This is a genomic window from Nocardioides sp. OK12 (assembly GCF_024341885.1).
GTDB lineage: Bacteria > Actinomycetota > Actinomycetes > Propionibacteriales > Nocardioidaceae > Nocardioides > Nocardioides marinisabuli.
The window spans coordinates 281,643-338,862 of the sequence record NZ_BNET01000005.1 but is presented as its reverse complement, the minus strand read 5'-3'; the positions used below and the strand labels follow the sequence as shown (position 1 = coordinate 338,862).

At 72.3% G+C, this 57,220-nt stretch carries 52 protein-coding genes (2 of these 52 only partly in view); 36 read left to right on the top strand and 16 right to left on the bottom strand.

Annotated features, from left to right (window positions below; genetic code table 11):
• Window positions 1–2,002 carry the 3' portion of a type IIA DNA topoisomerase subunit B gene (locus OCU29_RS14850; protein ID WP_261820523.1) on the top strand. It extends 113 nt beyond the left edge of the window, so only the last 2,002 of its 2,115 coding nucleotides appear in the window; its start codon lies beyond the left edge, outside the window; it ends in the stop codon at window positions 2,000–2,002.
• 37 nt (window positions 2,003–2,039) lie between these two features.
• The gene (locus OCU29_RS14845; RefSeq protein ID WP_261820522.1) at window positions 2,040–3,764 is read left to right on the top strand and encodes a glycoside hydrolase family 3 protein; all 1,725 of its coding nucleotides are present in this window, start codon (window positions 2,040–2,042) and stop codon (window positions 3,762–3,764) included.
• Between the two features lie 7 nt (window positions 3,765–3,771).
• Here OCU29_RS14845 and OCU29_RS14840 read toward each other — a convergent pair whose 3' ends face one another.
• Genes OCU29_RS14840 through OCU29_RS14825 form a run of 4 tightly spaced genes read right to left on the bottom strand, consistent with a single transcriptional unit; the run spans window position 3,772 to window position 9,329 of the window.
• Window positions 3,772–4,290: a carbonic anhydrase gene (locus OCU29_RS14840; RefSeq protein WP_179616792.1), complete on the bottom strand. Its 519-nt coding sequence runs from the start codon at window positions 4,288–4,290 to the stop codon at window positions 3,772–3,774.
• 10 nt (window positions 4,291–4,300) lie between these two features.
• Entirely contained in the window at window positions 4,301–6,103 is a 1,803-nt protein-coding gene (locus OCU29_RS14835) for an MFS transporter (protein WP_261820521.1), read from the bottom strand.
• A complete protein-coding gene (locus tag OCU29_RS14830; protein ID WP_261820520.1) occupies window positions 6,100–6,813 on the bottom strand; it encodes an LppX_LprAFG lipoprotein in 714 nt (237 codons plus the stop codon). Before OCU29_RS14830 ends, OCU29_RS14835 begins: the two co-directional genes overlap by 4 nt.
• 5 nt (window positions 6,814–6,818) lie before the next feature.
• Window positions 6,819–9,329: a DNA topoisomerase (ATP-hydrolyzing) subunit A gene (locus tag OCU29_RS14825; RefSeq protein ID WP_261820519.1), complete on the bottom strand. Its 2,511-nt coding sequence runs from the start codon at window positions 9,327–9,329 to the stop codon at window positions 6,819–6,821.
• Between the two features lie 77 nt (window positions 9,330–9,406).
• Here OCU29_RS14825 and OCU29_RS14820 point away from each other — a divergent pair, with 77 nt between their 5' ends.
• Genes OCU29_RS14820 through OCU29_RS14795 form a run of 6 tightly spaced genes read left to right on the top strand, consistent with a single transcriptional unit; the run spans window position 9,407 to window position 15,748 of the window.
• Window positions 9,407–12,142, top strand: coding sequence for a bifunctional GNAT family N-acetyltransferase/acetate--CoA ligase family protein (locus OCU29_RS14820; RefSeq protein ID WP_306799028.1), 2,736 nt, complete (start codon window positions 9,407–9,409; stop codon window positions 12,140–12,142).
• Window positions 12,143–12,170: 28 nt separating this feature from the next.
• Window positions 12,171–12,824: a sulfotransferase family 2 domain-containing protein gene (locus OCU29_RS14815; RefSeq protein WP_179616788.1), complete on the top strand. Its 654-nt coding sequence runs from the start codon at window positions 12,171–12,173 to the stop codon at window positions 12,822–12,824.
• A 2-nt stretch (window positions 12,825–12,826) separates the two neighbouring features.
• A complete protein-coding gene (locus OCU29_RS14810; protein WP_179616787.1) occupies window positions 12,827–13,423 on the top strand; it encodes a DUF5998 family protein in 597 nt (198 codons plus the stop codon).
• The gene (locus OCU29_RS14805; RefSeq protein ID WP_179616786.1) at window positions 13,420–14,541 is read left to right on the top strand and encodes an alkaline phosphatase family protein; all 1,122 of its coding nucleotides are present in this window, start codon (window positions 13,420–13,422) and stop codon (window positions 14,539–14,541) included. The genes OCU29_RS14810 and OCU29_RS14805 overlap by 4 nt, the downstream gene beginning before the upstream one ends.
• 41 nt (window positions 14,542–14,582) lie before the next feature.
• The gene (locus tag OCU29_RS14800) at window positions 14,583–15,113 is read left to right on the top strand and encodes a hypothetical protein (RefSeq protein WP_261820518.1); all 531 of its coding nucleotides are present in this window, start codon (window positions 14,583–14,585) and stop codon (window positions 15,111–15,113) included.
• Window positions 15,110–15,748 (top strand): GNAT family N-acetyltransferase, encoded by a 639-nt coding sequence (locus OCU29_RS14795; protein ID WP_261820517.1) that lies wholly within the window; start codon window positions 15,110–15,112, stop codon window positions 15,746–15,748. The genes OCU29_RS14800 and OCU29_RS14795 overlap by 4 nt, the downstream gene beginning before the upstream one ends.
• A 66-nt stretch (window positions 15,749–15,814) precedes the next feature.
• On the opposite strand, the gene OCU29_RS14790 is transcribed toward OCU29_RS14795, so the two are convergent.
• On the bottom strand, window positions 15,815–17,380 hold the full coding sequence (locus tag OCU29_RS14790) for an HNH endonuclease signature motif containing protein (RefSeq protein WP_261820516.1): 1,566 nt from the start codon (window positions 17,378–17,380) through the stop codon (window positions 15,815–15,817).
• 417 nt (window positions 17,381–17,797) lie between these two features.
• On the opposite strand from OCU29_RS14790, the gene OCU29_RS14785 reads away from it, so the two are divergent.
• Entirely contained in the window at window positions 17,798–18,229 is a 432-nt protein-coding gene (locus tag OCU29_RS14785; RefSeq protein WP_179616782.1) for an SRPBCC family protein, read from the top strand.
• Window positions 18,230–18,236: 7 nt separating this feature from the next.
• Here OCU29_RS14785 and OCU29_RS14780 read toward each other — a convergent pair whose 3' ends face one another.
• Both OCU29_RS14780 and OCU29_RS14775 read right to left on the bottom strand, forming a co-directional pair.
• The gene (locus OCU29_RS14780) at window positions 18,237–19,124 is read right to left on the bottom strand and encodes a fructose bisphosphate aldolase (RefSeq protein ID WP_261820515.1); all 888 of its coding nucleotides are present in this window, start codon (window positions 19,122–19,124) and stop codon (window positions 18,237–18,239) included.
• Between the two features lie 56 nt (window positions 19,125–19,180).
• The gene (locus tag OCU29_RS14775; RefSeq protein ID WP_179616780.1) at window positions 19,181–19,852 is read right to left on the bottom strand and encodes a thymidine kinase; all 672 of its coding nucleotides are present in this window, start codon (window positions 19,850–19,852) and stop codon (window positions 19,181–19,183) included.
• Window positions 19,853–19,899: 47 nt separating this feature from the next.
• Between OCU29_RS14775 and OCU29_RS14770 the strand changes: the two genes are divergently transcribed.
• Entirely contained in the window at window positions 19,900–20,736 is an 837-nt protein-coding gene (locus OCU29_RS14770) for a sulfurtransferase (protein WP_261820514.1), read from the top strand.
• A 15-nt stretch (window positions 20,737–20,751) separates the two neighbouring features.
• Here the strand turns inward: OCU29_RS14770 and OCU29_RS14765 are convergent, their stop codons facing one another.
• A complete protein-coding gene (locus OCU29_RS14765; RefSeq protein WP_261820513.1) occupies window positions 20,752–22,743 on the bottom strand; it encodes an SDR family oxidoreductase in 1,992 nt (663 codons plus the stop codon).
• A gap of 55 nt (window positions 22,744–22,798) precedes the next feature.
• Entirely contained in the window at window positions 22,799–23,677 is an 879-nt protein-coding gene (sepH, locus tag OCU29_RS14760) for a septation protein SepH (RefSeq protein ID WP_261820512.1), read from the bottom strand.
• Window positions 23,678–23,804: 127 nt separating this feature from the next.
• Between sepH and OCU29_RS14755 the strand changes: the two genes are divergently transcribed.
• Window positions 23,805–24,440 (top strand): trimeric intracellular cation channel family protein, encoded by a 636-nt coding sequence (locus tag OCU29_RS14755; protein WP_179616776.1) that lies wholly within the window; start codon window positions 23,805–23,807, stop codon window positions 24,438–24,440.
• 10 nt (window positions 24,441–24,450) lie between these two features.
• Here OCU29_RS14755 and OCU29_RS14750 read toward each other — a convergent pair whose 3' ends face one another.
• Together OCU29_RS14750 and OCU29_RS14745 are read right to left on the bottom strand one after the other, a co-directional pair.
• A complete protein-coding gene (locus tag OCU29_RS14750) occupies window positions 24,451–25,749 on the bottom strand; it encodes a D-arabinono-1,4-lactone oxidase (RefSeq protein WP_261820511.1) in 1,299 nt (432 codons plus the stop codon).
• Window positions 25,750–25,848: 99 nt separating this feature from the next.
• Complete coding sequence (locus tag OCU29_RS14745) at window positions 25,849–27,039, bottom strand: MFS transporter (RefSeq protein WP_179616774.1); 1,191 nt, start codon at window positions 27,037–27,039, stop codon at window positions 25,849–25,851.
• 94 nt (window positions 27,040–27,133) lie between these two features.
• On the opposite strand from OCU29_RS14745, the gene OCU29_RS14740 reads away from it, so the two are divergent.
• The 3 genes from OCU29_RS14740 (at window position 27,134) to OCU29_RS14730 (ending at window position 29,506) form a co-directional block, all read left to right on the top strand.
• Window positions 27,134–28,258 carry a ferrochelatase gene (locus OCU29_RS14740; RefSeq protein WP_261820510.1) on the top strand — a complete coding sequence of 375 codons (1,125 nt, stop codon included), beginning with the start codon at window positions 27,134–27,136 and terminating at the stop codon, window positions 28,256–28,258.
• Window positions 28,255–29,088 carry an inositol monophosphatase family protein gene (locus tag OCU29_RS14735; protein WP_261820509.1) on the top strand — a complete coding sequence of 278 codons (834 nt, stop codon included), beginning with the start codon at window positions 28,255–28,257 and terminating at the stop codon, window positions 29,086–29,088. The genes OCU29_RS14740 and OCU29_RS14735 overlap by 4 nt, the downstream gene beginning before the upstream one ends.
• Window positions 29,089–29,215: 127 nt before the next feature.
• Window positions 29,216–29,506 carry a DUF4193 domain-containing protein gene (locus tag OCU29_RS14730; protein WP_179616771.1) on the top strand — a complete coding sequence of 97 codons (291 nt, stop codon included), beginning with the start codon at window positions 29,216–29,218 and terminating at the stop codon, window positions 29,504–29,506.
• Window positions 29,507–29,605: 99 nt separating this feature from the next.
• Here OCU29_RS14730 and OCU29_RS14725 read toward each other — a convergent pair whose 3' ends face one another.
• Window positions 29,606–29,899, bottom strand: coding sequence for a DUF4235 domain-containing protein (locus OCU29_RS14725; protein ID WP_179616770.1), 294 nt, complete (start codon window positions 29,897–29,899; stop codon window positions 29,606–29,608).
• 10 nt (window positions 29,900–29,909) lie between these two features.
• Window positions 29,910–30,395 carry a DUF3093 domain-containing protein gene (locus OCU29_RS14720; RefSeq protein WP_179616769.1) on the bottom strand — a complete coding sequence of 162 codons (486 nt, stop codon included), beginning with the start codon at window positions 30,393–30,395 and terminating at the stop codon, window positions 29,910–29,912.
• Between the two features lie 51 nt (window positions 30,396–30,446).
• Here OCU29_RS14720 and dut point away from each other — a divergent pair, with 51 nt between their 5' ends.
• The 4 genes from dut to OCU29_RS14700 are packed head-to-tail and all read left to right on the top strand — an operon-like array spanning window position 30,447 to window position 32,727.
• Window positions 30,447–30,914, top strand: a complete 468-nt coding sequence (dut, locus tag OCU29_RS14715) for a dUTP diphosphatase (protein WP_370463673.1) — start codon at window positions 30,447–30,449, stop codon at window positions 30,912–30,914.
• 47 nt (window positions 30,915–30,961) lie between these two features.
• Window positions 30,962–31,666, top strand: a complete 705-nt coding sequence (locus OCU29_RS14710; protein WP_261820508.1) for a DUF3710 domain-containing protein — start codon at window positions 30,962–30,964, stop codon at window positions 31,664–31,666.
• A gap of 6 nt (window positions 31,667–31,672) precedes the next feature.
• The gene (locus tag OCU29_RS14705; protein WP_261820507.1) at window positions 31,673–32,035 is read left to right on the top strand and encodes an OB-fold nucleic acid binding domain-containing protein; all 363 of its coding nucleotides are present in this window, start codon (window positions 31,673–31,675) and stop codon (window positions 32,033–32,035) included.
• A complete protein-coding gene (locus OCU29_RS14700; RefSeq protein WP_258017001.1) occupies window positions 32,032–32,727 on the top strand; it encodes a DUF3159 domain-containing protein in 696 nt (231 codons plus the stop codon). Before OCU29_RS14705 ends, OCU29_RS14700 begins: the two co-directional genes overlap by 4 nt.
• On the opposite strand, the gene OCU29_RS14695 is transcribed toward OCU29_RS14700, so the two are convergent.
• Window positions 32,724–33,395, bottom strand: coding sequence for a TrkA family potassium uptake protein (locus OCU29_RS14695; protein ID WP_179616766.1), 672 nt, complete (start codon window positions 33,393–33,395; stop codon window positions 32,724–32,726). The genes OCU29_RS14700 and OCU29_RS14695 overlap by 4 nt on opposite strands.
• On the bottom strand, window positions 33,395–34,042 hold the full coding sequence (locus tag OCU29_RS14690) for a TrkA family potassium uptake protein (protein ID WP_370463675.1): 648 nt from the start codon (window positions 34,040–34,042) through the stop codon (window positions 33,395–33,397). The genes OCU29_RS14695 and OCU29_RS14690 overlap by 1 nt, the downstream gene beginning before the upstream one ends.
• A 73-nt stretch (window positions 34,043–34,115) precedes the next feature.
• Between OCU29_RS14690 and OCU29_RS14685 the strand changes: the two genes are divergently transcribed.
• The 5 genes from OCU29_RS14685 to OCU29_RS14665 all read left to right on the top strand — a co-directional run bounded on the left by OCU29_RS14685 (window position 34,116) and on the right by OCU29_RS14665 (window position 42,369).
• Window positions 34,116–36,158, top strand: coding sequence for an APC family permease (locus OCU29_RS14685; RefSeq protein ID WP_179616764.1), 2,043 nt, complete (start codon window positions 34,116–34,118; stop codon window positions 36,156–36,158).
• A complete protein-coding gene (locus OCU29_RS14680; RefSeq protein WP_261820505.1) occupies window positions 36,155–37,333 on the top strand; it encodes a class I SAM-dependent RNA methyltransferase in 1,179 nt (392 codons plus the stop codon). The genes OCU29_RS14685 and OCU29_RS14680 overlap by 4 nt, the downstream gene beginning before the upstream one ends.
• Window positions 37,334–38,312: 979 nt before the next feature.
• On the top strand, window positions 38,313–39,554 hold the full coding sequence (locus tag OCU29_RS14675; RefSeq protein ID WP_261820504.1) for a DNA methyltransferase: 1,242 nt from the start codon (window positions 38,313–38,315) through the stop codon (window positions 39,552–39,554).
• Entirely contained in the window at window positions 39,551–41,068 is a 1,518-nt protein-coding gene (locus tag OCU29_RS14670; protein WP_261820503.1) for a site-specific DNA-methyltransferase, read from the top strand. Before OCU29_RS14675 ends, OCU29_RS14670 begins: the two co-directional genes overlap by 4 nt.
• A gap of 38 nt (window positions 41,069–41,106) precedes the next feature.
• A complete protein-coding gene (locus OCU29_RS14665) occupies window positions 41,107–42,369 on the top strand; it encodes a phospholipase D family protein (protein WP_261820502.1) in 1,263 nt (420 codons plus the stop codon).
• A gap of 298 nt (window positions 42,370–42,667) precedes the next feature.
• On the opposite strand, the gene OCU29_RS14660 is transcribed toward OCU29_RS14665, so the two are convergent.
• Window positions 42,668–43,372, bottom strand: a complete 705-nt coding sequence (locus OCU29_RS14660) for a low molecular weight phosphatase family protein (protein WP_261820501.1) — start codon at window positions 43,370–43,372, stop codon at window positions 42,668–42,670.
• A 284-nt stretch (window positions 43,373–43,656) separates the two neighbouring features.
• Here OCU29_RS14660 and OCU29_RS14655 point away from each other — a divergent pair, with 284 nt between their 5' ends.
• The 13 genes from OCU29_RS14655 to OCU29_RS14595 all read left to right on the top strand — a co-directional run.
• Entirely contained in the window at window positions 43,657–46,467 is a 2,811-nt protein-coding gene (locus tag OCU29_RS14655; protein WP_261820500.1) for an aconitate hydratase, read from the top strand.
• 35 nt (window positions 46,468–46,502) lie between these two features.
• Window positions 46,503–47,195: a sulfite exporter TauE/SafE family protein gene (locus OCU29_RS14650; RefSeq protein ID WP_258017000.1), complete on the top strand. Its 693-nt coding sequence runs from the start codon at window positions 46,503–46,505 to the stop codon at window positions 47,193–47,195.
• Window positions 47,196–47,252: 57 nt separating this feature from the next.
• The gene (locus OCU29_RS14645; protein WP_261820499.1) at window positions 47,253–48,575 is read left to right on the top strand and encodes a hypothetical protein; all 1,323 of its coding nucleotides are present in this window, start codon (window positions 47,253–47,255) and stop codon (window positions 48,573–48,575) included.
• Window positions 48,562–49,068, top strand: coding sequence for a SigE family RNA polymerase sigma factor (locus OCU29_RS14640; protein ID WP_261820498.1), 507 nt, complete (start codon window positions 48,562–48,564; stop codon window positions 49,066–49,068). The genes OCU29_RS14645 and OCU29_RS14640 overlap by 14 nt, the downstream gene beginning before the upstream one ends.
• A 17-nt stretch (window positions 49,069–49,085) precedes the next feature.
• Window positions 49,086–49,385 (top strand): MTH1187 family thiamine-binding protein, encoded by a 300-nt coding sequence (locus OCU29_RS14635; RefSeq protein ID WP_261820497.1) that lies wholly within the window; start codon window positions 49,086–49,088, stop codon window positions 49,383–49,385.
• Window positions 49,382–50,020 (top strand): DUF3105 domain-containing protein, encoded by a 639-nt coding sequence (locus tag OCU29_RS14630; protein ID WP_261820496.1) that lies wholly within the window; start codon window positions 49,382–49,384, stop codon window positions 50,018–50,020. Before OCU29_RS14635 ends, OCU29_RS14630 begins: the two co-directional genes overlap by 4 nt.
• Window positions 50,017–51,939: a M3 family metallopeptidase gene (locus tag OCU29_RS14625; RefSeq protein ID WP_261820495.1), complete on the top strand. Its 1,923-nt coding sequence runs from the start codon at window positions 50,017–50,019 to the stop codon at window positions 51,937–51,939. The genes OCU29_RS14630 and OCU29_RS14625 overlap by 4 nt, the downstream gene beginning before the upstream one ends.
• 5 nt (window positions 51,940–51,944) lie before the next feature.
• A complete protein-coding gene (locus OCU29_RS14620) occupies window positions 51,945–52,352 on the top strand; it encodes a YjbQ family protein (RefSeq protein WP_261820494.1) in 408 nt (135 codons plus the stop codon).
• Window positions 52,353–52,765: 413 nt separating this feature from the next.
• Window positions 52,766–53,137: a hypothetical protein gene (locus OCU29_RS14615; protein ID WP_179616749.1), complete on the top strand. Its 372-nt coding sequence runs from the start codon at window positions 52,766–52,768 to the stop codon at window positions 53,135–53,137.
• Window positions 53,138–53,160: 23 nt separating this feature from the next.
• Window positions 53,161–53,586 (top strand): NUDIX domain-containing protein, encoded by a 426-nt coding sequence (locus OCU29_RS14610; protein WP_261820493.1) that lies wholly within the window; start codon window positions 53,161–53,163, stop codon window positions 53,584–53,586.
• A complete protein-coding gene (locus OCU29_RS14605; protein WP_261820492.1) occupies window positions 53,583–54,524 on the top strand; it encodes an SMP-30/gluconolactonase/LRE family protein in 942 nt (313 codons plus the stop codon). The genes OCU29_RS14610 and OCU29_RS14605 overlap by 4 nt, the downstream gene beginning before the upstream one ends.
• A gap of 77 nt (window positions 54,525–54,601) precedes the next feature.
• Window positions 54,602–56,506, top strand: a complete 1,905-nt coding sequence (gene dxs, locus OCU29_RS14600) for a 1-deoxy-D-xylulose-5-phosphate synthase (RefSeq protein WP_261820491.1) — start codon at window positions 54,602–54,604, stop codon at window positions 56,504–56,506.
• Window positions 56,490–57,220, top strand: the 5' portion of a protein-coding gene (locus tag OCU29_RS14595) for a hypothetical protein (RefSeq protein ID WP_261820490.1). The gene runs 601 nt beyond the window's last position; the window shows 731 of its 1,332 coding nt (coding positions 1–731); the start codon lies at window positions 56,490–56,492; the stop codon falls past the right edge of the window. Before dxs ends, OCU29_RS14595 begins: the two co-directional genes overlap by 17 nt.

Here is a 57,220-nt window from a genome sequence, read left to right as displayed (position 1 = left end):
CAAGCGCCCGGGCATGTACATCGGCTCGACCGACACCCGCGGGCTCATGCACTGCCTGTGGGAGATCATCGACAACGGCGTCGACGAGGCGCTGGCCGAATCGGCCACCCGGGTCGAGGTCGTGCTGCACCCCGACGGCTCGGTCGAGGTGCACGACGACGGTCGCGGCATCCCCACCGACAAGGAGCCCAAGACCGGGCTGCCCGGCGTCGAGGTGGTCGCCACCAAGCTCCACGCGGGTGGCAAGTTCGGCGGCGGCTCGTACGTCGCCACCGGCGGCCTGCACGGCGTGGGTCTCTCGGTCGTCAACGCCCTGTCCTCGCGCATGGACATCGACGTCGAGCGCTCGCCGGCGGTGCAGGGACTCTCCTTCCAGCGCGGCGTGCCCGGCGTCTTCGACGGCGAGGGCCTCGGCGGCTCCTTCGAGCCCCGCTCGGGCCTGACCCGCAAGGGCGGCCGGGTGGCCAAGGGCCGCTCCGGCACCCGCATCCGCTTCTGGCCCGACCGCCAGATCTTCACCAAGGACGCGACCTTCGTCTACGACGAGCTGGTCACCCGCGCCCGCCAGACCTCCTTCATCGTGCCCGGTCTCGAGCTGGTGCTGCGCGACCTGCGCGGCGACGAGCCGGTCGAGGAGAGCTTCCGCCACGACGGCGGCATCTCGGAGTTCACCGAGTTCCTGGCCCCCGACGAGGCCGTCACCTCGGTGCTGCGCCTGCAGGGCAGCGACACCTTCACCGAGACCGTGCCGCTGCTCGACGACAAGGGCCACATGACGCCCCAGGAGATCGAGCGCGAGCTCGTCGTCGACGTCGCGATCCGCTGGGGCACCGGCTACGACACCGAGATGCGCTCCTTCGTCAACGTGATCGCCACCCCCAAGGGCGGCACCCACCTCAGCGGCTTCGAGCAGGCGCTGACCAAGACCTTCAACGACGTGATGCGCCAGACCAAGGCGCTCAAGGTCAACGACGCCGACGTCATCAAGGACGACGTGCTCGAGGGGCTGACCGGCGTGGTCACCGTGCGCCTGGCCGAGCCCCAGTTCGAGGGCCAGACCAAGGAGATCCTCGGTACGCCGGCCGCGCGCACCGTGGTGCGCAAGGTCGTGGCCCGCGAGCTGAAGGAGTGGCTGACCTCCTCCAAGCGCGAGCAGAAGGCCCAGGCCAAGCTCGTCATGGAGAAGGTCGTCGGCGCCGCCAAGACCCGCCTGGCCGCGCGGCAGCACAAGGAGACCCAGCGCCGCAAGAACGCCCTGGAGTCCTCGGCGCTGCCCTCCAAGCTGGCCGACTGCCGCGACAACGACAACGAGCGCACCGAGCTGTTCATCGTCGAGGGTGACTCCGCCCTGGGCACCGCGAAGCTCGCCCGCGACTCCTCCTTCCAGGCGCTGCTGCCGATCCGCGGCAAGATCCTCAACGTCCAGAAGGCCTCCGTCGGCGACATGCTCAAGAACGCCGAGTGCGCCTCGATCATCCAGGTCGTGGGCGCCGGCTCGGGGCGCACCTTCGAGCTCGACGCACGCCGCTACGGCCGGATCATCTTCATGGCCGACGCCGACTCCGACGGCGCCCACATCCGCTGCCTGCTCGCCACCCTGTTCTTCAAGTACATGCCCGAGCTCATCACCGAGGGGCGCGTCTACTCCGCGGTGCCGCCGCTGCACCGCATCGAGCTGTCCAACCCCAAGAAGGGCATGGACAAGTACGTCTACACCTACTCCGACGACGAGCTGCAGCGGAAGCTCGCCGAGCTCAAGAAGAAGAACGTGCGCTGGAAGGACCCCGTGCAGCGCTACAAGGGCCTGGGCGAGATGGACGCCGACCAGCTGGCCGAGACCACCATGGACCCGCGCCGCCGCACCCTGCGCCGCATCACCGTCGACGACGCCGACGTGGCCAGCCAGGTCTTCGAGCTGCTGATGGGCTCCGAGGTCGCGCCGCGCAAGGAGTTCATCGTCCAGGGCGCCTACGACGTCGACATGGAGGCGCTCGACGCCTGAGCGCGGGGCCTCACCGGCCTGCTGGGACGATGGGGGCGTGCCCTCCTCCCGTCCTGCGCCGCGTCGCCGCACGGCCGCCCTGCTGGCGCTGGGCGTGCTCGCTGCCGGCTGCACGGGTGCACCCGACGGGCCCGACGGCGGGGGAGCGGCCGGGAGCGGCGACGTCGCGACCACCGACGCCCCGGCGCCCGAGCCGCGCAGCGCCTCGCAGCGACTCGGGCTGCGCACGGGCTGGGGCCCGAGCCGGGCCGAGCTCGACACCGCGGCGCGACGTACGGCGCGGCTGAGCCTGCCCGAGCTGGCCGGCCAGGTCATCGTGGCGCGGTGGAGCGGCACCGGGGCGCCGACCGCGCTGGTGCAGCGGCTGCACCTGGGCGGGGTCGTGGTCTTCGCCGACAACGTCTCCTCCACCGACCAGCTGCGCCGCGCCACCCGCGGCCTGCAGCGCGACGTCGACCGGGCGTGGCCGCTCCTGGTCGCGGTCGACCAGGAGGGCGGCACCGTCGCGAGGGTGCGCGGGCAGGCGACCGGCTTCCCGGCGTTCATGTCGACCGGCGCGGCGGGCGACGCGGCCCTGACCCGCCGCACGTACGCCGCCAGCGGCCGCGAGCTGCGCGGGCTGGGGATCAACGTCGACCTCGCCCCCGACGCCGACGTCACCACCGGGCCCGGCGACCCGGTGATCGGCAGCCGCTCGGCCGGCTCCGACCCGGCAGCGGTGGCCCGCCAGGTGGTGGCCGCCGCCCGTGGCTTCCGCGACGCCGGCGTGGTGCCGGTGGTCAAGCACTTCCCCGGGCACGGCTCCCTGACCACCGACAGCCACCTCGCGCTGCCGGTGCAGCGGCGCCCCGTCGCGGCCCTGGCCCGCACCGACCTGCGCCCCTTCCGGGCCGCGGTCGAGGCCGGGCTGCCCGCCGTGATGACCGGTCACATCGCCGTGGCCGACGTCGACCCGGGCGTGCCGGCCAGCCTGTCCCGCCCGGTGGTCACCGGGCTGCTGCGCGAGCGGCTGGGCTTCGAGGGCGTGGTGATGAGCGACGCGCTCGACATGGCCGCCGTGAGCGGGCGTCGTACGCCGGCGGTGCAGGTGCTGCGCGCCGGCGGGGACGTGGTGCTCATGCCGCCCGACCCCGCTGCCACCCGCGCCGCCATCGTGCGCGCCGTGCGCGACGGGCGGCTGGGGCGCGACCGGCTGCGCCAGGCCGCTGCGCGCACCATTGCCCTGCTCGAGCACCACCGCACCGGCGACCCCGCCCCTCCCGGCAGCGGGCGGGCCGCCTCGCGCCGCCTCTCGGCCGCCGCGGTGACCGTGGCGGCCGGGGCCTGCCGCGGACCGCTCGTGCGCGGAGCGGTGGTGCCGCTGGGCGGCGACGCGGCCGTGGCCGCGTTCCGCGCCGCGGCACGGTCGGCCGGGATGGCGCTGGGGGAGGTGCGCTACGAGAAGCCGCCGCGCCCGGAGAGCACCGGGCGCAGGAAGAAGGACCGGGCCGCGCTGCGCCGCTGGCGGCGCACCGAGCCGGTGCGGGTCGTCGACGGCACGCCGGTGCACCTGCTCAGCGGGGGAGCCGCGCCCGACACCGGGGTCGTGGTCGCCACCGACCGGCCCTACCTGCTCGGCGGCTCCAGCGCCCCGGTGCGGATCGCGACGTACGGCGAGACCCCGGGGGCGATGTCGGCCCTCGTGGACGTGCTCCTGGGGCGCGAGCGGGCCCCGGGGCGCCTGCCGGTCGACGTGCCCGGGGTGGCGCGCCGGGGCTGCTGAGCCCCGCTCAGGCGTGCTGGGTCAGCAGGCCGGTGTCGACGTCGTAGACGAACCCGCCCACCACGACGCTCTCGGGCACCAGCGGGTGGGTGCGCACCTTCGCGACGTCGTCGGCCAGCGTCGCGAGCTGGTCGGTGACCACGTTGAAGGGCTGCCAGGTCGAGTCGGTGCCGGCGGAGGCGGTGACCCGCTCGTGCAGCTCGGCCTCGGTGGCGCTGGCCATCGCGCAGCGGGTGTGCGGGATGACCAGGATGCGCTGCACGTTGAGCAGGTGGGTGCCCAGCACGAGCGCCTCGAGGGCCTGCGGGGTGACCCGGCCGCCGGGGTTGCGGAAGATCTTGGCGTCGCCGGCGGAGAGCCCGAGCATGCCCAGCGGGTCGATGCGGGAGTCCATGCAGGTCACGATCGCCACGCCGGCCTTGGCGATGCCGTCGAAACCGGCGTACTCGAACGACTCGGCGAAGCTGCGGTTGGCCTCGAGGAGGTCCTCGAAGCCGGCGTTGGAGGTGGGGTGCGTGTCGGCCATGGCCCGCAACCTAGCCGACGAGCGGCACCCCGGTCGCCGCGTCTCGCCCGTGACCTGCGGCACGTGTGTCGGCGCCGCGCAGCAGCACCAGCGCGAGCACGGCCGCGAGCGCCGCGCAGCCGGCCGCCCCCAGGAAGACCGTCTGCTCCTGGGCGATGCCGGCGGCGCGCAGCAGGTCGGAGTACTCCGCGCAGCGGGTGGTGCCCGCGGGGCAGACGTCCTGGATGGGCGGGATGTCGGCCTGCTCGGCGTAGTAGCGGCGCAGCCCGATGGTCGTCAGCGCCGAGATGCCCACCAGCATCCCGACCATCCGGGCCACCACGACAATCGCCGAGGCCAGCCCGTGCACGGCGTCGGCGGTGTGGGCCAGCACGGCCGCGTTGACCGGCGCCAGCGCGAGGCCGAAGCCCAGCCCGCCGACCACCAGCGGCACCGTGGCCGTCCAGCTCTCCAGCGCGTCGACGCCCCAGCGCGACATCATCACGAACCCGACCGCGGCCATCACCATCCCCACGGCGGTGATCACCCCGGCCGGCAGCACCCGTGTCAGGTAGCCGCCGACCACCGCGCCGACCGGCAGCGCGACCAGGAAGCGCACCAGCACCAGCGCCGCCAGCAGCTGGGAGTCCTGGTACGTCGTGGTGCGCGCGAAGAGCGGCACGTCGATCAGCGCCGCGATCAGCGCGGCACCGATCAGGAAGCTGACCACGACCGAGCCCCAGGCGGGACGGGCCGCCAGGGCGCCACGCGGCAGCAGCGGGTCGCTGGCGCGGCGCAGGTGCACCACGAAGGCCACCGTCGCGACCGCGGCGCCCAGCAGGTACCAGCGGCCCTGGTCGGAGAAGACCTGGACCTTGGGGTCGGCGGTCGCGAAGGCGAGGATCACCCCGCCGAGCGCCACCGCGAGGTAGCTCGCCCCGGTGACGTCGGCCTCGCGCAGCGACCGGCCCCATGCCCGCAGGTCGACCAGCGGGCGCCGGGCCGTCAGGGTGCGCGCGACCAGCAGCATCGCGAGCACCACGGTGGCCGCCCCGACCGGGGTCAGCCAGCGCCCGCCGCCCTCGACGAAGGGGATGAAGAGCCGGCCGTAGTCGATGTCGGCGCGCAGCGACCCGGGTGGCTGGAAGACCAGCGCGCCGGCCAGCAGCAGGAGCAGCAGCAGCGCCACCCCGACCAGGTCGGGCAGCCCGCGCCGGCCGGCCCGTGGCCGCCCGGCCCCGGCGCCCCGGGACGCCAGCGCCGCGATGGCCGCGGCGAGCACCAGCCCGACCGCCAGGTTGATGAGGAAGATCGCCCGCCAGTCGGCGAAGGCGAGCACGGCGGCGCCGTAGAGCGGGCCGACCACGCTGCCGATCTCCTGAACCGCCGAGACCAGCCCGAGCGGCACGCCACGCCGCTCGCGCGGGTAGAGGTCGGCCACCAGCGCCAGGGTGGCCGGCACCAGGCCGCCGCCGCCGACACCCTGCAGGAAGCGCCCGGCGACCATCGAGGGCATGTCGTACGCCGCCGCGGTGACGATGGAGCCGACCGCGAAGACCACCAGCGAGGCGGTCAGCACCGGCACCCGGCCGCGCAGGTCGGCGATCCGCCCGATCAGCGGCAGCATGGCGACGTAGCCGAGCAGGAAGCCCGAGATGATCGGCGCGGCCCGCTGGAGCTGGTCGGGCGAGAGCCCCACCCCGGCCATCATGTCGACCAGCGCCAGCACCACGACGTAGGTGTCGGCGGCCGCGAAGGCCACCGCCACCGCGGCCAGGCCCAGCAGCAGCCGGGGGCCCCGGGCGGTGCCTCCCGCGGCGCTGGTCGTGCTCACTCGGGTGCGGTGATCTGCGGCGAGGAGCCGTAGTCGTCGAAGTCGATCGTGTAGGTCATCGACTCCCCGTCGCCGTAGAAGGCACCGGTCAGGACCATCGAGCGCAGCTCGCCGTCGTCGCTGATCGAGTACGACGCGTCGAAGTCGCCCTCGGCGCTGGGGATGATCGTGGCCGCGACCTCGCCCGAGATCGTGCCGGTGTAGGTGGTCAGCACGTCGCGGTTGTCGGTGCCGCCGCGCACCTGCTCGCCGACCTCGACCTCCTCGGTGCTGGTCAGCAGCGAGGAGAAGCCGCCCTCGGGCCCGAGCAGGGCGGCGGGGTCGGGGGCGCCGTACTCGGCCGGGTCGATCTGCGACCACCCGGTGGTCAGCGGCACCTGGGCGTAGACGACGTCGTCGACGCCGACCACCGGCACCTCGGGCTCGAAGCCGGCGAAGCGCACGGTGATGACCCCGTCGAAGGCCGCCGGGCTGGGCGTGCCGACACCCTCGGCGCCCAGCAGGCCCTCGACGCCCTCGGGCAGGTCGTCGGTGGCCAGGCTGACCTGCACCCCGCTGGTCTCGTCGAGGGTCGTCTTCGCCTCGGCGAGCACCTCCTCGGCGCTAGGGGCGTCCTCGGTCGGGGCGGAGTCGTCGCTGCTGCAGGCGGAGAGGCCGCCGAGGGCCATCAGGCCGGACGCGGCCAGGGCCGCGAGGGTGGGAGCACGCATGTCACTCAGCCTTGCACATCGCCCGGAACGCCAGCCGGAACGTCAGCGGCGCTCGCCGGGACCCGCAGCGCGACGGGGCCGGCGCAGGCCGCGACGGCCTGCGAGCCGGGCACGCCCGACCCGTCGCGCCGCCCGGTGGCCGGCGGCAGGTCGACCGGGGCGCCGCTGGCGGCGGCGGCCCGTGCGGGCGCCGTGCCGGCCCACGCCAGCACCAGGGCGTCCTCGCCCTTGAGGAAGCGGTGGCAGCGCACCCCGCCGGTGGCCCGGCCCTTGGCGGGGTACTCCGAGAACGGGGTCACCTTGATCGCGCCGACCTCGGTGCCGGGCAGCGCGGTCGAGGACCCGGAGGCCGTGACCAGCACGGCCCCCTCGGGGGCGGCGGGGTCGACCGCACCGAACCAGAGCACCGACTGGCCCTCGGTGAGGCGGATGCCGGCGATGCCGCCGCCGGAGCGGCCCTGGGGCCGCACGGCGTCGGCGGTGAAGTGCAGCAGCTGGGCGTCGGTGCTGACGAAGCACAGCGACTCCTCGCCGGTGACCAGCTCGAGCGCCCCGACGACCTCGTCGCCGTCCTTGAGGCCGATGACCTCCCAGTCGTCGCGGTTGAGCACCTCGGGGTTGACCCGCTTCACCACGCCCTGCCGGGTGCCGAGCGCGAGCCCGGGCCCGTCGGTGGCCAGCGTGCACAGCGCCAGCGCCCGCTCGCCCCCGGCGAGCTGGAGCACCTCGCTCAGCGGCACCCCGCCCTGGAGGTTGGGGTCGTTGGCCGAGGCCGGGATCGTGGGCAGGTCGAGCACCGAGAGCCGCAGCAGGCGTCCCTGGCTGGTCAGCACCCCGACCTCGGCGCGCGCGGTGGTGGCGACCGCGGAGACCACGACGTCGTGGTTGGTGCGCCCGCCCCCGACCCCGGGCGCCTCGGCGCTCGAGGAGCGCGCCAGCAGGCCGGTGGAGGAGAGGTAGGCGAAGCAGGGGTCGTCGGCGACCTCCAGCGGGGTCGCGGCGGCCGCGGCGGGGGTGCCGGCCGACTCGAGCAGCACGGTGCGGCGCGGGGTGCCGTAGGTCTTGGCGACCTCGGCCAGCTCGTCGGAGACGACCTCGCGCAGCAGCTGGTCGTCCGCCAGGATCGCGTCGAGGGCCTCGATCTCGCCGCGCAGCTGCTCCTGCTCCTTCTCCAGCTCGATGCGGCTGAAGCGGGTCAGGCGGCGCAGCTGCATCTCGAGGATGTAGTCGGCCTGCAGCACCGAGAGCTCGAAGACCGTGGTCAGCCGCTCGCGGGCCGCGCTCGCGTCGTCGCTGGTGCGGATCACCTGGATGACCTCGTCGATGTCGAGCAGCGCCACCAGCAGGCCGTCGACCAGGTGCAGCCGCTCGGCCTTCTTGGTGCGCCGGAACTGCGAGCGGCGGCGTACGACGTCGTAGCGGTGGCCCAGGAAGACCTCGAGCATCTGCTTGAGACCGAGGGTGCGGGGCTGGCCGTCGACCAGCGCGACGTTGTTGATGCCGAAGGAGTCCTCGAGCGGGGTCTGGCGGTAGAGCTGCTCGAGCAGCGCCTCGGGCACGAAGCCGTTCTTGACCTCGATGACCAGGCGCAGGCCGTGGTCGCGGTCGGTGAGGTCCTTGATGTCGGCGATGCCGGAGATCTTCTTGCCCTGCACCAGGGTCTTGATCCGCTCGACGATCTTCTCGGTGCCCACGCCGTACGGCATCTCGGTGACGACGATGGCCTTGCGGCGCCCGATCGTCTCGATGCGTGCGGTGGCGCGCATCTTGAAGGTGCCGCGGCCCGACTCGTAGGCGTCGCGGACGCCGTCGAGGCCGACGATCTTGCCGCCGGTGGGCAGGTCGGGCCCGGGGATGAAGCGCATCAGGTCGTCGAGGCCGGCGCCCGGGTGGATGATCAGGTGGCGCAGCGCCTGGACCACCTCGACGAGGTTGTGCGGCGCGCAGTTGGTGGCCATGCCGACCGCGATGCCGGTGGTGCCGTTGACCACGAGGTTGGGGATCGCCGACGGCAGCACGGTCGGCTCGGTCTCGCGGGAGTCGTAGTTGGGCTTGAAGTCGACCGTGTCCTCCTCGATGGAGGCGGTCATCGCGACGGCGGGCGGGGCCATCCGGCACTCGGTGTAGCGCATGGCGGCGGGGGAGTCGTCGGGCGAGCCGAAGTTGCCGTGCCCGTCGATGAAGGGCAGGCGCATCGACCACGACTGGGCGGTGCGCACCAGGGCGTCGTAGATCGCGGAGTCGCCGTGCGGGTGCAGGCGACCCATCACCTCACCGACGACGCGGGCGCTCTTGACGTGCCCGCGGTCGGGGAAGAGCCGCATCTCGCTCATCGTGTAGAGGATCCGCCGCTGCACGGGCTTGAGACCGTCGCGCGCGTCGGGCAGCGCCCGGGAGTAGATGACGGAGTAGGCGTACTCCAGGAACGAGCTGCGCATCTCGTCGCCGACGTCGATGTCGAGGATGTGCTCCTCGAAGTCGTCGGGCAGCGGCTGCTTGGTGGAACCCTTGGCCATGGGCGCCATTGTCCCGGTCGCGTCCGCGTCCTCGCGCCGGGGCACGCCGGTCGGTGGTCTTCGGTAGATTCTCCGGTGTGAGCGGCGGCCCCCAGCACGACGAGATCCCCACGTCCAGCGAGCCCGCGGCACCTGGCGCGCCCCGGCACTGGCAGGCCGACGTCCTGCTGCGCGACGGGCGCACCGCCCACATCCGCCCGATCACCCCCGACGACGCCGAGCGGCTCGTCGACTTCTACAGCCGGGTCTCCGACCGCTCGAAGTACTACCGGTTCTTCTCGCCGATGCCGCGGCTCTCCGACCGCGACGTGCAGCGCTTCACCCAGGTCGACCACCACGACCGGGTGGCGCTGGTGCTGGTGCTGGCCGAGCGGATGATCGCGGTGGGCCGCTACGACCGGGTGCGCGCCGGCGAGGCCGAGGTCGCCTTCCTCGTCGAGGACCAGCACCAGGGCCGCGGCATCGCCCAGCTGCTGCTGGAGCACCTGGCCCAGGCCGGGCGCGAGCGGGGCCTGGAGAAGTTCACCGCCGAGGTGCTGCCCGACAACTCCCGGATGATCCAGACCTTCCGCGACGCCGGCTACCGGGTGGCCAGCGAGTTCGAGGACGGCGTCATCCAGCTCGAGTTCCCCATCGACGCCACCGACACCGCGATCGGGGTGATGCAGGACCGCGAGCACCGCGCCGAGGCCGCCTCGATCGAGAAGTTCTTCAACCCGCGCTCGGTCGCGATCATCGGTGCCTCGCGCCGCCAGGACACCATCGGCCAGACCCTGGTGCGCAACCTGGTGATGGGCGACTTCACCGGGCGTGTGTACGCCGTCAACCCCTCGGCCGGCGCGGTGTCGGGGCTGCCGGCGTACAAGAGCGTGGGGGAGATCCCCGACGCCGTCGACGTCGCGATCGTCGCGGTGCCGGCCGACGCGGTGCAGGACGTCGTGCTCGACTGCGCGGCCAAGGGCGTGCACGGGCTGGTGGTGATCTCCAGCGGCTTCGCCGAGACCGGCGAGGAGGGCCGCCAGCGCCAGCGGCGCCTCGTGGGGCTCTCGCGCTCCTACGGGCTGCGCCTGATCGGCCCCAACTGCCTGGGTGTCATCAACACCGACCCGGGCGTCTCCATCAACGCCTCGCTGTCGTCGGTGATGCCGCCGCGCGGCCGGGCGGGGTTCTTCTGCCAGTCCGGTGCGCTCGGCTCGGCGATCCTCGAGAAGGTCCAGAACCGTGGCCTGGGCCTGTCGACCTTCGTCAGCGCCGGCAACCGCGCCGACGTCTCGGGCAACGACCTGCTGCAGTACTGGGAGGAGGACGACTCCACCGAGGTCGTGCTGCTCTACCTCGAGTCGATCGGCAACCCGCGCAAGTTCTCCCGGATCGCGCGACGGGTCTCGCTGCGCAAGCCGATCATCGCGGTGCGCTCGGGGCGCACCACCCAGGGCGTGCCGATGGGCCACGCGGTGCGCAAGATCGCCGCGCCGCCGGCCGCGGTCGACGCGATGTTCCGCCAGGCCGGGATCATCCAGGTCGGCACCCTCGACGAGATGTTCGACGTGGCCCAGCTGGTGGCCCACCAGCCGCTGCCGCGCGGGCGCCGGGTCGCGATCGTCGGCAACTCCGACGCCCTGGGCCTGCTGGCCGCCGACGCCGCCGCCGAGGTGGGCCTGGTGGTCAACAAGTCGGTGCCGCTGGGCGCCGACGCGACCGCCGAGGACTTCGAGGACGCCCTCGACGCCGCCATCGACGACCCCGACGTCGACTCGGTCGTCGCGGTCTACACCCCGCCGCTCAACGTCAGCGGCGAGGAGGTCGCCAACGTGCTGGCCGCCATCGGCGAGCAGTCCGACAAGCCGCTGGTCTCGACCTTCCTGGGCGTCGAGGGCGTGCCCGAGCTGCTGCGGGTGCCCGACGTGGCCGGCTCGACAGCTGGGCGCGGCTCGGTGCCGTCGTACCCCGCCGTCGAGGCGGCGGTGCGGGCGCTGGCGCGCGTCGTCGAGTACGCCGTGTGGCTGCGCACCCCCGACGGTGCACCGCTGGACCCCGAGGGCGCCGACGAGGACACCGCCCGCGGGATCGTCAACCGGGTGCTGGCCGAGAACCCCCAGGGCGCCGAGCTCAACCGCGAGGACCTCAGGTCGCTGCTCGCCGCCTACGACATCGACCTGTGGCCCTCGCGGGTCGTGAGCACCCTGGGCGAGGCCACCGCGGCCGCCGTCGAGCTGGGCTGGGACGTCGTGCTCAAGGCCACCGCCGACCACCTGCGCGAGCGCCCCGACCTCGCCCACGTGTGGCGCAACATCGACGGCGCCCACCAGATGAAGGACGCCTGGGCGTCGCTGACGGCGCTGGTGGGCGAGGAGGACCTCACCGACGCCTTCCTCGTGCAGGGCACCGCGCCCCCGGGCGTGCCGGTGAGCATCTCCAGCATCGAGGACCCGCTCTTCGGGCCGGTGGTCTCCTTCGGCATCTCCGGGCCGTTGACCGAGCTGCTCGGCGACCGCGCCTACCGCATCCCGCCGCTGGGCGCGCGCGACGCCGCGGCGATGGTGCGCGAGGTCAAGGCGAGCCCGATGCTCTTCGGCTACCGGGGCAGCGAGGTCGTCGACGTCGGCGAGGTCGAGCGCCTGATCAGCCGGGTCTCGCAGCTGCAGAACGACATGCCGCAGCTCTCCGCGCTCGAGCTCGGGCTGGTGCTCGCCGGGCCGTCGGGATCGACGGTGCTCGACGCCTCGGCCCGGGTCGAGCCGGCCGCCGACTCGCGCTCCGACTGGTTCGTGCGGCGGATGCCCTCGCAGCCGGGCGACACCATTCCGAGCTGAGGTCGCCCTACCCGTATGCTCCGTGACCATGGTGATCTCTGACAGCGCGCGCCTGCTCTTCGTGCACGTGCAGAAGACCGGTGGGTCGACCATCCACAACCGGCTCACGGAGGTCCTGCCCGACGCCCGTCAGGTCAAGGGCGTCGACCGGCACGGCACGCTGGGCCAGATCCTGCGCGCCGAGCCCGAGCTGTCGTCGTACTGGACGTTCGGCATCGTGCGGAACCCGTGGGCCCGGATGCTGTCGTGGTTCCGGATGGTGGAGCGCTTCCGCGACTCCGAGCAGGACGGCGAGCGCCGCCTGGACCGCAAGAACCAGTTCATCCGCTCGGTCGCCGAGACCTGCCCCGACTTCGAGTCCTTCATCATGAAGGGCCTCGACGAGTTCTCGCGGCTGCAGACCCCCCAGTGGCGCTACCTGGCCACCAAGACCCGTCGCGCCGACATGATCGGGCGCCAGGAGAGCCTCGAGGCCGACCTGCGCGCCGTGCAGGCCCGCTTCGACATCCCGTGGGAGCCGCTGAAGAGCGTCAACATCGACCGCACCCGCCCCGACTACAAGCAGGGCCCCGAGCTCGGTGGGCGCGACACCCGCTACCGCAGCGAGTACACCGACGAGATGGCGCGGCGCGTCGAGGCGGCCTTCGCCCGCGACGTCACCGCCTTCGGCTACGAGTTCTGATCATGCGCGCCCGCACCGACGACCGTGACCGCCTGCGCGAGCTGCGCGCCGCGATCGACCGCACCGGCTACTACCCGGAGGTGGTCGGCGAGGGCGTCCAGTCCGCCGTCGCCGGCGAGCAGGTGGTCTCGTTCTTCGTCCACCACGAGCCGACCTTCGAGCACGACGAGGTGCGCCGCCACCTGTCGGTGGTGGTGCTCACCCCGACCCGCCTGGTCCTGGCCCACACCGACGAGCACACCGGCGACGACCTGCTGCCCGAGCCCTACACCTCCACCTCCACCGAGTCGATCCGCCTCAGCGCGGTCCGCTCGGTCGTGGTGACCCGGATGGTCGCCAACCCGACCTCCGGGCCCGGCCACCCGGCCGAGGCCGTGATGACGATCGGGTGGGGCGGCGTGAGCCGCGTCGACCTCGAGCCGGCCGGCTGCAGCGACCCCGAGTGCGACGCCGACCACGGCTACACCGGTGTCCTGGCCCCCGACGACTTCTCCCTGCGGGTCTCGGCCGCCGCCGACGGCAAGGAGGCCGTCGCCGGCCTGCTGGGCTTCGCCGAGTCGCTCTCCGCGCGCACCCACCAGGCGCCCTCGGCGCCGTGACGTTCCTCGCGCCCGGGTACGGCGACCGGTCGCTGGCCGACGTGGTGCCCGCCGTCGGCGCCGCCCTGGGGGTGCGCCTCGACGGTGTCGGCGTCAGCGAGGCGATGGCGCTGCCCGAGGCGCCGGCGTACGTCGTGTTCCTCGTCGACGGGCTCGGCTCGCGGCTCCTGGAGCGCTACGCCCACGTGGCGCCGTACCTCTCCTCGCTGCGCAGCGCGGTGCCGCAGGCGACGGCGGGCGTGCCGTCGACCACCGCGACCAGCCTGACGTCGCTGGGCACGGGCCTGCCGCCCGGCGCGCACGGTGTCGTCGGCTTCACCTCACGGGTGCCGGGCACCGAGCGGCTGCTCAACGCCCTGTCGTGGCCGGCCGACGTCGACCCGGCCGAGTGGCAGCCGCACCCGACCGTGTTCTCGCGGCTGCGGGAGCGCGGGGTGGCGGTGAGCGTGGTCAACAAGCGCGACTTCGCCACCAGCGGGCTGACCCGGGCGGCGCACCGCGGTGCGGAGTTCGTGGGCGCCGACATGGTGGGCGAGCGGATCGCGGCGGCGGTCGCGGCCTCCGACCACGCCCCCGCGCTGACGTACCTCTACGACGGCGACCTCGACTGGACCGGGCACCGCTACGGCGTCGCCTCCACCGAGTGGCTGCAGCAGCTGGCGATGATCGACCACGAGGCCGAGCAGCTGCGCGAGGCGCTGCCGCCCTCGACGCGTCTCGTCGTGGTCGCCGACCACGGGATGGTCGACTCCCCGGCGGGCTCGCGGGTCGACGTCGACACCGTGCACGAGCTGCGCGACGGGCTGGTGCTCTTCGGCGGCGAGGCCCGCTTCCGCCAGCTCTACTGCCAGCGCGGGGCCGTCGACGACGTCGTGGCCACCTGGCGGGGCGTGCTGGGCGACAGGGCCGAGGTGCTGACCCGTGAGGACGCCACCGCGCTGGGCTGGTTCGGCGACGTGTCGTCCGCGGTGCGTCCGCGCATCGGCGACGTCGTGGTGGCCTGCCGCGGGGACGCCGCCGTGGTCTCGAGCGTCGACTGGGCCTACGAGGCCCGGCTGGTGGGCATGCACGGGTCGCTGACGCCCGACGAGATGCTCATCCCGGTCCTGGTGGACTGAGCGGTGCAGGTGGTCGCGGGCGGCGCTGGACCGGTCTCGTCGTGGTGGGCGTCGCGGGTCTCGCCGGGCCCGTGGGGTGCGGGGTCGCGGACGAGCCGCCCGAGAGGCTGTGGTCCAACACGGTGGTGGTGACCGCCGAGGACAGCTCGGAGTTCATGCTCGGTCTCGCCGAGGTCACCTGCCGTGCCGACGGTGAGCGGCTGCTGGTCACATCGGGGGAGGTCTCCCACGAAGGTGGCACCGTGGACTCCGCCGTGCTCGAGGTCTCGGTCGACCCGAGCCGCGTGGAGCCCGGTCGCGACTACCGCCTGGGGTCCGGCGGGGAGGCCTTCCAGGTCTCGGTGCTGGTGCCTGCACCCAGCGCCAACCCGCCGGCTCCGCAGCGCGCCAACCGGGCCACCAGCACCCTGGACGGCTCCGAGGGCACGCTGCGCTTCGAGACGCTCGGCTGCGGCGACGAGCCGGGGGTCAGCCTCACCATCGACGCCGTGCTCGCCAGCGCCTACGACGACCGGGGCCCCGTGCCCGTCGAGGGCGCGCTCTGGGTGACGAACAGCCGCGTGGGGCAGTGAGCCTCGCCCACGTGTGGCCGCTCTTCGGCCTCGAGGTGACGGTCGGCGACCTGAGCCTGCGGTTGCCTCGCGACGAGGAGGTCGCCGCCCTGGCCCGCCTGGCGGGCGACGGCGTCCACCGACCGGACGAGCGGCCCTTCCTGACCCCGTGGACCGAGGGTGGCCCCGAGGCCCGCGCCCGGTTCGTGCTGCGCGAGCACTGGTCCGCCCTCGCCTCGTGGGAGCCGTACGACTGGAGGCTCGGCCTTGCTGTCTTCGTCGACGGCGAGCCGGTCGGGTCGATCACCCTGCGCGCCCGCGACCTCGCCGTCCTCGGCGAGGTCAGCACCTTCTCCTGGCTGGGGCTCGCTCACCACGGCCGGGGCATCGGCACCCGGGCCCGGGCGGGCGTGCTGAGCCTGGCCTTCGACCACCTCGGCGCGCGCTCGGCGACCAGCGAGGTCTTCCCCGACAACCACGCCTCGCAGGGGGTCTCGCGCCGGCTCGGCTACGAGCCCGACGGCGTCTCCTGGGGTGTGCGGGGCGACGAGGCCCTCCTGTCCGACCGGCTCCGGCTGACCCGCGAGCGCTGGGCCGGGGCGCCCGAGCCGGTCGAGGTACGCGGCCTGGACGCCTGCCGGTCGTACTTCGGCTGACTCTCCGGACGTGCCGGTGCCCCCGTCGCGGTGGTGCTGCGGCGGGGGTGTGGCGAGTCGGCTGGTTCACACGGGCCGGGTGGGTGGTCTGGGTGCTTGGCCGAGGTCGGTGGTGCGCTGTGGTTCGACGAGGTACTGGTAGCGGTGCGGGCTGGTCCAGAGGAACCCGGTGGGGGTGGGTCGGTAGGTCCAGGTCGTGTGGGTCTTGGCGCGGTGGTGGCGTCGGCAGAGGGTCGCGAGGTTCGAGGTGGTGGTCTGGCCGGGTGGGCCGCCGGGGTCGTAGGTGCTGATGTGGTCGAGGTCGGCGTGGGGTTCGTCGGGGCGGCGGCGTCGGGCGCGGCGGGTGCAGTGGGGGAAGACGCAGCGGGGGTGGCGTTGCCGGGTCTGCTCGGCGAGCCGCTCGCTGGGGGTGTAGCCGTCGGTGGTGAGTTCTTCGGTCAGGTCGATCGGGCGGCGGGGGTGGGGTCGGAGGTCGGGGTTGCTGGCGAAGCCGCGGATGTCGTCGGCGGTGACCTGGCTGCGGGTTTGGCGGTCGGTGTGGCGGTTGGCGCGGCGGTTGATCTGGCGGAAGGGGTGTTCGTAGGCCTCGGGGTCTGAGCCGCCGCCGGTGATGGTGCGGTAGGTGACGTGGGTGCCGGGGACGCGGAGCCATTCGCAGACCTGGTCGACGCCGACGAAGCTGCGGGTCTCCTCGATGCGGGCGAGGTGGAGCCCGGCGGAGAGGTTGTTGGACCTGAGGGTGGTGGGGTCGATGCCGGCCAGGGCGGTGTCGGTGAGGTGGACGTTGAGGACGACTTGGCGTGCCGGCACCCGCGGCGCAGGCTCGCCGGCCTCGTCGTCGCTGGGGTTGCTGGTGCTGGTGAGGTCGAGGGTGGTCTGGGTGCGGGCGAGGATGCCGAGGGCCATGCTGCGGCGGACGTCGAGGGGCTGGTCGGAGCCGGCCAGCGCCAGGTTGCGGGCTTCGCGGGTGACGGCGTTGTCGAGGTCGAGGGCGTCGGCGAGGTCGAGGCAGCCGATCACGTCGACCACTCCGTCGATGCACTGCCCGCCGGTGGTGGCGGTGTCGAGGTGGATGTCGAGCTTGCGGTCCTCGGCGGCGATGGCTCGTTTGTCTTCTGCGGTTTCGGGGTCGAAGCGGCACAGCGCTTCTTCGACGAGGCGTCCCAGGACGGCGTAGGAGCAGGTGTGGGCGACGCCGGCGAGGTGGTGGTCGACCCAGGCGGCGGCCTCGATTGGGAGGCCGAGGGTGGCCTCGGCGATGCGGCGGGCGCGCCAGACCGGTACTCGGCCGGTGACCACCGCGGTGTGGAGGCGGGGGAGTCGGTAGCGGGTCTCGACGACGTGGGCGACGTAGCGCACGGCTGCGTCGGCGGACATCCCGAGGGCGGTGCCGTACTCGATGATCGCGAACTCCGAGACCCTCGGCGCGCCGGGCCCGGCGATGGCAACGGGCATGTCGGTGCCGGGCAGGACCGCGGCGTGGGTGGGGTCGAAGGTGGTGTGCATGGCTGCGTACGTGCAGGTCGCTTCGTACATCGCGACCTCGGCGGCGTCGCGGGCCGCACGCTGGGAGCGGGCGTGGGCGAGGACCGCGTCGGCGGTGTCGCAGCGCTCGAGCTCCTGAAGGGTCATGCCCCTATTCTAGTCGAACGTGCGTTCGAGTCAAGGGTCTGTCGGAGTCTGTGGAAGGCCATGACGGGTCGTCGTGGAGGCCCTGGGCGCACCCCCACGACCTGCGGTGGGGAGATGTCGGTTCGGTGGTCGCGGGGTCTCGACGACGCGCGTCGCTGGCGCTCCTTGCTGCTCGACCAACGGGAGCGGCGTACGTCGAGGGGGGCTGGCGTCGGCGCGGCGGTTGCGGGGTCTCGGCGACGCGCGTCGCTGGCGCTCCTTGCTGCTCGACCAACGGGCGCGGCGTACGCCGGGGGAAGTGGCGCCGGGTCGGCGGGAGACCGGGGAGGTGGTCACCCGCGGGGGTGGACGTGGGGCGGGGCTGGGTGGGTATCGAGAAGGTGGACAGCAACCACGACGAAGCCAAGGGAGCACACCGTGCCGTCAGTCGAGCGCACCGTCACCGTCGACCAGCCGATCCAGAAGGTCTGGGACTACCTCAGCGACTTCCGCAACAGCGAGGAGTGGGACCCGCCGTCGGTGAGCACGGAGCGGACCAGCGGCGACGGGGGAGTCGGGACGACGTACCACAACGTCTCGAAGTTCCTCGGCTCCGAGCAGGAGGTCGACTACACCGTCACCCAGCACGAGGCGCCGCACACCTTCCAGCTCAAGGGCGACGCGGGGTCGATCCAGCTGCTCGACACGATCACCTTCGAGGAACGGAACGGGCGCACGTCGGTGACCTACCACGCCGAGTTCGACCCGCAGGGTGCCGCCAAGCTGGCCGAGCCCCTGATGCCTGCAGGTCTCAAGTTGCTGGCCGACAAGGTCGCCGCCAGCATGGAGGAGCACCTCAGCAAGCTGTGAGCGACGCTCAGGTGGAGGACGCCTCGGCGATCGCCGCGATCGAGGCGTCGAGGGCGGCGTCGAACTCGGCGTCGTCCATCTGCGCGGTCAGCCCCTCGGTGAGCGCGCGCGAGAAGCTGGCGATGACCCCGGGGTTCCGGGCGAGGCGGGCGACCGCCTCGTCGCGGGTGTAGCCGCCGGACAGGGCGGCCACCCGCAGGACACGGGGGTGCTCGAGCAGGCGGGTGTGCAGCCCGTCCTGGTCGGGCAGGGTCGGCTTCAGCACCACGTCCTGGCCCTCGTCGAGGCCGTCGAGGTGCTCGAGCAGGGTCGCGTCGACCAGCTCGTCGGTGGCGGCCTTGCGCGGGCTCGCGATGTCGACCTCCGGCTCGATGATGGGCACCAGCCCCGCGGCCAGGACCTGCCGGGCGACCGCGAGCTGCTGGGCCACCACCGCCTCGACCCCCGCCGCGTCGTCGGTCAGCACCACCGAGCGCATCTTGGTGCCGAAGACGCCGTGCCCCTTGGCCCGCTCCAGAACCTCGTCGAGGCCCGGCATGGGCCGCATCAGCCTGGCCCCGTGCGCCTCGTCCTCGAGCCCCTTGTCGATCTTGAGGAACGGCACCACCTGCTTCTCCTGCCACAGGTACTCCGCCGAGCCGCGACCCTCGATCTCGCGGTCCATCGTCTGCTCGAAGAGGATGGTGGCCAGGACGCGGTCGCCGCCGAAGACCGGGCTGGTGATGATCCGGGTGCGCATCCGGTGCACGAGGTCGAACATCGTCGCCTCGTCGTCGTACGCCGTCTCGTCGAGGCCGTAGAGCCGCAGCGCCTTCGGCGTGCTGCCGCCGCTCTGGTCGAGCGCGGCGACGAAGCCGCTGCCGGTCCTGACACGGGCGAGCATCTCGGGGTCCATCTGCCCACCCTCACCCGCCGGCACGCCGGGCGGGAGGGACGTTGGTCCCGGACGGCTCAGCCGAAGGGCAGCGGCTCGGGCGCCAGCGAGACCGCCTTGGCGCGCGCGGCGGTGAGCCGGCGGCGGTGGTGCTGGCGGCAGAGCACCTCGTAGGCCACGTCGGCGTCGGCGTCCGAGGTGGGCGTGGGGGTCTCGGCGGCCTCGACGTCGCCGACGACGATCACCTCGCCGTCGGTGACCATCACGCCGTTCTCGGTGCGTGCGTTGTGGGTGGCGCGCTTGCCGCACCAGCACAGCGCCTCGACCTGCAGCACGTTCATCCGGTCCGCGAGCTCGACCAGGCGCCCGGAGCCCGGGAACAACTGGGTGCGGAAGTCGGTGAGGATGCCGAAGGCGAAGACGTCGATCTGCAGCTCGTCGACGATCTTGGCCAGCTGGTCGACCTGGTCGCGGGTGTAGAACTGGGCCTCGTCGCAGATCACGTAGTCGATGCGGGTGCCCTGGGTGAGGCTGTCGACGACGTGGCGCCAGAAGTCGAAGTCGGCGTCGACCTCGAGCGCCTCGTGGGTCAGCCCGAGCCGGCTGGAGATGCGACCCTGGCCGGCCCGGTCGCGGGTGACGAAGATCCGCCCCTGCCGCCCGCGGGCGGCGTGGTTGTGGTTCGTCTGGAGCGCCAGGGTGCTCTTGCCCGAGTCCATGGTCCCGGTGAAGAAGTGCAGTTCGGCCACGGGGCGCGATCCTCTCACGAGCCGACCCGTGCGGCACGATGGGCGCCATGAGCAGTCCTCTCATCAGCGCCCCCGTGCTCCGCGGCCTCCTCGACGACCCGCACGCGCCCGTCGTGACGCTCCTCGACGTCCGCTACCGCCTCGGTGGCCCCGCCGGGCCCGGCCAGCACGCCGAGGGCCACCTGCCCGGGGCGGCGTACGTCGACCTCGACACCGACCTGGCCGCGCCGCCCGCGACCACCCCCGACGGCGGCGGGCGGCACCCGCTGCCGACCACCGAGGCCTTCGAGGCCGCGATGCGCCGCCTCGGCGTCGACGACGGCCGGCCCGTGGTCGTGTACGACGACTGGTCGGGGCTCGCCGCGAGCCGGGCCTGGTGGCTGCTGCGCCACCACGGCCACCGCAACGTGCGGGTCCTCGACGGCGGCTGGGCCGCGTGGCTCGCCGCCGGCGGCCCGGTGGAGACCGGTCCGGTCGACCCCGCGCCCGGCGGCTTCACAGCGCGACCCGGGCAGATGCCCGTGGTGGCTCTCGACGACGTCCTCGACGTCGACGTGCTGGTCGACGCCCGCGCCCCCGAGCGCTACCGCGGCGACGTCGAGCCGATGGACCCGGTCGCGGGCCACGTGCCCGGCGCGGTCAACGTGCCGACGACGACCAACCTGACCTCGGCCGGGACCTTCCGAGACGCCACCACGCTGCGTGCGCTGTACGCTGCCGAGGGCGTCGCGCCCGGCGCCGACGTCGCGGCGTACTGCGGCTCGGGCGTCACCGCCTGCCACGACGTGCTGGCCATGGAGCTGGCCGGCATCCGTGCGGCGCTCTACCCCGGCTCGTGGAGCGAGTGGAGCGCCGACCCGCAGCGGCCCGTCGAGCGGGGCTGACCCGGCGAGGGGTGCCTACCAGTGCACGCCCTTGAAGATCTTGGCCAGCATGATCTGCTCGCTCTCGCGGGTCCCGCCCGAGCCCTCGCCCTTGGCCGCGGCCGAGTCGGGGAAGACGTGGTAGGCCATGTTGAGCAGCCGGAAGGTCAGCTTGGGCGCCAGCGTGTGCATCACCGCGCCGGCGTTGCCCAGCAGCGTGTTGATCTCGTGGGGCCGCCCGACCATCGCCTCGACCACCAGGTCGGCCGCCTGCGCCGGTGAGATCGTGGGGAACTTGTCGTAGATCTTGGTCGGCGCGATCATCGGGGTGCGCACCAGCGGCATGTGGATGCCGGTGAAGGTGATGCCGTCGCCGACGAGCTCGGAGGCCACCACGTTGCTCCACGAGTCGAGCGCCGACTTCGAGGCGACGTACGCCGAGAACCGCGGCGGGTTGGTCTGGACGCCGATCGAGCTGACGTTGACCACGTGCCCGCGCTTCTGCTCCTGCATGGTCGGCAGCAGGCCCATCACCAGGCGGATCGCGCCGAAGTAGTTGAGCTGCATGGTGCGCTCGAAGTCGTGGAAGCGGTCGTGGGACAGGCGCAGCGAGCGACGGATCGAGCGGCCCGCGTTGTTGACCACGTAGTCGACCGAGGGCAGCTCGCTCGCCAGCTGCTCGCACAGCCGGTCGATCGCCTCGAGGTCGGAGAGGTCGCACGGGTAGACCAGCGCCTGCCCGCCGCGCACCTCGATCATGGCGCGCACCTCCTCGAGCTTGTCCTTGCCGCGCGCGACCAGCACCGGCACGCCGCCGGCTTGGGCGACCTTGTGGGCGGTGACCTGGCCGATGCCGGAGGAGGCGCCGGTGATGACGACGTACTTGCCCTGCAGCGCCGCGCGGATGCGCGGGTCGCGGGCGGTCGTCTCGTCGAGGTGCTCCTCCCAGTAGGAGTAGAGGGTGCGGGCGTAGGACTCGAGGTCGGGCACGGCGATCCCGGACCCGGCCAGCGCCCGCTCGGTGCGGCGGGAGTCGAAGACGGCGGTGAAGCTCGTGTGCGCCAGCACCTCGGCCGGGACGCCGACGCGGCTGGTGACCAGGTCGAGCACCGCCTGCAGCGCGCCGTTCTTGCCCACGGCGTTGAGCAGCCCCGAGGGCTGGACCGCGCGCGGCAGGCGACGGGTCAGGCCGCGGTCGAGGCCGGTGGCGAAGGTCGGGGCGCCGGCCGCGGCGCAGAAGGCGTTGATCATCTCCACCACGGGCTGCGGCTCGGGGTTGACCAGGTGGAAGGCCTCCCCGTCACGGCCCGGCAGGTGGGCGAGGTGGTCCATCGCGCGGGCGACGTAGTCGACCGGCACCACGTTGGTGTCGCCCATGTCGACCCCGGCCAGCGGCAGCCAGGCCGGCAGCACGTCGCGCATGGTCTTCATCAGCCCGAAGAAGTAGTAGGGCCCGTCGACCTTGTCCATCGCGCCGGTCTGGGAGTCGCCGACCACGATGGAGGGCCGGTAGACCCGCCACGGCACGCTGCCCTCCTCGCGCACGATGCGCTCGGACTCGAACTTGGTGCGGTGGTACGGCGAGGGCAGGTGCTGGCCCTCGTCGAACATCGTCTCGTCGAAGGTGCCGCGCAGCTCCCCGGCCGCGGCCACCGAGCTGACCTGGTGGAAGCAGCCGACGTCGAGGTCGCCGGCCAGGGCCAGCGCGTGGCGGGTGCCGCCGACGTTCATCGCCTCGTTGGTGGCGTCGTCGGCGGTCATGTCGTAGATCGCGGCGAGGTGGAAGAAGTGCTCGACCTGCCCCCGGTGCTCGGCCACCCAGGCCGGGTCGACGCCGAGCGCCTCGGTGGCGAGGTCGCCGACCACGGGGGTCACCCGGTCGGTGCCCCAGTGCCGGATGAGGGCCTCCATGCGGGGCAGCGAGCTCTCGCGCACCAGCACGAAGACCTCGCCCTCGCGGTGGTCGAGGAGCTCCTCCACGAGGAATCGGCCGATGAAGCCCGTGGCGCCGGTCACGAAGTAGGACATGGGCGGACCCTACTCGTCAGGACCCCCCGGTGGGAGGCCCAGCGACCAGCTGCTGCTACTCCGGCTTGCCGCCGCCGAACATGATCTCGTCCCAGCTCGGCACCGAGGCGCGACCACGGCTCTTGCGCACCGGCCGGCGCACCGGCGCCTCGGGCTGCGGCTCGGGCTCGGGCTCGGGTGCCGCCTCCGCGGCGGGCTCCGGCTCCGGCGCGGGCTCAGGCTCAGGCTCCGGCTCCGGCTCGGGGGAGACCATGCCGATCGCGTCGTCACCCAGCGGCAGCTCCTCGTCGTCGAGGGAGACCCGCCGACGCGCCCGCGCCTGCTGGAGGTCGTCGAGCGGGGCGGGCAGCGTGGCCGTGGCGATGACCTCGCCCACCAGCCAGCGGGCGTCCTCGTCGTCGAGCAGCACGTAGTTGCCGGGCATGTCGTAGGTGAAGTGCGCCAGGCCGCTGCGCGGACGGGTCTCGAACTCGGCGCTCAGGGTCCAGCGGCCGTCCTCGCGACGCCAGGCGTCCCAGGTCACCACGTCGGGGCCGACGTGCTCGGCGCGCAGGTGGGCCTCGACCGCCTCGCCCAGGGTGCGGGCGCCGTCGGCGCCGGCGGTGCGGCGCACCGAGCTGCGCTGGGCGCGCTGGGCGACGTGCTCGCGCTCGGCGAGCACCGGGCCGGCGTACGGCATGATCTTCTCGACGCTCGTCTGGGCCGCGTCGGCGACGGCCTCGGGGGTCTCGCCCGCCCGGATCCGTGCCTGGATGTCGCGAGGGCGCAGGACGCTGTCCATCTTCATCTCCAACTGGCCGAGTCGTGAGGAATCGCCGCGCAGGGCGGCGCGGAGCCGGGCGTCGACGTCGAGGTCGTGCTCGACACCGGTGTCGTCGACCAGGAGCAGGCGCTTCCCGTCCTCGCTCACCCCCGCGAGGGTCAGGTGCACCATGTCCGGTCCACCTCCTCGTCCACCGGTGCCGGCGACGTGCCGACAACTGCGCTGAGCCTACGCCAGCAGGGGCCCCGACCGTGGACGCCGTGCCCTGCGCAGCGCGGGTCGTGGGTAGCCTCGCCGGGTGCCACCTGTCGAGCCCGCTCCCACCCTGGTCGTCCTCGACCTCATCGGCATCTTCGTGTTCGCGATCTCCGGGGCCCTGGTCGCGGTGCGCAAGGAGCTCGACCTCTTCGCCGTGCTGGTGCTCGCGGGCACCACCGGCCTGGGCGGCGGCTTCCTGCGCGACGTCCTCATCGACGCCACCCCGCCCGCGGCGCTGGCCGACTGGCGCTACCTGCTGGTGCCGGTGGGGGCCGGGCTGCTGGCCTTCGTCTACCACCCGACGCTGGGCCGGATGGAGCGGCTGGTGACGGTCTTCGACGCCTTCGGCCTGGCGCTCTTCTGCGTCGCGGGCGCCCTCAAGGCCGTCGACTACGGGCTGGGCCCGCTGCCGGCCGCGCTGCTGGGGATGGTCACCGGCATCGGCGGGGGCATGGTGCGCGACGTGCTCGCCGGGCGGGTGCCGATCATCTTCCGCGGCGAGCTCTACGCGACCCCGGCGCTGGCCGGGGCGATGGTGGCGGTGCTGATGGAGCGCGGCGGGCTGCCGGTCGTCGTGGCGGCGCTGACCGGGGCCACGGTCTGCCTGGCGTGGCGGCTGCTGGCGATGTGGCGCGGCTGGCAGGCACCCCTGCCCCGGGGCTCCGCCAGCGTCTGAGCGGTCGGGGTCAGTCGCCGAGCACCCGGCGCAGGTAGGCGTTGGTGAGGACCCGGTCGGGGTCGAGCCGATCGCGCACCGCCAGGAACTCCTCGAAGCGCGGGTAGGCCGGCGCGAGGTCGTCGGCGGTGCGGGTGTGCAGCTTGCCCCAGTGCGGGCGCCCGTCGTGGGCGCGCATGATCGGCTCGAGCAGCGCGAAGTACTCCTCGTGCGGCACCGAGCGGTGGGTGTGGAAGGCCAGGTACGTCGAGTCGCGGCCCGAGGCGGTCGAGAGCGGCACGTCGTCGGCGGGGGCGGTGCGCACCTCGACCGGGAAGCTGATCCGCAAGCCGGAGGCCTCGATCGCCGCCCGCGCCTCGCGCAGCGCGGCCAGGCCGGCCTCGCGCGGCACGGCGTACTCCATCTCGCGGAACACGACCGAGCGCCGCGCGGTGAAGACACGGTGCGCCACGTCGCTGTAGGTGCGCTCGGAGAGCATGGTCGAGCTCGCCCGGTTGATCGGCGGCACGAGGCGCGGGACCCGGGCCGAGAGCGCCGTCAGCGCCCCGAACGCGGTGTTCTGGAGCAGGTCGTCGTCGAGGCGGTGCCGCCAGCGGGGGAGCGGGCGGGCCTCCTCGAGCGGCACGTCGAGCCGGTCGTTGCACTTGGCCTGCACCCGGTCGGTGTGGGGGAACCAGTAGAGGTCGACGTGGTGGTGGGCGGCCACGAGGTCGTCGAAGGACTCCAGCGCCTCGCCCCAGCCCAGCGGCTGCTCGTGCGCCTCGAGCACGAAGAGGGGCTCGACGGCGAAGGTGAGCGTGGTCAGGACGCCGAGGGCGCCCAGCCCCACCCGGGCCACCGCGAGCACGTCGGGGTGGTGCGCGGCGTCGGCGCGCAGCACCTCGCCGGTGCCGGTGACCATCTCGAGCCCCACCACCTGCGCGGCCAGCCCGGCGGCGACGCCACCGGTGCCGTGGGTGCCGGTCGAGACGGCCCCCGCGAGGGTCTGCTCGGCGATGTCGCCCATGTTGTGCAGGCTCAGCCCCAGGCCCTCCAGGGTCGCGTTGAGCACGTGCAGGGGGGTGCCGGCCAGGGCGGTGACCGTCATCGCCTCCCGGTCGACCGCGACCACCCCGCTCATCGAGGTGGGGCTGAGCATCGTGTGCTCGGGTGCGGCGATGCCCGTGAAGCTGTGGCCGGTGCCGACCATCTTCACCGTCGAGCGCTCCTCGCGCGCCCGCTGCACGAGGCCGACCACGTCGTCGACGTCGCGCGGCTCGGCCACCCGCACCGGGTGGGTGGTCTCGGTGCCCGACCAGTTCTGCCACATGGGTGGGACGCTAGCGCGTGCCGCGGTGGCACGATGCCGTCATGCTCTGGACAGTCCTCGCCCTGCTCGTGCTCGTGCCGCTCGCCGCCTGGGCGGGGATCAGGATCCTGCGCGACCCGCACCGGAAGTGAGCGTCTGGGCCGCCAGCACGGCCAGCAGCCCGGCGCCGAGCGAGACCAGGTAGGCCGTCGAGGCGCCCGAGGCGTCGACGACCAGGCCCGACAGCGTCGCCCCGGGCGCGACGCCGGCGACCAGCCCGGTCTGCACCACCGACATGCCCTCGGTGAGCCGGCTGCGCGGCATCGTGGCCTCGGTCAGCGACATGGTGGCGATCATCGTCGGCGCGATCGCGGCGCCGCCGACCAGCAGCACCAGGCCCATCAGCGGCAACGAGCCGACGAAGGGCAGCGGGGCCATCGCTGCGGCCATCGCGAACGCGCCCCACTTCAGCCGGGTGGCCGGGCCGGCCCGCCAGATGACGGCGCCCGTCACCACGCCCGAGACCAGGCTGCCCAGCGCCCACAGGGCGAGCAGGCCGCCGGCCCACACCGGGCTGCCCTGCTCGTCGGCGAAGGCGATCGTGGTGACCTCGGCGGCGCCGAAGAGCACCCCGAGCATGAACGAGACGGCCGCCAGCGGCACCAGCGTGCGCCACGGCAGCGGCGGTCGGGGGCCGGTGGTGCGGTCGTGGGGCTGGGTGGGCGGCTCGGTGCGCCGCTGGGCGGCGAAGAGCAGCCCGCCGAGGGTGCCGAAGACCATCGCGGAGCCCAGGCCGGCCACCGGGTGCACGGCGGTGGCGAGCACGGTGACCAGGATCGGGCCGAGGATGAAGCACGCCTCGTCGACCACGGCCTCGAGCGCGAACGCGGTCTGCACGTCGGCGGGCGCGTCGAGCACGTGCGACCAGCGCGCCCGCACGCACGAGCCGATCTGGGGCAGCGTCGCGCCGGCCAGCGCCGCGGCGGCGTACGTCGCCGCGACCGGCCACCCGTCGCGCACCGACCAGATCAGCGTGGTCAGCGCGAGGCCGAAGACGACGCTGGCCACGGCCAGCACCCGGCCCTGGCCGAGCCGGTCGACCAGGCGGCCCTGGGCGATGGCCAGCAGCGCGTTGGCGAGCATGTAGGCCGCCGAGACGGCCCCGGCCAGGCCGTAGGAGCCGGTCGAGGCCTCGACGAGGAGCACGATGCCCAGGCCGACCATGCTGATCGGCAGGCGCGCGAAGAACCCGGTGAGGCTGAACCGCAGGGCACCGGGACGACCCAGCACGCGGGCGTACGACGTGAACATCCGAGCGGAGCGTAAGCCCGGGTGATCACCGCCGGCGAATCCCTCGCCGACGACACCTGGAGGGGGTGAGAGGGGTCCTCCCTACGATGGCGGCATGGCGACTCCCGACGTGCGTCCCTACGACGCTCTCCTGCTCGTTTCCTTCGGCGGCCCGGAGGGGCCCGACGACGTGGTGCCGTTCCTCGAGAACGTGACCCGGGGCCGGGGCATCCCGCGCGAGCGGCTGGTGGAGGTGGGCCAGCACTACCACCTCTTCGGCGGCCGCTCGCCGATCAACGACCAGTGCCGCGAGCTGAAGGCGGCCATCGAGGCCGACCTCGCCGAGCACGGCATCGACCTGCCCGTCTACTGGGGCAACCGCAACTGGGACCCCTACCTGACCGGGACGCTGCAGCAGATGGCCGACGACGGCGTCACCCGCGCCGCGTGCTTCGTCACCAGCGCCTACTCGTCGTGGTCGTCGTGCCGGCAGTACCGCGAGAACCTGTACGACGCCGTCGACGCGCTGCCGGGCGGGGTCGAGGGCTCGCCGGTGCACCTCGACAAGCTGCGCCACTACTTCAACCACCCGGGCTTCGTGGAGCCCAACGTCGACGCGACCCTGGCGGCCCTGGCCGACCTGCCCGACGACGTGCGCGAGGGTGCGCGCCTGGTCTTCGTGACCCACTCGATCCCGACGTCGATGAACGAGAGCAGCGGCGACCCGGAGGCGACCTACGAGGGCGGCGGCGCCTACGTCGCCCAGCACCGCGACGTGGCCCGGGTCATCACCGAGCGGGTGGCCGCCGAGACCGGCACCACCCACGAGCACGACCTGGTCTTCTGCTCGCGCAGCGGCGCGCCGCACGTCCCGTGGCTGGAGCCCGACATCAACGACCACCTCGAGGCGCTGCGCGACCAGGGCGTGCCGGCCGTGGTGATGGTGCCCGTGGGCTTCGTCTCCGACCACATGGAGGTCATCTACGACCTCGACACCGAGGCCGTCGAGACCGCCGAGCGGATCGGCCTGCCGGTGCGCCGCGCCGCCACCGCCGGCACCGACGCGCGCTTCGTGGCCACCGTGCGCGACCTGCTGGTCGAGCGGGCCACCGTCGAGCGCGGCGAGGAGGTCGCCCGCGCCGCCGTCGGCGACACCGGGCCGATGTGGGACGCCTGCCCGGTCGGCTGCTGCGCCAACCCGCGCGCCGAGCGCCCGGCGCTGTGCGGTCGCGGGGCGTGAGCGCACCCGCGCCGCAGGAGCTGCGCGACCTCGCGGTCGCGGTGGCGCGCTCGGCCGCCGCTCTGGTCCGCGAGCAGCGGCGGGGCGGGGTCGAGGTCGCCGACACCAAGAGCAGCGCGGTCGACGTGGTCACCGAGACCGACCGCGCCAGCGAGGAGCTGGTGCGCCGGCTGCTGCTCGAGGCCCGGCCCGGCGACGCCGTGCTGGGCGAGGAGGGCGACGACGTCGTCGGTACCTCCGGGGTGCGCTGGGTCGTCGACCCCATCGACGGCACCGTGAACTTCCTCTACGGCCTGCCCCAGTACGCCGTCTCCGTCGCGGCCGAGGTCGAGGGCCCGCAGGGTCCCGAGGTGGTCGCCGGGGTGGTGCTCAACGTCGCCACCGGTGTCGAGTACGCCGCCCACGTCGGCCCGCAGGGCCCGGTCGCGACCCGCGACGGCCGGCCGATCGGCGTACGCCGGGTGGTGCCGCTGTCGCAGACGCTGGTGGCGACGGGGTTCTCCTACGACAGCGAGGTGCGCGAGCGGCAGGCGCGCTCGCTGACGCACCTGCTGCCGCGGGTGCGCGACATCCGCCGGCTCGGCTCCTGCGCGCTCGACCTGTGCGGGGTGGCCGAGGGCAGCCTCGACGCCTACGTCGAGGAGGGCGTGCACCTGTGGGACCACGCCGCCGGCGCCCTGGTGGCGCGCGGGGCCGGCGCCCGCACCGAGCTGATGACCGGGGCCAGCGGGCGTGACCTGCTGCTGTGCGCCCCCGCGGGCTCCTTCGAGGAGTTCCGTGCGCTGGTCCTGGAGGCGGGCTACGCCGGGTACCCCACATCGGGGGAATAACGGATGTGTCATCTGCTGTTCTCGCCTGCGCCGACCGGCCGGTGTATCCAGGTCGGCGTCCATGGTGCACAATCTGCGCCCGACGACACACACAGTCACACGAGACCACGAGGGGAGTGAGGCGACGATGGCCACCGACTACGACGCACCGCGCAAGAACGAGGAAGACCAGTCCGAGGAGAGCATCGAGGAGCTCAAGGCTCGCCGCCACGACAAGAACTCCGGCAAGGTCGACGAGGACGAGACCGAGGCCGCTGAGTCCTTCGAGCTCCCCGGCGCCGACCTGTCGCACGAGGAGCTGGCGGTGGAGGTGAAGCCCAAGCAGGAGGACGAGTTCACCTGCATGAGCTGCTTCCTGGTGCACCACCGCTCGCAGCTGGCCGACGAGAAGAAGATGATCTGCCGCGACTGCGTCTGACCCACGCGCGCGAGACCTGCGAAGGCCCGGCCCCCCTCGAGGGGGGACCGGGCCTTCGGCGTCGTCGGGGCTGGTGCGGGCTGATCGGGGCTGCGGCGGCTACTGGCCGTCCTTGACCAGCGGCGGGGGCAGGTGGCCGGTGGAGCGCGCGTAGTACTCCGCGGCCCGGCGCTGCGCCAGCATCCGCGCCAGCGAGGCGACCGCGCCGGTGGTGAGGGCCCAGGTCACGGCCTCCCACCAGTCGATGTCGGGGTCGGCCGGGTTGGCCGGGGGCTTGCGGCGCGCCGCCGTCTTCCAGGACGCCTCGAGCGCCTTGCGTGCCACGATCGCCGCCCCCACCGAGGAGCCGAGCGACATGAGGGACCAGACCTTGGAGCTGTCACCGGATGCCATGGCCGTGACCCTACCCACTGCTCCCGGAGGGCGGGGCCACCCGTGGGGAGGCGGCCTCGAGGGCGGCCACCAGGGCCTCGGGCCGGCGGCTGCTGAGCAGCCAGTAGGGCGTCGGGTCGGCCGGGTCCTCGACCACCACCCGCACCGAGCGCTTGCGGTAGGGGCGCAGCAGCAGGAACGCGCGGGCGTCGGCCTCGACGCCGGCGGCGCGGCGGGCGGCCTCGGGGTCGAGCGCCTCGGCGGCGCCGAGGTGGCGCACGTCGATGCGGGCGCGCCCGGCGCGCAGCACCCCGTCGGAGAGGCTGATGACGGGGGAGCCGTAGGCGAGCAGGAGCGCGGCCATCAGGGCCACCGCCACGCCGGTGATCGCCCAGGCCAGCGGCTCGGGGACGGCCACGACGACCGCCAGCCACAGGCTGGCGACCAGCATCGTGCCCTGCACCCACCAGCGCAGCGGCACGGAGAGTCGCTCGCGGTAGTCGGAGGTCGCGTCCACACCGCGATTCTTCCACCCGTGCGGGCGGGGCGATGACCTAGGGTCCCGGTCGTGGATGACTCCCTGCCGCCCGAGCTGCCGGTGCAGGTGGTGCGCCTCGACGCCGACCTGCCGCTGCCGTCGTACGCCCACCCCGGCGACGCGGGGGCCGACCTGCTCACCACCGTCGACGTGCGCCTCGAGCCGGGGGAGCGGGCCCTGGTGCCGACCGGCATCGCGATCGCCCTCCCCGCCGGGTACGTCGCGCTGGTGCACCCCCGCTCCGGGCTGGCCGCCCGGCACGGGGTCTCGATCGTCAACACCCCCGGCACCGTCGACGCGGGCTACCGGGGGGAGGTCAAGGTCCTGCTGGTCAACCTCGACCCGCGCGAGCGGGTCGAGCTGCGTCGTGGCGACCGGGTGGCGCAGCTGGTCGTGCAGCGGGTCGAGCGCGCGCGCTTCGTGGAGGTGGCGGCGCTGCCTTCGTCGCTGCGAGGTGACGGGGGATACGGTTCGACTGGTGGGTTCGCCTCGTCCTGAGGTCGTGGACCCGCCCGATCCGCCCAGACACCCGAGGAGCCCCGCCCGTGAAGTTCCGCCGCAAGTCCGACGCCACCGAGCCCGCCGGGGCCGACGAGGCATCGAAGGAGACGCCGGGGGCCGCCCCCGAGGGCCCCTTCGACGCGGCTGACCTGCCGGAGGTGCCCGAGGGCCTGCAGCGCATCGACCTCGGCTCGCTGCTGGTCGTGGCCCCCGAGGGCCTCGAGCTGCGGCTCCAGGTCGACGAGGCCACCGAGCAGATCCAGGCCGTCCTCCTCGCGGGCGCCGACGGTGCGCTCGAGCTGCGCGCCTTCGCCGCCCCCCGCGGCGGCGACCTGTGGGGCGACGTGCGCCCGCAGATCGCGGCCGACATGGTCCAGCGCGGCGGCACCGCGACCGAGCAGGAGGGCCGCTACGGCACCGAGCTGCTCTGCGAGCTGACCCGCACGATGCCCGACGGGCGCACCGGCAAGCAGCTCTCGCGCATCGTGGGCGTCAACGGCAACCGCTGGATGCTGCGCGCCACCCTGATCGGGGCCCCGGCGCGGGGCACCGACATCGCCGAGCCCTGGCTCAGCGCGCTGACCCAGGTCGGTGTGGAGCGTGGCCAGGGCGCCATGCCGGTCGGCGAGGCGCTCGACCTGGTCATGCCCGAGGGTGCGCGCCGCGTCGGCCCGGCGGTGCCTCCCGGCACCAAGGACGCGCGCGGGCGCACCACCGAGGACCCGCACTTCGGCCACGACCACGACTGAGGGACCATGCCCGAGAAGAGCCGCCTGCGCCGCAGCATCAGCCGCTGGGCCAACAGCTCGGACCAGGAGGCGCGCGACCTGCGCCGCACCTACACCGAGCCGGGCACCGACTGCATCGCCGATGCGGCCGACCGCTCGATGGTGCGTCTGCGCGGCACGCTGCGCACCGTCACGCTGCGCCCGCGCGGCGGGGTGCCGGCGCTGGAGGCTGAGCTCTTCGACGGGTCCGGGTCGATCACGGTCGTGTGGCTGGGCCGGCGCCGCATCGCTGGCATCAACCCGGGCGTGGCGATGGCGGTCGAGGGCCGCATCGGCACCCAGGACGGCGTCCGCGTCATCTTCAACCCGCGCTACGAGCTGATCCCGTGAGCACCGCCGACGTCGAGACCGTCGAGTCGGTCGTCCGCAGCCAGCTCGCCAGGGCCCTCGGCGGGCGCCGGGGCATGGTCGAGGCGGCCGTGCCGACGCTGCTGTTCACGGTGGTCTGGCTCAGCACCAAGCAGCTGCAGACGGCGCTGGTCGTCAGCGTCGCGGCCGCGGTGCTCGCGCTCGTGGTGCGCCTGGTGCAGCGCTCGACGGTGCAGTTCGCCGTCAACGCGCTCTTCGGCATCGGCATCGGCTGGTTCTTCGTCACCATGGCCGCGCGCCGGGGCGGCAGCGAGGACGAGCAGGCGCTGGCCTACTTCCTGCCCGGCATCCTCTACAACGGCGGGTACGCCGTGGTCCTGTCGCTGACCGTGCTGGTCGGCTGGCCGCTGGTGGGGTTCATGGTCGGCAGCGTCACCGGCGACGCCACCGCCTGGCACTCCGACAAGCAGGTGGTGCGCCTGACCAGCACCCTGACCTGGCTGCTGGCCGCGCCCTGCGTGCTGCGCGTGGTCGTGCAGGGCCCGATCTGGCTCGGCGGGTGGTCGGAGGCGATCGCCGCCGAGACCGCGATCGCGGTCCTCGGCGTGCTGAAGATCGTGCTCGGCTGGCCGCTGCAGCTCGCGGCGCTGGCCACGATGATGTGGGTGCTGAGCCGCAACCACACGCCCGTCGAGGCCGTCCCGCGCGACTAGCCGCCGTGGGTGGAGGGCGCGAGCAGCCGCTCGAGCTCGTCCTCCTTCTCGGCCGGCACCACGAGCAGCAGCTCGTCGCCCGACTCCACCGGCTGCTCGGGCGTCGGCACGTAGACCTGCCCGTCGCGCAGGATGGTGACCAGCGCGCAGTTCTCGGGCAGCGGGATCAGCCCGCTGGGCTTGCCGACGTACGGCGAGTCCTCGGGCAGCGTCATCTCGACCAGGTTGGCCTTGCCCTGGCGGAAGGTGAAGAGCCGCACCAGGTCGCCGACGCTGACGGCCTCCTCGACCAGCGCCGACATGATGCGCGGCGTCGAGACGTTGACGTCGACGCCCCAGGCCTCGCTGAAGAGCCACTCGTTGTTGGGGTGGTTCACGCGCCCGACGGTGCGCGGCACGCCGAACTCGGTCTTGGCCAGCAGCGAGGCGACCAGGTTGGCCTTGTCGTCGCCGGTGGCCGAGATCAGCACGTCGCAGCGCTCCAGGCGCGCCTCGGTCAGTGAGGACATCTCGCAGCAGTCGGCCAGCAGCCACTCGGCGTCGGGGACGCGCTCGGGCTTGATGGAGGCTGCGTTCTTGTCGATGAGCAGGACCTCGTGGCCGTTCGTGATCAGCTCACGGGCGATCGAGCGGCCCACGGCGCCCGCTCCGGCGATGGCGACGCGCATCAGTTCTCCTCCGGGCCGTTCTCGAGCCGTTCGTAGGTGTGCGCCGCGTTCTCCTCGCGGATCACCAGGTGCAGCATGTCGCCCTCCTGCAGGACGGTCTCGCGCACCGGCAGCATGCCCTCGCCGAGCCGGTCGATCCAGGCGATGCGGCTGCGGCTCTGGACCTGCAGGTCGATGGTGCGGCTGCCGATCCAGATCTCGGGCACGGTGATGTGGTCGACGCGGATGGTGCCGCTGGGGTCGCGGAAGTCGGGCTCGGCGCCGGCGGGCAGGATGCGGCGCAGCACCTGGTCGGCGGTCCACTTCACGGTGGCGACCGTGGTGATGCCCAGGCGCTGGTAGACCTCGGCGCGACCCGGGTCGTAGATGCGCGCCACGACCTGCTGGATGCCGAAGGTCTCGCGCGCGACCCGGGCGGCGATGATGTTGGAGTTGTCGCCGCTCGAGACGGCCGCGAAGGCGTCGGCGCGGCGGATGCCGGCCTTCTCCATGACCTGCTGGTCGAAGCCGATCCCGGCGACCTTGTCGCCGTTGAAGGCGGGCCCGAGGCGTCGGAACGCGTCGGGCTCGCTGTCGATGATCGACACCGTGTGGTTCCGGTCCTCGAGGCTGTTGGCCAGGGTCGAACCCACCCGGCCGCAGCCCATGATCACAACGTGCACGAGGCCACGGTAGCCGCAAGGGCCGCTCGGGGGCGCCGGTGCCGTAGCCTTCCCGCTCGTGAGTGTCGGAGACGTCTCCAAGCGGATCCTCCTGGGGCGCAAGCTGCGCAGCTCCCAGCTGGGGGAGACGCTGCTCCCCAAGCGCATCGCGCTGCCCGTGTTCGCCTCCGACGCGCTGTCGTCGGTGGCCTACGCGCCCGACGAGGTCTTCATCATGCTCTCGCTGGCCGGCGCGTCGGCGTACGTGTGGTCGTGGAAGGTCGCGCTGGCGGTCGCGGTCGTGATGGCCGCGGTGATCGCCTCCTACCGCCAGACCGTGCACGCCTACCCCTCCGGCGGCGGAGACTACGAGGTGGCCAAGGTCAACCTCGGGGTCACCGCCGGGACGACGGTGGCCAGCGCGCTGCTCGTCGACTACGTGCTCACGGTGGCGGTCTCGATCTCGGCGGGCGCGCAGTACGCCGCCTCCGCGGTGCCGGCGCTGAGCGGGCACGAGGCCACCTTCGCCTGCGGGCTGGTGCTGCTGCTGATGGCGATGAACCTGCGCGGCATCCGCGAGTCGGGGGCGTTCTTCGCGGTGCCGACGTACGCCTTCATGGTCGCGATGGGCGTGATGGTCGGCTGGGGCCTGTGGCAGTGGTGGAACGACGACCTGCTGGCCGCCGAGAGTGCCGACATCACGATCACGCCGGCCAGCGGCTTCGAGGAGCCGCTGACGACGATCGGCCTGATGCTCCTGCTGGCCCGGGCCTTCTCCTCGGGCGCGGCGGCGCTGACCGGTGTCGAGGCGATCTCCAACGGGGTGCCCGCCTTCCGACGCCCCAAGAGCCGCAACGCTGCCACGACCCTGGCGCTGCTGGGCGCGATCGCGATCGCGATGATGATCAGCGTCATCGTGCTGGCCCGCGAGATCGGCGTGCGCCTGGTCGACCCCGACGAGTTCGACCGGCTCTCGCGCGGCGGCGCGCCGCTGCCCGAGGACTACGACCAGCACACGGTGATCTCGCAGATCGCCGAGTCGGTCTTCAACGGCTTTCCGCCGGGCTTCTACTTCACCGTCACCGTCACCGGCATCATCCTGGTGCTGGCGGCCAACACGGCGTTCAACGGCTTCCCGGTGCTCGGCTCGATCCTGGCCCAGGACGGCCTGGCCCCCCGGGCGCTCGGCTCGCGCGGCGACCGGCTGGCCTACTCCAACGGCATCGTCTTCCTCGCCGGCATGGCGATCGCCCTGATCTGGCTCTTCGACGCCGAGCCCACCCGGCTCATCCAGCTCTACATCGTGGGTGTCTTCGTCTCCTTCAACCTCTCGCAGCTCGGCATGATCCGGCACTGGACGCGCGAGCTGCAGAGCGAGACCGACCCGGGGGCGCGGCACCGGATGCAGCGCTCGCGGCTGATCAACACGATCGGCCTGGCCTTCACCGCCGTCGTGCTGGTGATCGTGCTCATCACCAAGTTCCTGGCCGGTGCCTGGATCACCATCCTGGCGATGGGCATCTTCTTCGTGCTCATGCGCGGCATCCACCAGCACTACGAGCGGGTGGCCGCCGAGCTCGCCGCCGACGAGGAGGACCGGGTGCTGCCCACCCGGGTGCACGCGATCGTGCTGGTCTCCAAGCTGCACAAGCCCACGCTGCGGGCGCTGGCCTTCGCGCAGGCCAGCCGGCCCAACACCCTCGAGGGCGTCTACGTGGCCACCGACAGCGTCGCCACCGCCCGCCTCATGGAGGAGTGGGACGAGCGCCGGATGGACGTGCCGCTCAAGGTGCTGCACTCGCCCTACCGCGAGCTGGTGCGCCCGGTGGTGGAGTACGCCACCGAGATCCGGCGCGCCAACCCGCGCGGCGTCGTCGCCGTCTACATCCCCGAGTACGTCGTCGGGCGCTGGTGGGAGCAGCTGCTGCACAACCAGACCGCGCTGCGGCTCAAGGGCCGCCTGCTCTTCACCCCCGGCGTGATGGTCACCTCGGTGCCCTACCAGCTCCAGTCGTCGCAGATCGCGCGCGAGCGGGAGGCCCGCGACGAGTTCCGGGTGCGCCCCGGCGACCTGCGCAGCGGCCGGGTCGACCCGCGCGGCAAGCGGGGGTCGCGCCGGTGAGCCGCCACCCGCGCGCCCGGCGCCAGCGCGGCCGCTCCCGGGTCGGCGAGCGCTTCGAGGTCGAGGTCGGGCCGGTCGCGCACGGCGGCCACTGCGTGGCCCGGGTGCCCAGCAGCACCGCCCCCGACGCCCCGCTGCGGGTGGTCTTCGTGCGCCACGCGGTGCCGGGGGAGCGGGTGGTCCTGCAGATCACCGAGGGCACCGACGGCGACACGTTCTGGCGCGCCGACGCGGTCGAGGTGCTCGAGGCCTCGCCCGAGCGGGTCACGCCGCCGTGCCCCTTCGCCGGCCCCGGGCTCTGCGGCGGTTGCGACTTCCAGCACGTCTCGCTGCCCCACCAGCGCGCGCTCAAGACCGCCGTGGTGCGCGAGCAGCTCGCGCGGCTGGCCAAGATCGAGAGCGACGTCGAGGTCGAGGCCGTCGCCGGCGACCTGCCCGAGCAGCTCGCGGGCCTGCGCTGGCGCACCCGGGTCTCGTACGTCGACCTCGGGGACGGACGCCGCGGGATGCGCAAGCACCGCTCGCGCGCGGCCGTCGAGGTCGACGACTGCCGCATCGCCCACCCCGACGCCCGCGAGCCGGCTCCGGGCTCGGTGGAGGAGGAGGTCGCCCTCGGTGCGGGGGAGCACCGCTTCGCCGTGGCCGCCGACGGCTTCTGGCAGGTGCACCCCGGGGCGCCCGCCACCCTCGTGAGCACCGTCCTGGAGATGCTGGAGCCGGCCGCGAGGGAGCGGGTGCTCGACCTCTACGCCGGTGTCGGCCTCTTCGCGCGCTTCCTCGCCGACGCGGTCGGCCCCGAGGGCGAGGTCGTGGCCGTCGAGGGCGACCGCACCGCGAGCCTGCACGCGCGCACCAACCTCGCCGGCGCCCCGGCCCGTGTCGAGACCGCCTGCGGCGATGTCGCCGATGTGCTGGCGTCGTCGTACGACGAGCCGTTCGACCTGGTGGTGCTCGACCCGCCCCGTGAGGGCGCCAAGCGGGCCGTCGTCGACGCCGTGGTGGCCCGGTCGCCGCGCCGGATCGCCTACGTGGCCTGCGACCCCGCAGCGCTCGCGCGGGACCTCGGGCTGCTGGCCGAGCGGGGGTACGAGCTGCGCGGGCTGCGGGCCTTCGACCTCTTCCCGATGACGCACCACGTCGAGTGCGTGGCTGTGCTGGAGCGACCTGGTCCCTGACCGTGGCGACGCGATCGCTTAGCCGGCCCAGGTGGACGTGGCGCGGCTGCTCTGCTCGGGTGAAAGTTGTAGTTCACACCATGCACGTCGTAGCCAACACGGTCTCGATGGGTGCCCTGGGATGGCCAAACCGGGCCGTGCTCCCGTCCGTGCTTGGGAGGCGCTGACGCGGTGGTCCTCGTCGTTGGCTTCATGCTCTGCAGCATTCGCGGCGTTTCGGGGTTGTGCGTCGCAGTTCCCGCAGCCGAGTTCGTATGATCGGCCCGTGTGTAACGATCTTTCACTGTTCGGTGGCGACGAGCCTTCCGATCCGCCGAGCCAGGTGAGCGGGCCGGCGCCGATCACGGAATGGCAGGTCGACCTTCTGCGGAAGGCGCTCGGCGCACGTGGTCTAACAACCATGGAGGAGCGCCAGGAAGCGATCGAGTCCGCCGCAGGCCGCGAAGTGGCGTCACTGCGAGCACTCACGCACGATGAAGGGATGAAGGTGTTGTCGCGCCTCGGTCAGCGACCCGCGTCCGCTAAGACCACAACCTCTCGATGGGACGACCGCGAAGAGGACACGTGGATCGACAGGCTTTGATCTGCTGAGTGCCGCACCTTCACGCCATGAGACTGCGCTGAGGTACCTGGCTGGCCAGATCGCTGGGGCGAGTTAACCCAGAGAAGCAGTGCGGGGTACTGATGTTTCTTCCCGAGCGGGGCGTGCCAGGGGCACTTCGACGTGGCCTATCGTCGGCCACCGGGTCCGCGGGCGCGGTCGTGTTCACCCGGCTTCAGCGCTTGATTCCGCTGACCGGGAACAGGTACTTGGTCTCATTCGGCATTAAAGTCGCCCCATCTGGAACTCGGCCAGCGGCTCGGTGAGGAACCCTGGATTGTCCATTAGGGGCGCCCTCAGACGCGGTTCGGGACCTTCTTTCACAGGCGACCGCGCGCCGCTCGGCGCGTGTCGGTTGCCCCCCGTACAGTGCCTGCCATGACTCTTCCGACCTCGCCTCTCCCGCCCCTGCCGAGCTCACCAAGCTTGCGCCGGGGCACCGAGGAGCGGGGACTTTGGTGGGACAACAGCACAGGCCGGTTGCCGGGCTCAGTGGTCGAGCGATTCGTCGGTGCCGACTGGTCATTCGCCGACGCCGATACCCGGATGAACCTGCACCCCTACCCTGCGCGCTACGTGCTGGACCTCCCCGCCCAAGCCATTGATATGTTGTCTCCGTCCATGGGGGTTATCGACCCGTTCTGTGGCTCGGGAACAACCATGGAGGCTAGTGCTCAAGCTGGGCTCTCGTCTGTTGGCGTTGATTTGAGCCCAATCGCTTGTTTGATCTCACGGGTCCGCGTGAGCGAGTGGCGGCATAGTGACGATCTTGCAGCGCTGCGTCATGCGACCGACCTGGTGGATGCCGCCAAGAACGTGTCAGACCAGGTGGTCGACCGCTTGCGCGCTGACATACCAAACGTCGACCACTGGTTCGAAGGATGGGCGCAACGTGTCCTAGCTGGCGCTACCGCTTACCTAGACACCATTCCGCCGGACGACCCGTGGCACGACCGCGTTGCACTCAGCATATCGGCCACCGTCGTCAAACTCAGTCGCCAAGACTCAGACACCCGCTACGCCGCAGTCAACAAAGGTTTGGACGAGCGTGCCGGCCTAAGCGCGCTTCGCGTTGCTGTCGAGCGGACTGCTAATTACCTAGCCATGCGTCAGACGCTCGCCTCGACGGAGTCGAGGGTGTACGAGCGTGACGCACGCGACTTGACCCCCATCGCCGACGATTCGTTGGACTCGGCGATCTTCAGTCCGCCATATCCGAACGCCTACGAATATTGGCTATATCACAAGTATCGCATGTATTGGCTCAAGCACGATCCGATCGCTGTGCGCGAGTCAGAGATCGGCGCGCGGCCGCACTACTTCAAGGCAAAGAACCCACACACTGAGGTCGACTTTGCGCAGCAAATGGGCGACGTTTTTAGCGGCCTTGGCCGCGTGCTGCGCCCGCAGAGTCCCGTGGTCATCGTGGTCGGAGACTCCATCATCCGGGGGCGGCACATTGACAACCGGGAGCTCCTCTTCGATGTCGGTACTGGGCTCGGGTTCACCCCCCGCGGTGCGCTCCTGCGCACGATCGCCCGCGGCCGCTCATCCTTTAACAGTTCTCATGGCAAGGGGCGCAACGCCGAGCACGTCCTGCTGCTGGAGAGCCCCGCATGATGGCCCTGGGGATATGGCCAGGGCATCGGCTGTTCGAATACGAGCGAAAGCTAGCTCAGTCTGAATTGGCAGCCTTCGGCGCCACCGCCATCAAGCCAGTGCCGCGAGGTGTTCAGTTCGAGCATCCGGCCCCGCGCACCCTGCTCGGTCGGCTCACTTACTTCTCCGAGATAGGTGTCGAGGGAACGGTGTGGCCCGTCGCTCAGCACGAAGTGGAGGCGCGTCACCTGCAAAGCCGCAGCATCCGAAGTCGCCAGGCCACGCGCTTTGGCGTCCACGGCTTCCACGAGTACAAAGGAAAGTTCAACCCTCAGCTTGCCCGTGCGCTTATTAACGCCGTCGATCCTGACGCAGTTGTCCTGGGTGACCCCTTCGCCGGTTCCGGCACCGCACTTATCGAGGCGTTGCGGCTCGGTCTTGATGCACACGGGCGTGACCGGTCACCCATCGCAGTTTTTGTGTCAGCCGCGAAGCTCAGGGCGCACCAGGCGGGCGACCCCCGGCGCCTAGCGGTGGAGCTCACTGAATTAGCCGAACGCGTTGGCGCGTCGCTCAAGCACGGTCAGGACACCGGAAGCGACGCCTCCGTGCCAACCTGGGATGCAACCACACACCGCTACCTGTCGGAATGGTTCACCCCGCCCGCATTCGCCGGGCTGCGTGAAGCACTTAGCGACCACCCGCCCGCTGAGGAGTCTCCTGCTGCCCATCTCAGCCTCTTGGCGCTATCTAGCATCCTGCGCAGCGTTTCACTTCAGGAGCCGCAGGATCTTCGTGTGCGCAGACGCCCGGCTGGGTTCGTGCCACCCTCACTGCGAGACGCCTACATCGAGACGATCGATAAGTTCATTGCGTCGCTCGCCGAACTGGAGCCCTGGACAGCTAGCCAAGTGGCAACGAGCAAGCTTGGTAACGCTAACGATCACGATCTCTTTGGTGACTCGAAGGGGCGGCGCCTGATTGTGACGAGCCCTCCGTATGCAACCGCTCTGCCGTACATCGATACAGACCGGCTCTCGATCATGGCGCTGGGACTCGCGACGCCAGCGCGAACCCGCGAGCTCGAAGCGTCCCTGACGGGCAGCCGCGAATGGACGATGCGCGCAGCGAGGATCTGGAAGCAGGCGATGCTCGACAACGCTCACTCGCTGCCGTCAGAGGTCACCGGATTACTCGGTCAGATTGAGGCGGCCAACCAGGCGAATGGTGCGGGCTTCCGCCGGGCAGCGGTGCCCGCCCTGCTGTACCGGTACTTCGTCGCCATGCGCGACGACTTCACCTCGTGGCATGGGCAGCTCCGAAGGGGCGAGCGTGCTGTGGTGGTTATCGGGCGAAACCGGACCGGCCCGAGTGGCGAGCAGGTCACCATCGAAACGCCGTCGCTCTTGGCCGCTTGCGCGGAGCAGATCGGGTTCACACTAGGTGACGTTATCTCGCTGGAGACCTGGCCACGCTACGGGATGCACGCCGCGAACGCGGTCAATGCCGAAGATGCGGTTGTCTTGGAAAAGTAGTCATGCGGTACATCAAGCCCCGCTAGGCTCGGTGAACTGTGAGATATCTCGATTCTGGAAGCCGCGATCCAGCGGACACGCTCTACACCTGGCTGGAGCAGGTGCTCCCTGAAGCGACGTACTTCGGCTGCCAAACGGGGTACTTCTCCTACGACGGCATCTATCCGCTCGAAGGTGAGTTCCTTAACCTCCTCAATCGGTTCGGCGCCTTCCGCCTGGTCGTGGGCGCTAACGAGTCTGGCATCCGAAAATCTGATCTTGAGGACGTCTTTGATCTGTTTGACAAGGCTCCGAGCAATGTGAGCAAGAGCCTCACGCTCGTTGCCGCCGACGACATCCTGATGCACCCCAAGTCGTACTACGTTGAGAGGGCGGACGGATCGAAGCACGCGCTCGTAGGGTCGGCAAACCTCACGCACCCCGGGCTCAGTCGCAACATTGAAGCTGCCCTGGTGATCGATAGCGTCAATGACCCGGGCGCTCCGTTTAGCGAGATCCGGACCGCTATCGAGAAGTGGCACTTGCACGAGCACGTCAACGCGTACCGCATTGCGAGGACTGACCTGGCCAAGCTCGCCACCGATGGAATGATCGATCAGCCCAAGCGTCCGAGGCCTGCTCAACCGCCACTTGCCCGCCGCGAGCGCTCGAAGCGGTTCCCTGGGCTCGGCGCGATCATCAAACTGCCCAGAAAGAGGCGCGCCGTCGTGGCGGCGACGCCGGTCCGGCGACCACGGCTGCCGGCTCCCGTTCCGGTCGGCACTCTCGGTACCATGCCGAATGGTGCTATTGGGATAATCAAGCGGCTGACCGCTCTCGACACCAAAGGGTTCAATGGCGGCACCGGGACTCTCTACATTGCACTCCCTAAAGCGCTGACTCGGAACCTGCCAATGGCGCCGTACGGCAAGAACCAGGAGCCGCGAATTGACGTCACCGTGGAAGCCCGGCTGGACACGGTGCCTGGAGAGGTAGTGCTTTCCGGTGACTCGCCCACGAACATCACCCACGTGGGCGCTGGGGCTACGCGTACCAGTCACGGCGACCTGCGGTTTAACTACCTGGTCAAGGTGAAGCGCGGCATCGAGACGCTCGCAGCCGACTATAGAGTGCGGCCCCCAGCTGAGGATGACCTCGTCGCCATTGAGTTTCTCGGTGGTCAGCGAGTTCGGGCGACGTTCATTACGGAGACTGTCGCGATCGCCAATCTGACGCCCCTTCTTGACCAGCACGACAACGGCTGGGGTTGGCTTCCGCCGTCGGTCATTGCGCCATGGGCGGACGATGAGGACGACGCGTAAAGGCCACAGGCGGGTTTTCTCCGGTCTTGGTGACTTTTGGTGGCTCCGCCCGGCAGCGGTTCACTCCTGCCAAGACCGGAGCCCGTGCGCGGACGAATTGTTCTACCCCTGTCGGCGCCCGGCGTAGGTTGTGGCCACGAGCAGTGGGGCTGCCGCACGACTAAGCGCTAGGTTGGATCACGCACCGGCGTCCGTTAGAGGCCGAGGTTCGCCTCTTGGGCGCAGCCGACCGCAGATGCTCACGAGCACGCTCAGGGCCGTTGTCATCCTTCCGATCACGCTGGTCCCTGACCGCCGGTCACCTGGCTGCGGGGGCGGCGGGGGCGGCGGGTGCCTGCCGGTCGACGAGCAGGTCGTCGAGCAGCGCCACGACGCGCGCGTCGATGTCGTCGCGGATGCGTCGGACCGCCTCCAGGTCACGGCCCTGGGGGTCCGCCACGCCCCAGTCGAGGTAGCGGCGTCCGGGGAGCACCGGGCAGGAGTCCCCGCACCCCATCGTCACCACCACGTCCGCCCCCGCCACGACCTCGTCGGTCAGGGGCTTGGGGAACAGCTCGCCGGTGTCGATGCCGAGCTCGTCGAGCACCAGCGCCACCTCGCTCTGCACGGCGGCGCCGGGAGTCGTGCCGGCGGAGGCCACCTGCACCTCTCCGGCGGAGCGGTGGGCGAGGAGGGCCGCTGCGAGCTGGGAGCGCCCCGAGTTGGCGGTGCAGACGAAGAGCACCAGGGACGACGGGCGTCCCTCGCCCTCGTCGCGTCGCGGTGCCGCGGACTGGTCGGCCGCGCGGACGGCGGCCCGGAGGCGCTCGCGGGTGAAGCGCTGCGCGAGGAGCGGCAGGAACGAGGAGACGCTGGCCGGCAGCAGGCGCTCGTAGGAGTCCTCGAGGCACTCGGCCACGGTCTCGGGCGCGAACGTGCCGGCGAACTCCTCGACGAGTGCTGACAACGCTCCGCTCAGCGTGACCTGGTGCGCCGTAGTGGTCGGCTGGTCGGTCCTGGTCATGTGGGGCTCCCTCTGCGGCGTACAGCCGCGTGACGTGGATGCAGGTGATGACGACGACTGAACTGTGGCCAGCGAGATAGACATCTGTCAATATCGACAGTTGTCTAAGTCTGTCGCCACGCCGGAGGTGGGCGCTGGAATTCTCCTCGATGTCATGTATCTTGACGTCAAGAGATGTGGTCCGCGGGTAAGGGTGGCCTTCCTTTGCCGCCTCCCCGGCCCGGCGGCAAGATGAGGCGCAGCAGCGCCCGTCATCGCAGACGCGACAGAGGAGATGTTGGTCAGTGGCAAGCAAGGACAGCTTCGGTGCCAAGAGCACCCTGGACGTGGACGGCACGTCGTACGAGATCTTCCGCCTCGACGCGGTCAAGGGTGAGGGCCTCGACGTCGACAGCCTCCCCTTCAGCCTGAAGGTGCTGCTGGAGAACCTCCTGCGCACCGAGGACGGCTCCGACATCACCGCCGACGACATCAAGGCGATCGCCGGCTGGGACGCCGACGCCGACCCGTCGCAGGAGATCCAGTTCACGCCGGCGCGCGTGATCATGCAGGACTTCACCGGCGTGCCCTGCGTCGTCGACCTCGCCACCATGCGTGAGGCGATGGCCGACCTGGGCGGCGACCCGACCAAGATCAACCCGCTCGCGCCGGCCGAGATGGTCATCGACCACTCCGTCATCGCCGACGTCTTCGGCACCCCCGAGGCCTTCGAGCGCAACGTCGAGATCGAGTACGAGCGCAACCGCGAGCGCTACCAGTTCCTGCGGTGGGGCCAGGGCGCCTTCGACGACTTCAAGGTCGTCCCGCCGGGCACCGGCATCGTGCACCAGGTCAACATCGAGCACCTGGCCCGCACCGTCTTCACCCGCGAGGTCGACGGCGAGCTGCTGGCCTACCCCGACACCTGCGTCGGCACCGACTCCCACACCACGATGGTCAACGGCATCGGCGTGGTCGGCTGGGGCGTGGGTGGCATCGAGGCCGAGGCCGCGATGCTCGGCCAGCCGGTCTCCATGCTGATCCCGCGCGTGGTCGGCTTCAAGCTCAACGGCGACCTGCCTGAGGGCGCCACCGCCACCGACCTGGTGCTCACCATCACCGAGATGCTGCGCAAGCACGGCGTCGTCGGCAAGTTCGTCGAGTTCTACGGCCCCGGCGTCTCCGCGCTGCCGCTGGCCAACCGCGCCACGATCGGCAACATGAGCCCCGAGTTCGGCTCGACCATCGCGGTCTTCCCGATCGACGAGGAGACCACGAAGTACCTCGAGCTGACCGGGCGCAGTTCCGAGCAGCTCGCGCTGGTCGAGGCCTACGCCAAGGAGCAGGGCCTCTGGCACGACCCCTCGGCCGAGCCGCGCTACTCCGAGAAGCTCGAGCTCGACCTGGCCACCGTCGTGCCGTCGCTGGCCGGGCCCAAGCGCCCCCAGGACCGCGTCTCGCTCTCCGAGGCCAAGCAGGGCTTCCGCGGCGCGCTGGCCGACTACGTCGACCACGAGCACCAGGACACCAACGGCTACGACGAGTCCGTCGAGGAGACCTTCCCGGCCTCCGACCCCGCCACCTCCAACGGCGGCGGCGAGGCGGCGGCGCCGAAGAACTACCTCTCCGCGGCCCCCGCCGACGGTGGTCGCCCCAGCAACCCGGTGCACGTCACCCTCGAGGACGGCACCGAGTTCGAGCTCGACCACGGCGCCGTCGCGATCGCGGCGATCACCTCGTGCACCAACACCTCGAACCCCTCGGTGATGATCGGCGCGGCGCTGCTGGCCAAGAACGCCGTCGAGAAGGGCCTGCAGCGCAAGCCCTGGGTCAAGACCACCCTGGCCCCCGGCTCGAAGGTCGTCTCGGACTACTACGAGAAGGCCGGCCTCACGCCGTACCTCGACAAGCTCGGCTTCAACCTCGTCGGCTACGGCTGCACCACCTGCATCGGCAACTCGGGCCCGCTCATCCCCGAGGTCTCCGCGGCCGTCAACGAGGGCGACCTCGCCGTCGTCTCGGTGCTCTCGGGCAACCGCAACTTCGAGGGCCGCATCAACCCCGACGTGAAGATGAACTACTTGGCCTCCCCGCCGCTGGTGGTCGCCTACGCGCTCGCCGGCTCGATGGACCTCGACCTGTTCAACGACCCGCTGGGCCAGGACACCGACGGCAACGACGTCTTCATGAAGGACATCTGGCCCTCGGCCGCCGACATCGAGGAGGTCGTCGCCTCGGCGATCACCTCCGACATGTTCGACGACGGCTACTCCGACGTCTTCGCGGGCGACGAGCAGTGGCGCTCGCTGCCCACCCCCGAGGGCAAGACCTTCGAGTGGGACGAGGACTCCACCTACGTGCGGAAGCCTCCCTACTTCGACGGGATGCCCGACGAGCCGGAGGCCGTCACCGACATCGAGGGTGCCCGCGTGCTCCTCAAGCTCGGCGACTCGGTCACCACCGACCACATCTCGCCGGCCGGTGCGATCAAGAAGGACAGCCCCGCGGGCAAGTACCTCGCCGAGCACGGCGTGCAGCAGCGCGACTTCAACTCCTACGGCTCGCGCCGCGGCAACCACGAGGTCATGATCCGCGGCACCTTCGCCAACATCCGCCTGCGCAACCAGCTCGCGCCGGGCACCGAGGGCGGTTTCACCAAGGACCTGGCCGGCGACGGCGAGGTGACGACCGTCTTCGAGGCCTCCGAGAAGTACATCGCAGCCGGCACCCCGCTGGTCGTCCTGGCCGGCAAGGAGTACGGCTCCGGCTCCTCGCGCGACTGGGCCGCCAAGGGCACCGCGCTGCTGGGCGTCAAGGCCGTCATCGCCGAGTCCTACGAGCGCATCCACCGCTCCAACCTGATCGGCATGGGCGTGCTGCCCCTGCAGTTCCCCGAGGGTGAGAGCGCCGAGTCGCTGGGCCTGTCCGGCGAGGAGACCTTCTCGATCACCGGGGTCACCGAGCTCAACGACGGCACCACGCCGCGCACGGTGATGGTGAAGGCCGACGACGTCGAGTTCGACGCCGTGGTCCGCATCGACACCCCGGGCGAGGCGAACTACTACCGCAACGGCGGCATCATGCAGTACGTCCTGCGCAACCTGCGCCGGGGCTGATCCTGCTCGGTCTGACCGCACCTGCGCTGCTCACGGTGGCCCTGGCCCTCCTGGCCGGGGCCACCGTGCAGTCGTTGGTGGGCCTGGGGCTCGGGCTCGTCAGCGCGCCGGTCATCACCCTCGTCGAGCCGCGGCTGATGCCCGAGCTGATGCTGTGGCTGGCCTTCGCGCTGCCCTTCCTCACGCTGGCCAACGAGCGCGAGGACATCGACTGGCACGGCCTGGGCTGGTCGCTGCCCTCGCGCATCGCCGGCACCGCCGTCGGCGTCGTCGCGGTCACCACGCTGGAGCCGCGCCTGCTCGGGGTCGCGGTCGGCGCGATGGTGCTGGTCGCGGTCGCGCTGACCTGGCGCACCGTGGTGGTCCCGCTGACCCGCACCTCGCTCGTGGTGGCGGGCGCGGTCTCGGGGGTCACCGGCACCGCCACCTCCATCGGAGGGCCGCCGCTGGCGCTGCTCTACCAGCACCAGCCGCCCCGCACGATCCGCACCACCCTGGCCGTCTACTTCATGGTCGGCGCGGCCCTCTCGCTGGCCGGGCTCGGGCTCGCCGGCCAGCTCGACCTCCACACGCTCCTGCTCGCGCTGCTGCTCGCCCCGGTGCTGGGCGTGGGCGCGGTGCTCGGGCGGGTGCTGCGCCCGCGCCTGCCCGAGGCCCGCGTGCGGGCCGTGGTGCTCGTCGTCTGCGCCTCCTCGGCCCTGGTCCTCCTGGTCCGCAGCCTCACCTGACCCCTCCAAGCGCTGTGCTCGTGACGTAGGTGAGGGTGAGGACCCCGAGGAGGACCGATGAGCACCCTGCACGACCGGCTGGCCGACCTGGCCCAGGACGCCCCACCCGCCCTGCCCGACCCCGGGCTGTGGGACGTCGCCCGGGGCTACCACCGCCGCCGTCGCCTGGGCACCGCCGTGGTGGCGGGCGCGACGGTGCTCGCGCTGGCACTGATCGGTGGCCTCGGGTGGGTGCGCGCCGACGACGGCATCGAGCCGGCCGCCCCCGGAGCGCGGCCGGCGCTGCCGGACACCATCTGGGAGCCCAGCCGATGGCTGCCCGGCACCGACGACGAGGGGCCGCTGGGCCAGCTCGCGGCGCTGCTACCCGCCGAACGAGGCGGCTGGACCGGTGCGGAGGAGGCGGTGGTCGGTGTCTCCGCAGCCACGGGCGAGTACCGCTTCCTCGACCTGCCGGACGACGCGCGCCGGGACCACGCCCTGTCGCCGGACGGTGTGCACGTGGCCTACTGGGTCACCGGCGCGACTGAGGGCACGCCGCAGACGGCCGGAGGTCAATACCTGCCGGCCACCGGGGTGGCGGTCCACGACACGGTCACAGGCGCGACGGTGCGCCACGACGTGTCCACGGAGCACGGGCTGGCCCCGGACGAGCTGATCTGGTCCGACAGCGACACGCTGGTGCTGTCCTACGGCCAGGAGTACGTCGGCGACGACGCCCCGGCGCGCAAGCAGGGCGGGTCGACCCCGTCTGACGGCCTGATGACCTGGGAACCCGACGTCGAGGAGGAGCCGACGCTGACGAACGTCGAGGCCGGCGCGGTCGAGACCAGCAACGGGCGAGGGGCCTTGCTGGTCCAGCTCGACGACGGCATGGTGCGCTGGGACGTCGAGACGGGAGCCGTGACCAGGCTGCCGCTGCCGGGGCGCCTGATGGCCGAGGTGGCTGCCCTGGACCGGACAGGGCAGAGGGCGGCCTATCCCAGGGGAAACCCCAGCCCCAACGGGATCAGCGTCGTCCGCCTGGTCGGACCGCAGGAGACCGCGGAGAGCAGCCCGGTCCCCGGCGCCGACACCTTCGCCGTGCTGGCCTGGCTCGACGCCCAGCACGTGCTCGCCGAGCGCTACGCCCCGGACGAGCTGCACACCGACCTCCAGCGCGTCGACGTGACGACGGGGGAGTCGGAGACGGTGGTTGACCTGCCCGGTCCCGGGAACTTCCGTGGCGAGCTGGCGGTCGGCCTCCTCGACGAGCCGTTCGCCTCCCACCCAGCGCCCCCGCGACCTCTCGACCCACGACTCCTCGTCGGGCTGTCGGCGGGCCTGGTGCTGATCGTGGGTGTCGCCCTGCGTCGCTGGAGGTCCCGTGCCCGACCGTGACGCCCAGGCGCGCGCACAGTTCGAGCAGTACGTCGCCGCCCGCCGCCAGGCGCTGCTGCGCACGGCGTACCTGCTGACCGGACAGCACGCCGACGCCGAGGACCTGGTGCAGCTGGCGCTGGTCAAGGCGATGCCGCACTGGGCCAAGATCGCCCACGACCCCGAGCCCTACGTGCGCAAGGTGCTGGCTCGGGAGTCGATCAGCCGCTGGCGGCGCCGACGCTGGCGGGAGGTGAGCACGGAGCACGTGCCTGAGCAGGAGCAGGGCGGCGCCGACCAGACGGACCGGGCCGCGGTCCGCGCGGCGCTGCTGCAGCTGGCGCCGCGCCAGCGCGCCGTGGTGGTGCTGCGCTACTTCGACGACCTCACCGAGGCGCAGACCGCCCAGGCGCTGGGCATCGCGGTGGGCACCGTGAAGTCGCAGTCGCGCGACGCGATGGCGCGGCTGCGGGAGCTGCTGCCCCCGGAGGGGGCCGAGGCCGTGAGGCGCTGACGGCTACCGTTCGCCCCATGATCGTGGCCTTCAGCATCTCGCCCACCTCCGCCGACGAGACCGGCAGCGTCTCGGAGGCGGTCGCCGCCGCCGTACGCGTCGTCAAGGAGTCCGGCCTGCCCTACGAGCTGAACTCGATGTTCACCAACGTCGAGGGCGAGTGGGACGAGGTGATGGCGGTGGTCAAGAAGGCCGTCGACGTGGTGGCCGAGGTGTCCCCGCGCGTCGGGCTGGTGATCAAGGCCGACATCCGTCCCGGCTGGGACGGCCAGCTCGCCGCCAAGGTCGAGCGGGTCGAGCGGCTGCTCGACTCGTGAGCGAGCCCGAGCCCGTCGAGGTCGAGCCGGAGCCCGTCGAGGCCCCGGAGCCCGGGCACGCCGACCGCGCGCCGGTGGTCGCGCTCGTGGCCACGCTGGTGCTCGCGGCCCTGGTCGTGGCGGCCGCCGCCGTGGTGCCCCGCCTGCTCGCCGAGCCCGTCGACCGAACCCTCGACCAGGTCCGGGTCTACGACGACCTGCCGACCACGCACGTCGACGGCGACGTCGACTACGAGCAGGAGCCGCCGGTCGGGGGCCCGCACGCCGACCGCTGGCTCGACTGCGGCGCCTACGACACCCAGGTCCGCGCGGAGAACGTCGTGCACGACCTCGAGCACGGCACGGTCCTCCTGGCGTACGGCCCGGACACCTCGGCCGACGACGTACGACGGCTCGAGGCGCTGCTGCCCGACAACGGCATCCTGACGCCCTGGGAGGGCCTCGAGGCCCCGGTCGTGGTGACGGTGTGGGGCCGACAGCTCGCCCTGACCGGCGCCGACGACCCGCGCCTGCCGCTCTTCATCGACGCCTTCGGCGCCGGGGAGACCGCGCCCGAACCGTTCGCCAGCTGTGCGGGCGGGGTGCCCGACGCCGACGGCGGTCAGGGGGCGGGCGTGGGTAGCCTGCCGACGTGACCCTGAGCCCCCTCGCCCTGCCGCCTGCCGACGACACCGCCGGCTGGTCCTCCCTCCTCGAGGCGCGGACCGCCGTACCACTCGCCGAGGCCGCCCGCACCGCCGACGCCCTGCGGGCCCTCGAGCCCGGTGCGGCCGGCGCCCTGGTGCTGTGGAACGACCTGCACGTGGCGCTCGCCAACGCCTTCGCGGCGTCCTCGCTGCTGAGCCAGGTGCACCCCGACCCGGCCCTGCGCGAGGCGGCCGAGAGCGCCGAGCAGGACGCCAACCGCTTCCGCACCGCGCTGATGCTCGACACCGAGGTCTTCGCACGTCTCGACGCGGTGCCCCGCGAGGGCCTCGACGCGGGTGCCCTGCGGGTGCTCGACGACGCGCTGCGCGGCTTCCGCCGCGCCGGGGTCGACCGCGACGACGAGACCCGCGAGCGGCTGCGGGTGCTGGGGGAGCGCGAGGACGACCTGGCGCAGGCCTTCGGCCGCCACATCCGCGACGGAGCGCGCACCACCCGGGTGCCCGCCACCGCCCTCGACGGGCTGCCGGCCGACTACGTCGAGGCGCACCCGGTCGACGCCGACGGCACGGTCGCGATCACCACCGACTACCCCGACACCCACCCGTTCCTCACCTTCTCCACCGACGCCGACGCCCGGCGCACCGTGATGGGTGCGTTCCTCGACCTCGCCTGGCCCGAGAACGACGAGGTGCTGCGCGAGCTGCTGGCGGTGCGCGACGAGCGCGCCCGCCTGCTCGGCTACGACGGCTGGCCCGACTACGACGCCGAGGTCAAGATGATCGGCACCGGGCCGGCGATCGCCGAGTTCATCGACCGCATCACCCACGACGCCACCGCCGCGGCCGAGCGCGACGCCGCGGTCCTGCTCGAGCGGGCCCGCCTCGACCACCCCGGGCTCGAGCGTCTCGACGTCTCCGGCGCCCGCTTCTACACCGAGGCCGTGCGCCGCGAGCGCTACGACGTCGACGCCCAGCAGGTGCGCCGCTACTTCGACTTCACCCGTGTGCGCCAGGGCCTCCTCGACGTCACCGGCCGGCTCTTCGGGCTCACCTGGACCCCCGTCGACGACGCACCGACCTGGCACGACGAGGTGGCGGCGTACGACGTCGCGCTGGCGGGCGGCGAGCAGCTCGGGCGGATCTACCTCGACCTGCACCCGCGCGCCGGCAAGTACAACCACGCCGCCCAGTTCGACCTCGTCAGCGGGGTCGCCGGGCGCCAGCTGCCCGAGGGCGTGCTGGTGTGCAACTTCGGGCGCGGGCTGATGGAGCACTCCGAGGTCGTCACGCTCTTCCACGAGTTCGGCCACCTGCTGCACCACGTGCTCGCCGGGCGCCACGAGTGGGTGCGCTTCTCCGGGGTCGCCACCGAGTGGGACTTCGTCGAGGCGCCCAGCCAGATGCTCGAGGAGTGGGCCTGGGACGCCGGCGTCCTGGCCGGCTTCGCCACCGACGAGGAGGGCCGCGCCATCCCGGCCGAGCTGGTCGACCAGATGCGCGCCGCCGAGGAGTTCGGCAAGGGCGTCCACGCCCGCACCCAGATGTACTACGCCTCGGTGTCCTACCGCTTCCACGCCGAGCTGCCCGCCGACCTCACCGCGCGCTCGCTCGAGCTCTCCGAGCAGTACGCCGTGTGGGCCGCCCTGCCGGGCTCGCACTTCCACTGCGGCTTCGGCCACCTGGGGGGCTACACCTCGGCGTACTACACCTACATGTGGAGCCTGGTGATCGCGAAGGACCTGTTCTCGGCCTTCGACACCCGCGACCTGTTCGCGCCCGAGGTGGCGCTGCGCTACCGCGACCGGGTGCTGGCCGCCGGCGGCAGCAAGGACGCCGCCGACCTGGTCGAGGACTTCCTCGGCCGTCCCTACGAGCCCACGGCCTTCACGGCCTGGTTGGAGAGGTGAACGAGATGGACTCCGAGACCCAGCACGTGCACACCGGCGGCCGCGACGTCGTCGTCGACCTGACGCGCCAGGCCGAGCAGTGGTGCGCCGGTCGCGGCGACGGGCTGCTGCACGTCTTCGTGCCGCACGCCACCGCCGGCATCGCGATCCTCGAGACCGGCGCCGGCAGCGACGACGACCTCATCGCCGCGCTCGGCGACCTGCTGCCCGCCGACGACCGCTGGCGGCACCGCCACGGCACCCCGGGCCACGGGCGCTCCCACGTGATGCCGGCGCTGGTGCCGCCGTACGCGACCGTGCCGGTGCTCGACGGGCGCCTCGCGCTCGGCACCTGGCAGAGCATCTGCCTGGTCGACCTCAACGTCGACAACCCCGACCGCGAGGTCCGCTTCAGCTTCCTCACCTCCGCCTGAGACTCCGCTGGTGGAGCGTCGCCTCCGTCGAGGGGCGCCGAGTCGGCGCCCGTTCCCGCCGTACGGCGCGCCGTTGGTCGAGCAGTGACGAACGTCAGCGAGGAGCGTCGTCTCCGTTTGTCGAGCAGTGACGAGCGCTAGCGAGGAGCGTCGCCGAGACCCGGTGAGGACCGCGCTTGCTGTACGTCGTGGGGTCACCGGGTTTCGGCGACGCTCGAGCCTTCGGCCCTCGCTGCTCAACCAACGGCGGGGTTGCGCCGAGTCGGCGCCAGTTCCCGCCGTACGCCGCTCGCTTGCGGGGTTTCGGCGACGCTTGAGCCTTCGGCCCTCGCTGCTCAACCAACGGTGAGGCCCTGGCTGCTGGACCGACCGCGGCAGTGGATGTCGAACGGGTGTTCGAGTAGCATGGGGTCATGCCCACCCACGTCGCTCCTCCTGGTTGGCCGGCCGAGGTGCGTCCGCCCGACGCGCCCGACTGGGAGGCCACCGCAGCCAGCTGGCTGCTCGACCTGTGCCCGCCCGACTTCCGCGGCTACCCGGGGCTGCGCAAGCACGTGGTGGTGCTGGCGCGGTTCGCGGTGCTGCACGTCGAGGCCGGTCAGGCCGCGGCGCGGCGGGGGTTGAGCGAGGCGCGCAGCGAGCTGCGCGACGTGGCGACGCCCGAGGTCGTCGAGGCGGCGGTGCAGACCTGGCTGATCGAGGACGCCCGGCTCGCCGGCGTACGACGCGCGGTCGGGCTGGTCGAGGAGGCGCTGCGAGGTCGGCGCTTCATCGCCCGTCTGTGACGAGCCCCACCTAGGGTGGGCGGGTGCACCGGTTCTCCAGCATCGCCCTCGTCGACCGTCGGGGTTGGCTGCTGATGCAGGAGCGCGACGAGCACCCGGTCATCGACCCCGAGAAGTGGGGCCTGCCGGGCGGCTCGATCGAGCCGGGGGAGACCCCCGAGCAGGCGGCCTACCGCGAGCTCGCGGAGGAGACCGGCGTCCACCTGGCCGGCGGGCTCGAGAGCGCGGGGGAGTGGACCTTCCACAGCCCCGCCTGCGGCGGTGACGACACCGTGCACCTCTTCGCGGGCGCCGTCGACCTCGGCGACGACGACATCGTCTGCGGCGAGGGCCGCCAGATGGTCTTCGTGGCGCCCCGGGCCGTCCTGGAGAAGGACCTGACCGTCTCGGGTCGCCTCCTGCTGCCCCTCTTCCTCGCCTCGCCCATCTACGACAGGCTGACGCTGTGACCTCACCCTCCTCCCACCGACTCGAGATCCACCCGCTGCCCGGCCACGGGGCCGAGGACGTCGTGGTGGTGCCCGACGGCCCCCACGAGGGGTCGGTGCTCTCGGGCACCGAGGACGGCGCGATCTTCCGGCTCTCCCACGACGGGCGCCGCATCGACCGGGTCGCCCACACCGGCGGACGCCCGCTGGGCCTCGAGCTGCACCCCGACGGCCGGCTGCTGGTCTGCGACGCCCAGCGCGGCCTGCTGCGCGTCGACCTCGACACCGGCGGGGTCGAGCAGGTGGTCCACGAGGTCGGCGGCCGCGCGATGGTCTTCTGCAACAACGCCGCGATCGCCTCCGACGGCACGGTGTGGTTCAGCGACTCATCGACCCGCTACTCCATCGACCGGTGGAAGGACGACTTCGTCCAGGACACCCGCACCGGGCGGCTGCTGCGCCTCGACCCCGACGGCACCGTGAGCGCCGTCCTGGAGGGTCTCGCCTTCGCCAACGGTGTCGCGCTCGCCGCCGACGAGTCCTTCGTCGTGGTCGCCGAGACCGGGGCCGCGACCCTGGTGCGGCACTGGATCACCGGTGCGCGCGCCGGCAGCCGCGACCTGCTGGTCGACGACCTGCCCGGCTACCCCGACAACATCGCCCGCGGCAGCGACGGGCTGGTCTGGGTCGCGATCGCGAGCCCCCGCGACCCGGTCGTCGAGCGGCTCCAGCAGTCCCCGCCCTGGGTGCGTCGCCAGGTGACGCGGATCCCCCAGCGCCTGCAGCCCAAACCGAAGCGCACCTGCCGCGTCCAGGCCTACGACGACACCGGGCGGCTGGTCCACGACCTCGACCTCCCGGCCGAGGGCTTCCACATGGCCACGGGCGTGCGCGAGCACGACGGCCAGGTGTGGATCGGCAGCCTGCTCGAACCCGCCGTCGCGGTTCTGCGCCGCTGAGGACCGACCCCTAGACTGGCCCACCCAGCACCACCCGCACACCCAGCACCCCCGCACCCCCGGCAGCAAGGAGCCCCATGTCGATCCTCGAGACCATCTCGGGACCGCGTGACCTCCGCAGCCTCGACGAGGCCCAGCTCGAGACGCTCGCGAGCGAGATCCGCGACCTGCTCGTGCGCTCGACGTCGAAGGTGGGCGGCCACCTGGGCCCCAACCTCGGCGTGGTCGAGCTGACGATGGCCATCCACCGGGTCTTCGAGTCCCCGCGCGACCGGATCGTCCTCGACACCGGTCACCAGGGCTACGTGCACAAGATGCTCACCGGGCGTGCCGGCGACTTCGACACGCTGCGCCAGGAGGGCGGCCTGTCGGGCTACCCGAGCCAGGCCGAGTCCGAGCACGACATCGTGGAGAACTCCCACGCCTCGACCGCGCTGAGCTACGCCGACGGCCTGGCCAAGGCCTACGCGATCCGCGGCGAGGACCGCCACGTGGTCGCGGTCATCGGCGACGGCGCGCTGACCGGCGGCATGGCCTGGGAGGCGCTCAACAACATCGCGGTCGCCCAGAGCAGCCGCCTGGTCATCGTGGTCAACGACAACGGCCGCTCCTACACCCCGACCGTGGGCGGGCTGGCCACCGCGCTCACCTCGCTGCGCACCGACCCGCGCTACGAGACCGTCCTCGACATGGTCAAGCGGCGTCTCAACGCGGTGCCCGGCGTCGGCTCCGCGGCCTACGACGCCCTGCACGCGATGAAGAAGGGCCTCAAGGACGCGCTGGCCCCCCAGGGCCTCTTCGAGGACCTCGGGCTCAAGTACGTCGGCCCCGTCGACGGCCACGACCGGGCCGCGATGGAGACCGCGCTGACGCAGGCCAAGAAGTACGGCGCGCCCGTCATCGTGCACGCCCTGACCCGCAAGGGCTTCGGGTACGACGCCGCGGAGCGCCACGAGGCCGACCAGTTCCACTCCCCGCAGCCCTTCGACATCGAGTCGGGCGAGGAGAAGGCCCGCGGCCGGATCTGGACCGACCACTTCGCCGACGACATGGTCGAGATCGGCCACCGCCGCAAGGACGTCGTGGCCATCACCGCCGCGATGATGCACCCGGTGGGCCTCGACAAGTTCCAGGCGCACTTCCCCGACCGCACCTTCGACGTCGGCATCGCCGAGCAGCACGCCGCCACCTCCGCGGCCGGCCTCGCGATGGGCGGGCTGCACCCGGTGGTGGCGGTCTACGCCACCTTCCTCAACCGCGCCTTCGACCAGGTGCTGATGGACGTCGCGCTGCACCGCTGCGGCGTCACCTTCGTGCTCGACCGCTCCGGGGTCACCGGTGACGACGGGGCCAGCCACAACGGCATGTGGGACATGTCGGTGCTCCAGGTGGTGCCACGGCTGCGCCTGGCCGCGCCGCGCGACGCCACCCGGCTGCGCGAGCAGCTCGACGAGGCCGTCGCGGTCGACGACGCCCCCACCGTGGTGCGCTTCCCCAAGGGGCCGCCGCCCGCCGACATCGAGGCCGTCGACCGGGCCGGCGGCTGCGACGTGCTGGTGCGCAGCGGGGCCCGCGACGTGCTGGTCGTGGCGGTCGGCTCGATGGCGACCACCGCCGTCGAGGTCGCCGATCGGCTGGTCGCGCAGGGCATCGGCGTCACCGTCGTCGACCCGCGCTGGGTCAAGCCGGTCGACCCGGCGCTCATCGAGCTGGCCCGCGACCACGAGCTGGTCGTCAGCATCGAGGACAACGGCGTGCAGGGCGGTTGCGGCGCGAGCCTGCTGCAGGCCCTCAACGCCGCCGGCGTCACCACGCCGGTGCGCCTGCACGGTGTGCCCCAGGAGTTCCTCGACCACGCCAAGCGCGCGGTCATCCTCGAGCGCATCGGGCTGAGCCCGCAGTCGCTGGCGCGCGGCATCGTCGAGGCGATGTCGGCGGGTTCTCCACTCGAGCACGAGCAACCCGTTGAACGGCCCCGCTGAGCGCACCGGGGAGGGAAGAGCGCTCGAGCCCCTCGGGAGGGGGCCGCAGGCACTGCTGACGGGGCTGGTCCTGTCGCTGGTCCTGTCGTCGTGCACGCTGCTCGCCGGCGACGGCGAGCCCGCCGGCGGCCAGACGACCTCGGCGCAGCCCGCCCCGCGCCGGGTGGTCGCGGCCGTGCAGCGCACGCTCGACCTGCGCGCCGCCGGCGTACGCCGCCAGGACCGGGGCCGCTTCGACCGGGCGCTGGCCACGGGGCGCCCGGCGTTCCGGGCCGAGCAGGCGCAGTACTTCGACAACCTCGCGCAGCTGCCGCTGGAGGTCGTCGACTACCGCTTCGACCCCGCCGACCTGCTGCGCGTCGAGGACTCCTACTGGGTCGTGGTGGAGGTGCACCTGCAGCTGCGCGGCTACGACGAGACCCCGGTGGTGGCGCGGGACCGCTACCTCTTCGAGCCCGGCGGCGGGAAGCGGCAGCGGCTGCGCCTGGCCTCGGTGACCGACGAGGCGTGGGAGGAGCGGAACCGGGTCGTGCCCCAGCCCTGGGACCGCGGCCCGGTGCAGGTGCGCGAGGTCGCCGGGGTGCTCGGGGTTTTCGACGACGCCAGCGTGGCGGCCGCCCCCGGCCTGCTCGACGCCGCCCAGCGCGCGGTCGGCGACGTCAGCGCCGTGGTGCCCTTCGACTGGAGCAACCAGGTGGTCCTCTACGCGCTGTC

Coding starts and splice junctions, on each gene's coding strand:
- OCU29_RS14725 (WP_179616770.1), bottom strand. CDS start 29,899: ATGGCATCCGGTGACAGCTCCAAGGTCTGGTCCCTCATGTCGCTCGGC.
- OCU29_RS14730 (WP_179616771.1), top strand. CDS start 29,216: ATGGCCACCGACTACGACGCACCGCGCAAGAACGAGGAAGACCAGTCC.
- OCU29_RS14780 (WP_261820515.1), bottom strand. CDS start 19,124: ATGGACCCCGAGATGCTCGCCCGTGTCAGGACCGGCAGCGGCTTCGTC.
- OCU29_RS14740 (WP_261820510.1), top strand. CDS start 27,134: ATGGCGACTCCCGACGTGCGTCCCTACGACGCTCTCCTGCTCGTTTCC.
- dxs (WP_261820491.1), top strand. CDS start 54,602: ATGTCGATCCTCGAGACCATCTCGGGACCGCGTGACCTCCGCAGCCTC.
- OCU29_RS14765 (WP_261820513.1), bottom strand. CDS start 22,743: ATGTCCTACTTCGTGACCGGCGCCACGGGCTTCATCGGCCGATTCCTC.
- OCU29_RS14770 (WP_261820514.1), top strand. CDS start 19,900: ATGAGCAGTCCTCTCATCAGCGCCCCCGTGCTCCGCGGCCTCCTCGAC.
- OCU29_RS14825 (WP_261820519.1), bottom strand. CDS start 9,329: ATGGCCAAGGGTTCCACCAAGCAGCCGCTGCCCGACGACTTCGAGGAG.
- OCU29_RS14645 (WP_261820499.1), top strand. CDS start 47,253: ATGAGCACCCTGCACGACCGGCTGGCCGACCTGGCCCAGGACGCCCCA.
- OCU29_RS14830 (WP_261820520.1), bottom strand. CDS start 6,813: ATGCGTGCTCCCACCCTCGCGGCCCTGGCCGCGTCCGGCCTGATGGCC.
- OCU29_RS14615 (WP_179616749.1), top strand. CDS start 52,766: ATGCCCACCCACGTCGCTCCTCCTGGTTGGCCGGCCGAGGTGCGTCCG.
- OCU29_RS14810 (WP_179616787.1), top strand. CDS start 12,827: ATGCGCGCCCGCACCGACGACCGTGACCGCCTGCGCGAGCTGCGCGCC.
- OCU29_RS14620 (WP_261820494.1), top strand. CDS start 51,945: ATGGACTCCGAGACCCAGCACGTGCACACCGGCGGCCGCGACGTCGTC.
- OCU29_RS14815 (WP_179616788.1), top strand. CDS start 12,171: ATGGTGATCTCTGACAGCGCGCGCCTGCTCTTCGTGCACGTGCAGAAG.
- sepH (WP_261820512.1), bottom strand. CDS start 23,677: ATGGTGCACCTGACCCTCGCGGGGGTGAGCGAGGACGGGAAGCGCCTG.
- OCU29_RS14635 (WP_261820497.1), top strand. CDS start 49,086: ATGATCGTGGCCTTCAGCATCTCGCCCACCTCCGCCGACGAGACCGGC.
- OCU29_RS14660 (WP_261820501.1), bottom strand. CDS start 43,372: ATGACCAGGACCGACCAGCCGACCACTACGGCGCACCAGGTCACGCTG.
- OCU29_RS14675 (WP_261820504.1), top strand. CDS start 38,313: ATGACTCTTCCGACCTCGCCTCTCCCGCCCCTGCCGAGCTCACCAAGC.
- OCU29_RS14705 (WP_261820507.1), top strand. CDS start 31,673: ATGCCCGAGAAGAGCCGCCTGCGCCGCAGCATCAGCCGCTGGGCCAAC.
- OCU29_RS14790 (WP_261820516.1), bottom strand. CDS start 17,380: ATGACCCTTCAGGAGCTCGAGCGCTGCGACACCGCCGACGCGGTCCTC.
- OCU29_RS14690 (WP_370463675.1), bottom strand. CDS start 34,042: ATGGGCTGCGGCCGGGTGGGTTCGACCCTGGCCAACAGCCTCGAGGAC.
- OCU29_RS14745 (WP_179616774.1), bottom strand. CDS start 27,039: ATGTTCACGTCGTACGCCCGCGTGCTGGGTCGTCCCGGTGCCCTGCGG.
- OCU29_RS14670 (WP_261820503.1), top strand. CDS start 39,551: ATGATGGCCCTGGGGATATGGCCAGGGCATCGGCTGTTCGAATACGAG.
- OCU29_RS14840 (WP_179616792.1), bottom strand. CDS start 4,290: ATGGCCGACACGCACCCCACCTCCAACGCCGGCTTCGAGGACCTCCTC.
- OCU29_RS14750 (WP_261820511.1), bottom strand. CDS start 25,749: ATGTGGCAGAACTGGTCGGGCACCGAGACCACCCACCCGGTGCGGGTG.
- OCU29_RS14695 (WP_179616766.1), bottom strand. CDS start 33,395: ATGCGCGTCGCCATCGCCGGAGCGGGCGCCGTGGGCCGCTCGATCGCC.